The 57,454-nt window shown below is 59.6% G+C and carries 51 protein-coding genes, 1 tRNA gene and 1 pseudogene (1 of these 53 cut by a window edge); 29 read left to right on the forward strand and 24 right to left on the reverse strand.

Annotation, left to right across the window (positions count from 1 at the left end; genetic code table 11):
• Positions 1-323: 323 nt before the first annotated feature.
• Entirely contained in the window at positions 324-1,469 is a 1,146-nt protein-coding gene (locus ACCD05_RS25150) for an acyltransferase family protein (RefSeq protein WP_413396103.1), read from the forward strand.
• Here the strand turns inward: ACCD05_RS25150 and ACCD05_RS25155 are convergent.
• A complete protein-coding gene (locus tag ACCD05_RS25155; RefSeq protein ID WP_413396105.1) occupies positions 1,466-2,680 on the reverse strand; it encodes an ROK family transcriptional regulator in 1,215 nt (404 codons plus the stop codon). The genes ACCD05_RS25150 and ACCD05_RS25155 overlap by 4 nt on opposite strands.
• 229 nt (positions 2,681-2,909) lie before the next feature.
• Here ACCD05_RS25155 and xylF point away from each other — a divergent pair, with 229 nt between their 5' ends.
• From xylF to ACCD05_RS25185, 6 genes are all read left to right on the forward strand, one after another.
• Entirely contained in the window at positions 2,910-3,950 is a 1,041-nt protein-coding gene (gene xylF, locus ACCD05_RS25160; RefSeq protein WP_018897226.1) for a D-xylose ABC transporter substrate-binding protein, read from the forward strand.
• Positions 3,951-4,202: 252 nt separating this feature from the next.
• Entirely contained in the window at positions 4,203-5,513 is a 1,311-nt protein-coding gene (locus tag ACCD05_RS25165) for a sugar ABC transporter permease (RefSeq protein WP_413396108.1), read from the forward strand.
• A 13-nt stretch (positions 5,514-5,526) separates the two neighbouring features.
• Positions 5,527-6,327: an ATP-binding cassette domain-containing protein gene (locus ACCD05_RS25170; RefSeq protein WP_026282772.1), complete on the forward strand. Its 801-nt coding sequence runs from the start codon at positions 5,527-5,529 to the stop codon at positions 6,325-6,327.
• Between the two features lie 132 nt (positions 6,328-6,459).
• Positions 6,460-6,536 (forward strand) — tRNA-Arg (locus ACCD05_RS25175).
• Positions 6,537-7,359: 823 nt separating this feature from the next.
• Complete coding sequence (locus tag ACCD05_RS25180; protein WP_413396110.1) at positions 7,360-8,415, forward strand: dsDNA nuclease domain-containing protein; 1,056 nt, start codon at positions 7,360-7,362, stop codon at positions 8,413-8,415.
• Between the two features lie 51 nt (positions 8,416-8,466).
• Complete coding sequence (locus ACCD05_RS25185; RefSeq protein ID WP_413396112.1) at positions 8,467-10,038, forward strand: hypothetical protein; 1,572 nt, start codon at positions 8,467-8,469, stop codon at positions 10,036-10,038.
• Positions 10,039-10,273: 235 nt separating this feature from the next.
• Here ACCD05_RS25185 and ACCD05_RS25190 read toward each other — a convergent pair whose 3' ends face one another.
• The 4 genes from ACCD05_RS25190 to ACCD05_RS25205 all read right to left on the reverse strand — a co-directional run bounded on the left by ACCD05_RS25190 (position 10,274) and on the right by ACCD05_RS25205 (position 13,584).
• Positions 10,274-11,020 carry a glucose 1-dehydrogenase gene (locus tag ACCD05_RS25190; protein ID WP_413396114.1) on the reverse strand — a complete coding sequence of 249 codons (747 nt, stop codon included), beginning with the start codon at positions 11,018-11,020 and terminating at the stop codon, positions 10,274-10,276.
• Complete coding sequence (locus ACCD05_RS25195) at positions 11,017-11,949, reverse strand: AraC family transcriptional regulator (protein ID WP_413396116.1); 933 nt, start codon at positions 11,947-11,949, stop codon at positions 11,017-11,019. Before ACCD05_RS25195 ends, ACCD05_RS25190 begins: the two co-directional genes overlap by 4 nt.
• A gap of 24 nt (positions 11,950-11,973) precedes the next feature.
• The gene (locus ACCD05_RS25200) at positions 11,974-12,741 is read right to left on the reverse strand and encodes an SDR family NAD(P)-dependent oxidoreductase (RefSeq protein ID WP_413396117.1); all 768 of its coding nucleotides are present in this window, start codon (positions 12,739-12,741) and stop codon (positions 11,974-11,976) included.
• Positions 12,742-12,828: 87 nt separating this feature from the next.
• On the reverse strand, positions 12,829-13,584 hold the full coding sequence (locus ACCD05_RS25205) for an SDR family oxidoreductase (RefSeq protein ID WP_413396119.1): 756 nt from the start codon (positions 13,582-13,584) through the stop codon (positions 12,829-12,831).
• A gap of 279 nt (positions 13,585-13,863) precedes the next feature.
• On the opposite strand from ACCD05_RS25205, the gene ACCD05_RS25210 reads away from it, so the two are divergent.
• Entirely contained in the window at positions 13,864-14,823 is a 960-nt protein-coding gene (locus ACCD05_RS25210; protein WP_413396121.1) for an AraC family transcriptional regulator N-terminal domain-containing protein, read from the forward strand.
• A gap of 75 nt (positions 14,824-14,898) precedes the next feature.
• Here ACCD05_RS25210 and ACCD05_RS25215 read toward each other — a convergent pair whose 3' ends face one another.
• Together ACCD05_RS25215 and ACCD05_RS25220 are read right to left on the reverse strand one after the other, a co-directional pair.
• Positions 14,899-15,564: a glutathione S-transferase family protein gene (locus ACCD05_RS25215; RefSeq protein ID WP_413396123.1), complete on the reverse strand. Its 666-nt coding sequence runs from the start codon at positions 15,562-15,564 to the stop codon at positions 14,899-14,901.
• A gap of 12 nt (positions 15,565-15,576) precedes the next feature.
• The gene (locus ACCD05_RS25220) at positions 15,577-16,593 is read right to left on the reverse strand and encodes a zinc-dependent alcohol dehydrogenase family protein (RefSeq protein ID WP_413396125.1); all 1,017 of its coding nucleotides are present in this window, start codon (positions 16,591-16,593) and stop codon (positions 15,577-15,579) included.
• A 100-nt stretch (positions 16,594-16,693) separates the two neighbouring features.
• Here ACCD05_RS25220 and ACCD05_RS25225 point away from each other — a divergent pair, with 100 nt between their 5' ends.
• Both ACCD05_RS25225 and ACCD05_RS25230 read left to right on the forward strand, forming a co-directional pair.
• On the forward strand, positions 16,694-17,644 hold the full coding sequence (locus ACCD05_RS25225; protein ID WP_413396127.1) for a LysR family transcriptional regulator: 951 nt from the start codon (positions 16,694-16,696) through the stop codon (positions 17,642-17,644).
• A gap of 99 nt (positions 17,645-17,743) precedes the next feature.
• Complete coding sequence (locus ACCD05_RS25230) at positions 17,744-18,763, forward strand: ketopantoate reductase family protein (RefSeq protein WP_413396129.1); 1,020 nt, start codon at positions 17,744-17,746, stop codon at positions 18,761-18,763.
• A gap of 29 nt (positions 18,764-18,792) precedes the next feature.
• Here ACCD05_RS25230 and ACCD05_RS25235 read toward each other — a convergent pair whose 3' ends face one another.
• Together ACCD05_RS25235 and ACCD05_RS25240 are read right to left on the reverse strand one after the other, a co-directional pair.
• A complete protein-coding gene (locus ACCD05_RS25235) occupies positions 18,793-19,083 on the reverse strand; it encodes a DUF1330 domain-containing protein (RefSeq protein WP_413396131.1) in 291 nt (96 codons plus the stop codon).
• A 71-nt stretch (positions 19,084-19,154) separates the two neighbouring features.
• Positions 19,155-20,171 (reverse strand): zinc-binding alcohol dehydrogenase family protein, encoded by a 1,017-nt coding sequence (locus tag ACCD05_RS25240; protein WP_413396133.1) that lies wholly within the window; start codon positions 20,169-20,171, stop codon positions 19,155-19,157.
• 97 nt (positions 20,172-20,268) lie between these two features.
• On the opposite strand from ACCD05_RS25240, the gene ACCD05_RS25245 reads away from it, so the two are divergent.
• Positions 20,269-20,637: a winged helix-turn-helix transcriptional regulator gene (locus ACCD05_RS25245; RefSeq protein WP_413396135.1), complete on the forward strand. Its 369-nt coding sequence runs from the start codon at positions 20,269-20,271 to the stop codon at positions 20,635-20,637.
• 77 nt (positions 20,638-20,714) lie between these two features.
• Here ACCD05_RS25245 and ACCD05_RS25250 read toward each other — a convergent pair whose 3' ends face one another.
• The 4 genes from ACCD05_RS25250 to ACCD05_RS25265 form a co-directional block, all read right to left on the reverse strand.
• Entirely contained in the window at positions 20,715-21,257 is a 543-nt protein-coding gene (locus ACCD05_RS25250) for a hypothetical protein (RefSeq protein ID WP_413396137.1), read from the reverse strand.
• Between the two features lie 322 nt (positions 21,258-21,579).
• Complete coding sequence (locus tag ACCD05_RS25255; protein ID WP_413396139.1) at positions 21,580-22,236, reverse strand: GNAT family N-acetyltransferase; 657 nt, start codon at positions 22,234-22,236, stop codon at positions 21,580-21,582.
• 179 nt (positions 22,237-22,415) lie between these two features.
• A complete protein-coding gene (locus tag ACCD05_RS25260; RefSeq protein ID WP_413396141.1) occupies positions 22,416-24,335 on the reverse strand; it encodes an AAA family ATPase in 1,920 nt (639 codons plus the stop codon).
• A 61-nt stretch (positions 24,336-24,396) separates the two neighbouring features.
• Complete coding sequence (locus tag ACCD05_RS25265; protein WP_413396143.1) at positions 24,397-25,011, reverse strand: hypothetical protein; 615 nt, start codon at positions 25,009-25,011, stop codon at positions 24,397-24,399.
• A gap of 225 nt (positions 25,012-25,236) precedes the next feature.
• Between ACCD05_RS25265 and ACCD05_RS25270 the strand changes: the two genes are divergently transcribed.
• From ACCD05_RS25270 to ACCD05_RS25280, 3 genes are all read left to right on the forward strand, one after another.
• Positions 25,237-27,498: a hypothetical protein gene (locus tag ACCD05_RS25270; RefSeq protein WP_413396145.1), complete on the forward strand. Its 2,262-nt coding sequence runs from the start codon at positions 25,237-25,239 to the stop codon at positions 27,496-27,498.
• A 75-nt stretch (positions 27,499-27,573) separates the two neighbouring features.
• Positions 27,574-28,737 (forward strand): Shedu immune nuclease family protein, encoded by a 1,164-nt coding sequence (locus ACCD05_RS25275; protein ID WP_413396147.1) that lies wholly within the window; start codon positions 27,574-27,576, stop codon positions 28,735-28,737.
• 483 nt (positions 28,738-29,220) lie between these two features.
• The gene (locus ACCD05_RS25280) at positions 29,221-30,021 is read left to right on the forward strand and encodes a TIGR02391 family protein (RefSeq protein WP_413396149.1); all 801 of its coding nucleotides are present in this window, start codon (positions 29,221-29,223) and stop codon (positions 30,019-30,021) included.
• Between the two features lie 9 nt (positions 30,022-30,030).
• Here the strand turns inward: ACCD05_RS25280 and ACCD05_RS25285 are convergent, their stop codons facing one another.
• Positions 30,031-31,026: a hypothetical protein gene (locus tag ACCD05_RS25285; protein WP_413396151.1), complete on the reverse strand. Its 996-nt coding sequence runs from the start codon at positions 31,024-31,026 to the stop codon at positions 30,031-30,033.
• A gap of 729 nt (positions 31,027-31,755) precedes the next feature.
• The gene (locus tag ACCD05_RS25290; RefSeq protein ID WP_413396153.1) at positions 31,756-32,139 is read right to left on the reverse strand and encodes a hypothetical protein; all 384 of its coding nucleotides are present in this window, start codon (positions 32,137-32,139) and stop codon (positions 31,756-31,758) included.
• Between ACCD05_RS25290 and ACCD05_RS25295 the strand changes: the two genes are divergently transcribed.
• The 6 genes and pseudogenes from ACCD05_RS25295 (at position 32,122) to ACCD05_RS25320 (ending at position 38,907) form a co-directional block, all read left to right on the forward strand.
• A complete protein-coding gene (locus ACCD05_RS25295) occupies positions 32,122-32,955 on the forward strand; it encodes a hypothetical protein (protein ID WP_413396155.1) in 834 nt (277 codons plus the stop codon). The genes ACCD05_RS25290 and ACCD05_RS25295 overlap by 18 nt on opposite strands.
• Complete coding sequence (locus ACCD05_RS25300) at positions 32,948-35,206, forward strand: hypothetical protein (protein ID WP_413396157.1); 2,259 nt, start codon at positions 32,948-32,950, stop codon at positions 35,204-35,206. The genes ACCD05_RS25295 and ACCD05_RS25300 overlap by 8 nt, the downstream gene beginning before the upstream one ends.
• Positions 35,207-35,220: 14 nt before the next feature.
• Positions 35,221-36,246: an AAA family ATPase gene (locus tag ACCD05_RS25305; protein ID WP_413396159.1), complete on the forward strand. Its 1,026-nt coding sequence runs from the start codon at positions 35,221-35,223 to the stop codon at positions 36,244-36,246.
• Positions 36,236-36,640 (forward strand): annotated as a pseudogene (locus ACCD05_RS25310) (TniQ family protein); the annotation flags it as partial. The gene ACCD05_RS25305 and the pseudogene ACCD05_RS25310, both read left to right, overlap by 11 nt.
• A 72-nt stretch (positions 36,641-36,712) precedes the next feature.
• On the forward strand, positions 36,713-38,425 hold the full coding sequence (locus ACCD05_RS25315) for a hypothetical protein (protein WP_413396196.1): 1,713 nt from the start codon (positions 36,713-36,715) through the stop codon (positions 38,423-38,425).
• A gap of 14 nt (positions 38,426-38,439) precedes the next feature.
• A complete protein-coding gene (locus ACCD05_RS25320; RefSeq protein ID WP_413396161.1) occupies positions 38,440-38,907 on the forward strand; it encodes a hypothetical protein in 468 nt (155 codons plus the stop codon).
• Here ACCD05_RS25320 and ACCD05_RS25325 read toward each other — a convergent pair.
• Positions 38,887-39,174, reverse strand: a complete 288-nt coding sequence (locus tag ACCD05_RS25325; RefSeq protein WP_413396163.1) for a hypothetical protein — start codon at positions 39,172-39,174, stop codon at positions 38,887-38,889. The two genes, ACCD05_RS25320 and ACCD05_RS25325, sit on opposite strands and share 21 nt — an antisense overlap.
• A gap of 385 nt (positions 39,175-39,559) precedes the next feature.
• Between ACCD05_RS25325 and ACCD05_RS25330 the strand changes: the two genes are divergently transcribed.
• From ACCD05_RS25330 to ACCD05_RS25360, 7 genes are all read left to right on the forward strand, one after another.
• Entirely contained in the window at positions 39,560-40,192 is a 633-nt protein-coding gene (locus ACCD05_RS25330) for a hypothetical protein (protein ID WP_413396165.1), read from the forward strand.
• 274 nt (positions 40,193-40,466) lie between these two features.
• Positions 40,467-42,149, forward strand: a complete 1,683-nt coding sequence (locus tag ACCD05_RS25335; RefSeq protein ID WP_413396167.1) for a flagellin — start codon at positions 40,467-40,469, stop codon at positions 42,147-42,149.
• A gap of 125 nt (positions 42,150-42,274) precedes the next feature.
• The gene (locus ACCD05_RS25340; protein ID WP_413396169.1) at positions 42,275-43,294 is read left to right on the forward strand and encodes an ABC transporter substrate-binding protein; all 1,020 of its coding nucleotides are present in this window, start codon (positions 42,275-42,277) and stop codon (positions 43,292-43,294) included.
• Between the two features lie 367 nt (positions 43,295-43,661).
• Entirely contained in the window at positions 43,662-45,302 is a 1,641-nt protein-coding gene (locus tag ACCD05_RS25345) for an arylsulfatase (RefSeq protein ID WP_413396171.1), read from the forward strand.
• Between the two features lie 190 nt (positions 45,303-45,492).
• Entirely contained in the window at positions 45,493-46,902 is a 1,410-nt protein-coding gene (locus tag ACCD05_RS25350) for a DUF1214 domain-containing protein (RefSeq protein ID WP_413396173.1), read from the forward strand.
• 10 nt (positions 46,903-46,912) lie between these two features.
• Entirely contained in the window at positions 46,913-47,890 is a 978-nt protein-coding gene (locus tag ACCD05_RS25355; RefSeq protein ID WP_413396175.1) for a formylglycine-generating enzyme family protein, read from the forward strand.
• Positions 47,887-48,891, forward strand: a complete 1,005-nt coding sequence (locus ACCD05_RS25360; RefSeq protein ID WP_413396177.1) for an HAD family hydrolase — start codon at positions 47,887-47,889, stop codon at positions 48,889-48,891. The genes ACCD05_RS25355 and ACCD05_RS25360 overlap by 4 nt, the downstream gene beginning before the upstream one ends.
• Before the next feature lie 19 nt (positions 48,892-48,910).
• Here the strand turns inward: ACCD05_RS25360 and ACCD05_RS25365 are convergent, their stop codons facing one another.
• The 4 genes from ACCD05_RS25365 to ACCD05_RS25380 form a co-directional block, all read right to left on the reverse strand.
• Entirely contained in the window at positions 48,911-49,888 is a 978-nt protein-coding gene (locus tag ACCD05_RS25365; protein WP_413396179.1) for a transporter, read from the reverse strand.
• A 114-nt stretch (positions 49,889-50,002) separates the two neighbouring features.
• On the reverse strand, positions 50,003-51,703 hold the full coding sequence (locus ACCD05_RS25370) for a hypothetical protein (protein ID WP_413396181.1): 1,701 nt from the start codon (positions 51,701-51,703) through the stop codon (positions 50,003-50,005).
• A gap of 125 nt (positions 51,704-51,828) precedes the next feature.
• On the reverse strand, positions 51,829-52,119 hold the full coding sequence (locus tag ACCD05_RS25375) for a hypothetical protein (protein WP_413396183.1): 291 nt from the start codon (positions 52,117-52,119) through the stop codon (positions 51,829-51,831).
• Positions 52,120-52,274: 155 nt separating this feature from the next.
• Positions 52,275-52,568: a hypothetical protein gene (locus ACCD05_RS25380; RefSeq protein WP_413396185.1), complete on the reverse strand. Its 294-nt coding sequence runs from the start codon at positions 52,566-52,568 to the stop codon at positions 52,275-52,277.
• Between the two features lie 162 nt (positions 52,569-52,730).
• On the opposite strand from ACCD05_RS25380, the gene ACCD05_RS25385 reads away from it, so the two are divergent.
• Positions 52,731-53,342 carry a GNAT family N-acetyltransferase gene (locus tag ACCD05_RS25385; protein WP_413396187.1) on the forward strand — a complete coding sequence of 204 codons (612 nt, stop codon included), beginning with the start codon at positions 52,731-52,733 and terminating at the stop codon, positions 53,340-53,342.
• A gap of 34 nt (positions 53,343-53,376) precedes the next feature.
• On the opposite strand, the gene ACCD05_RS25390 is transcribed toward ACCD05_RS25385, so the two are convergent.
• Positions 53,377-54,081 carry a hypothetical protein gene (locus ACCD05_RS25390; RefSeq protein WP_413396189.1) on the reverse strand — a complete coding sequence of 235 codons (705 nt, stop codon included), beginning with the start codon at positions 54,079-54,081 and terminating at the stop codon, positions 53,377-53,379.
• A gap of 196 nt (positions 54,082-54,277) precedes the next feature.
• Between ACCD05_RS25390 and ACCD05_RS25395 the strand changes: the two genes are divergently transcribed.
• Positions 54,278-54,439: a hypothetical protein gene (locus tag ACCD05_RS25395; RefSeq protein ID WP_018897213.1), complete on the forward strand. Its 162-nt coding sequence runs from the start codon at positions 54,278-54,280 to the stop codon at positions 54,437-54,439.
• Positions 54,440-54,572: 133 nt separating this feature from the next.
• On the opposite strand, the gene ACCD05_RS25400 is transcribed toward ACCD05_RS25395, so the two are convergent.
• The 3 genes from ACCD05_RS25400 to ACCD05_RS25410 form a co-directional block, all read right to left on the reverse strand.
• Positions 54,573-55,235, reverse strand: coding sequence for a GNAT family N-acetyltransferase (locus ACCD05_RS25400; RefSeq protein ID WP_413396191.1), 663 nt, complete (start codon positions 55,233-55,235; stop codon positions 54,573-54,575).
• 137 nt (positions 55,236-55,372) lie between these two features.
• Complete coding sequence (locus ACCD05_RS25405) at positions 55,373-56,578, reverse strand: adenylate/guanylate cyclase domain-containing protein (RefSeq protein ID WP_209235122.1); 1,206 nt, start codon at positions 56,576-56,578, stop codon at positions 55,373-55,375.
• 172 nt (positions 56,579-56,750) lie between these two features.
• Positions 56,751-57,454: the 3' portion of an efflux RND transporter periplasmic adaptor subunit gene (locus tag ACCD05_RS25410; protein WP_209235123.1), read on the reverse strand. The gene runs 163 nt beyond the window's last position; only the last 704 of its 867 coding nucleotides appear in the window; the start codon falls outside the window, past its right edge; it ends in the stop codon at positions 56,751-56,753.

Raw genomic sequence — 57,454 nt, forward strand, 5'->3', positions numbered from 1 at the left:
GATCAAGATCGGCTGACGGTTTTCTCCCGACCGAAAGCCACATAGGAGATGGCCGGGGCCCGACCCGGCCATTTCTCGTTTTTGCCTCCGGCGCCATTGCCGTCACGGCACCTACCCTCTGACGTCGCCTGTAACATTCGCCTGGCTCGATCACAAAACGCACCTTGGCGCGGTCCTCGCAAGTGCATTGCCTGCCTTTGTATATTAGCGAATTTTCCGTGCGTCCGGCGCATGTAACACTGCGCTAAATATCTAAATTAGCATTGGTTTCCTTCAGTTTTCGGGCCATTCATGCCACCTCCGACGAACTGGGTGACCAATAGATGGCGGAAATTTCGGGCTCTTCCGGGCGAATTGGCAGCCTCGATGGCTTGCGTGGCATCGCCGCTTTATGGGTGCTGATCGGGCACGCGATGTTGCTCACCGGATGGCACTTGCCGCTGATCGGCGACCCCGATCTCGGCGTCGATCTCTTCATCATGCTGTCCGGCTTCCTGATGGTGTTTCACTATCAGTTGCGCCAGGACAAGGAGCCGTGGTCGGAGATCTCGACATGGTCGAATTTCTGGACCCGCCGCTTCTTCCGCATCGCCCCGCTCTATTACGTGATGCTGGCGATCGCCATCGCGCTGGGCCCGGTCATCTTCAACAGCCGCATGGTGATCGACCACTTCCTTGGCGTGACGCCGCAGCTGCCCGAACGCTATCTCGACGGCAGCCTTGAGAACGTGCTGCTGCATGTGAGCTTCCTCTTCGGCCTCTCGCCCGCGCATGCCTTCCGCACGCCGCTGCCGGACTGGAGCATCAGCTTGGAAATGCAGTTCTACGCCGCCCTGCCCTTCCTGATGCTCTTCATCCACAGGCTCGGATGGCTGCGGGGGAGTATCGGCGTGGTTGTCGCCGGCGTCGCGATTGCCATGGCGCTCCGCCTTGTCGGCATCAACTTCCCGATGCCGGCCTTCCTGCCGCTGAAGATGCACGTCTTCGCATCAGGCATGCTGCTCGCCGGCGCGCTCAATGCCCGAAGCGGAAGAGCCTTCGCTCACTTCCTCCTGGCGCTGGCCTTCGTAGCGATCCCGATCGGCGGCGGCATGACCGTCATGCGCGAGGTCGTGCGCCTCGGGCTCGTTGTCGCCTTCTTCGCGCTGATCTTCCACGCCCATCTGCCGCGCCCGCTGGCAAACCCGCTGAACCGGATTTCCGATTTCATGGGCAACAGGTTCTGCCACGAGCTCGGCGAACTCTCCTTCGGCGCCTATCTGATCCACCTGCTGGTCATGCAGCCCGTCATTGCCTACCTCATCAAGGCGCATGGCCACGACATCAGCGACTTCCAGCGCTTTCTGCTCTCCATCGTCATCACCATCCCGATCGTTTATGCGCTTTCGGCGGTCGGTCACAGGTTCATCGAGATGCAGGGACAGAAGATCGGCAGGACGCTCACCCGGCGTCGGGCGTCGGCAGCTTAGCCGAACCCGCCCTGGACGATGTCGCCGTCGATGACGGATAGTGCCCGGTTGAGATGCCCCTCGAACACCAGGAGCGGCTCGTCGAACACGACGCGCAGTTCGGGCATGCCCTGCATCCTGACCATGTGCGACTGGGCAAGCCCCTCCTCTATCCCCGGCCGCAGCAGATCGTAGTAGCGCGTGCCGGGCCCGGTGATCGCGACCGGCATCCGCTCGGTGAGGCTGAGCAGCCGCGACAGCCCGTTTCCGAGCGCCAGCCCCGCCTGCCGGAAGGCAAAGGCCGACATCCGGTGCCCCTGCCGCGCCCGCGACGCGATCTTGTCGAGTTCGCCGACGGGCACGAACTTCGCCGGGATCGTATCGTCAGGCACTTCGAAGGCCATGCGCAGGATCGCGTAGAACCCGGCATAGGCCTCGATACACCCTCTGCTCCCGCACCGACATAGCCCACCATTGGCCACATGCAGCATGTGCCCGAAGTTGGGAGCCGAAATCTCCCGCTCCGCCGGCCCCGCATTGCGGACGATCCCGAGCCCGATGCTGTGACCCAGCGACAAGGCCGCCAGCGACCGCAACCCGTCTGGATTGCCCGCATCCTCGCGCGCGCCAAGCGCTGCGGCAACCAGCAGCGTCTCGTTGTCGAGGATGATCTTCGCCTGCCACGCAGGCCTCAGCGCCGCCTCGAAATCGATCCGATCGCTGCCGAAGATCGGCGACCAAAGGAGCACGGCATCATCCGAGCTCACCAGCCCCTTGCTGCTGATCGAGATCAGCTTGATCTTGTCCCGCGATAGCCGCGAGCGCTCGAGCAGCCGCTCCAGCCCCTCACCAACAGCATCCGCGAATCGAGCCGCGCCATCGGGATCGTGCGAGCGGTCCTCGCCGAACCGGTCGATCAGCGTGCCGGCGTAATCCACCAGCGAATATTGCACGCCATCCGACGAAATGATGACGACGATCAGATAGCCGCTGTCGCGTCGCGGGCGAAACTGCACGCGCGGCCGCCCCCTGCCGCTCGCCGCCTGCTGCTCGGATTTCTCGATCACCTCGCCCTTCTCGAGATCGGCGGTGATCGCCGAAATCGTGGCTGAGGAAAGTCCGGTGAAATCAGCTATTTCGGTATGGGAGAGCGCGCCATGACGCCTCAATGCGGCAAGCACCAGCACGCTGTTGCGCTGGCGCACCAGTTCCGTGCTCGATCTGGTCAGCATGAAGGCCGCCCTATTCCCGCGTGCATTCCACCCCTCGTTCACACCGCATCTCCAACAACCTCCACGTGAGAGATCATTCACAGGTAGTGCGGTGTTGACAGTTGAAAAAATCTCTGACACTTAATTTCTCGACTGTCGAGAAAATAATGAAAACCTTTCCCGACAGCACATCGCGGCGGCCGGAGGAACCACTGGCTGGGGCTGGCCGCATTCTATTCGGGAGGATATTATGAAGCATGTTTTGAAGCTGATGGCAGGTGCTGCCATCCTCGTATCGGTGCATACCGCCGCAATGGCAGCAGACCTCGTTGTCGGCGTGTCATGGTCCAACTTCCAGGAAGAGCGTTGGAAGACCGACGAAGCCGCCATCAAGAAGGCGCTTGAAGCCAAGGGCGCCAAGTACATCTCCGCAGACGCCCAGTCGTCCGCAGCAAAGCAGCTGACCGACGTTGAATCGCTGATCTCGCAGGGTGCCAACGCCCTCATCGTTCTCGCTCAAGACTCGGACGCAATCGGCCCGGCCATCGAAAAGGCCGCCGCTGAAGGCATTCCGGTCGTCGGCTACGACCGCCTGATCGAAAACCCGGCTGCCTTCTACATCACCTTCGACAACAAGGAAGTCGGCCGCCTGCAGGCTGAAGGCGTGTTCAAGGTCAAGCCGGAAGGCAACTACGTCTTCATCAAGGGCTCGTCTTCCGACCCGAACGCGGACTTCCTGTTCGCCGGCCAGATGGAAGTCCTGAAGGCTGCCGTTGACGCGGGCAAGATCAAGAACGTCGGCGAAGCCTACACCGACGGCTGGCTGCCGCAGAACGCCCAGCGCAACATGGAACAGTTCCTGACCGCCAACAACAACAAGGTCGACGCCGTTGTTGCTTCCAACGACGGCACGGCCGGCGGCGCGGTTGCTGCTCTCGATGCACAGGGCATGGCAGGCACCGTTCCGGTCTCCGGCCAGGATGCCGACAAGGCAGCGCTCAACCGCATCGCGCTCGGCACCCAGACGGTTTCCGTCTGGAAGGACAGCCGCGAACTCGGCAAGCGCGCTGCTGAAATCGCGCTCGACCTCGCCGGCGGCAAGACCATGGACAAGATCGACGGCGTAACCGCCTTCGAAGGCGGTCCGAAGAAGGTGAAGATGCAGTCCATCTTCCTGAAGCCGCAGGCGATCACCAAGGACAACCTGAACGTCGTCATCGACGCAGGCTGGATCACCAAGGCTGAAGCTTGCCAGGGCGTAAAGGCCGGCAGCGTCAAGGCTTGCGACTAATCCTCGCCAGCTGAGCCAACACACCGGCGCCGTGGCGATCTCGCCGCGGCGCCGGATGCGGATGGAGCCTCAATGAAGCGCTCCCCGCCTCGCAACGCACCGCGAACGCTTTGATTCCCTGCCGCAACGATGCCGCGCCCCACGCGGCCGCTTCGGAAGTCTCTCGGTGGTCGATTTGAAGAACAGGGCACCTCGGCAAGGGCTTTCGGGCGCCCGCGCCAGAGCCCAAACAATGGGGGAAACGGCAAACCCATGGCAAACATCACGCAATCCTCATCGAGCCATCCGCGCTCGGCGGAGGGTAATCCTTTCACGCGCTTCCTGCGCGCCACCGAGATCGACACGCGCCTGCTCGGCATGGTCGCGGCACTTCTGGTCATCTGGATCGGCTTTCATCTCTACACCGGCGGGCTGTTTCTGACGCCGCGCAACCTCTGGAACCTCTCGGTCCAGACCACCGAGATCGCGGTTCTCGCGACCGGCATGGTGCTCGTCATCGTCACCCGCAACATCGACCTTTCCATCGGCTCGATGCTCGGCCTCGTCGCCATGATCATGGGCGTCGTCCAGGCGAAGTTCCTGCCGCAATATCTCGGCTTCGACAATTCCTGGACCTGGCTGATCACGCTCATCTGTGGCCTGATCGCCGGCACGCTGATCGGTCTCTTCCAGGGCGTCATCATCGCCTTCCTCGGCGTCCCCTCCTTCATCGTCACGCTCGGCGGCTTCCTCGCCTGGCGCGGTCTTGCCTGGTACGTCACATCGGGCCAAACGGTCGCCCCCCTCGACACCACCTTCCGCATCATGGGCGGCGGTGCCGAAGGCTCCGTCGGCGCCACATGGAGCTGGATCATCGGGTTGATCGCCTGCGTGCTGATCATCGTCGGCATCATCAGCTCGCGCCACCAGCGCAAGCGCTTCAACTTCCCCCGCCGGCCGCTCTGGGCCGAGTATTTCCTGGTTGTTCTCGGCTGCGCGCTGGTGCTCGGCGCCATCTGGGTCTCGACCATCTATTACTGGCCTGTCGCGATCGCCAAGAAATACGCAGAAGCCAACGCCATCGCCTGGCCGGAAGCGGGGCTCTTCATCTCCTACGGTATCGCCGTGCCTGTCCTGATCGCCGTTCTCGTCGGCATCGTCATGACCTTCATCGCCACCCGCCTGCGCTTCGGCCGCTATGTCTTCGCGATCGGCGGCAACCCTGAAGCAGCCGAACTCGCCGGCATCAAGACCCGCTGGGTCACGGTGCGCATCTTCGCGCTGATGGGCTTCCTGGCAGCCGTTGCCGCAGCGATCTCCACCGCCCGCCTCAACGCCGCCGCCAACTCTCAAGGCACGACCTACGAGCTCTACACCATCGCGGCAGCCGTCATCGGCGGCACGTCGCTTGCCGGCGGCACCGGCACGATCGCCGGCGCCATGCTCGGCGCGCTCGTCATGCAGTCGCTGCAGTCGGGCATGGGTCTCGCAAACGTCGATACCCCCATACAGAACGTCGTCGTGGGCGCGGTTCTCGTCGTTGCCGTCTGGCTCGACACCGTCTATCGCTCGCGGTCGAAGTAAGAGGAGCCTGGATATGACTGATCAACGCACTTCCCCAAGCCCGAACACTCCTCTCGTGGAACTGAAGAACATCTCGATCTCGTTTGGCGGCATCCACGCCGTGGACAATGCCTCGGTCGATCTCTACCCCGGCGAAGTCGTCGCCCTTCTCGGCCATAACGGCGCCGGCAAGTCGACGCTCATCAAGATCCTCTCGGGCGCCTACAAGCGCGACAGCGGCGAGATCATGATCGACGGCGAACCCGCCGATATCAAGAACCCGCGCGACGCCAAGAAATACGGCATCGAGACAATCTACCAGACGCTTGCCGTCGCCGATAACGTCGACGCTGCCGCCAACCTCTATCTGGGCCGCGAGATCCGCACCAAGTGGGGGACGCTCGACGACGTCGCCATGGAAGCCTCCACCCGCGAGGTGATGGGCCGCCTCAACCCCAACTTCCGCCGCTTCAAGGAGCCGGTGAAGGCGCTCTCGGGCGGCCAGAGGCAATCGGTGGCGATCGCCCGCGCCATCCTCTTCAACGCCCGCATCCTGATCATGGACGAGCCCACGGCAGCGCTTGGGCCGCAGGAGACCGCGCAGGTGGGCGAGCTGATCAAGCAGTTGAAGAAGGAAGGCATCGGCATCTTCCTGATCAGCCACGACATCCACGACGTCTTCGACCTCGCCGACCGCGTCTCCGTCATGAAGAACGGCCAGGTGGTGGGCCACGCCCGCACCGAGGACGTAACCAAGGACGAGGTGCTCGGCATGATCATCCTCGGCAAGGTCCCGCCCAAAGCCATCCCCGGCCCCGGCGCCATGCAGGTCTGATCGAGCAAACCACAACAAGGAAGGTCCGCCGATCGACAGAACGGCGGACTTTTCATTTTGGTGATTGAAGCCGGCCAAAAGCTAGGCTAAGAACCACCCATCGGACAGGCGATTCAAACCCGCCTCAGGCATGCACCCGTAGCTCAGCTGGATAGAGTGTTGGATTCCGATTCCAAAGGTCACAGGTTCGAATCCTGTCGGGTGCGCCATTTTTCTCGGTCTGTGTCGCCACATAAACGCGGACTGACGCCACCGCTTCGCGGATTCTCGACACCATAATCGCGAACTGAACCACCCCAAGGCGCCATTTTCAGCAAAAACCAGCAACTTTAGTACCTCTCGCAGGAATGTCCGCGAGACCCAACTGACGATCAGGCCTGGCGGACAGTGTGTCACAGGGCGCCGCAAGCAAGAAGTCGGCGGGCTCCGTCGCTGCAGTGCCAGCGTAGCTCCATCCAATCATCGACCAATAGCGCTCTCGCCTTTCCCAGCGCTTGGGCACCCTCGCGGCTTAAACGCACCTCACAAATGTTGACAACGTCCAAAAAGACGCCAAAAGAGGCGTCATACGCTTCGCGATGGTTTATGGTATATAAACAGTTAATGCCGTCGAAAACGCCATGGATCGCCCGAAATCCAATTGTATAGCGTTCTATTGCAGCACTTTTCGGCTAAAGTCTGAAAGCAACGCCGTTGTAAATAAGAGTATTTACGATTTATATAGTGAGTATAAATCTTCCAATATTCTTCAGATGGTCGGATATACGAAGTTAATACAATGGTGGCGCATCGTCCTCATGGATTCACGACGTTCCCTTGAGGTGCCGTCGGTAAACTGTCAGCGTGTAATCAGGACTCGGTCCTGTCGCAGCAATTAGTTGAATCTTTCCCGGCACTAATTTGAATCCTTGCTTCATTTACCGGGACGAGGATGGAGAGCTATCGCAATGGACCCTGACATCTCCCCATCCTCTGCAAACTAATGTAACACAACCCAAGCGGTATGCTTTGATTCGCCCTCCAGGGAACGCGATGAACCTGACTGAAGATCTGACGCGCGTACCGGAGCGAGAGACGGGCGGGAAGACTGCCCAAGAGCGCCTCGACTATCAAACGGCTTGGGGCTTGCTGAAGTTGCTCGAGCTACATGAGAAGGGCCGCGGCTACGCTGTGGCGTTCGAATTTCACGACGATATCGCAGAACTCGATGACATAAGTGCACCAAAGGTCATCAACTTTTACCAAGTGAAGACCACCAAGTCCGGAAGCTGGAGCCTTGCTCAGATCGCTCAGCTCAGGGGGAAAACGCAGGGATCGAAGTCATCCTACGCTGGCAGGATGTTCGACAATCTCGTCCGGTTCGGAAACGCCGTGAGCAAAGTCTCGTTCGTCACCAATCGGCCCCTAACAGACTATCCGAGTGCGGTCGGCGAGGTGCCGATGTCAGGGGCGGATGCCAAAAAGTTGAAAAAATTCGTCAGCGCTCTCAAACTCGAATGCCCGCGGTTTGACGAGCATGCACACCTCCCACTCTACGGTTTTCTGGAGTGCGGGCTCGACCTCCAGCGTTTCGAAGAGACCCTTTTAGGGGAAACGACGCTGTTTCTTGAACGAATGATCGGTGGTGGCGAGCACGCGAGGATCTTCCATCTGATGCTCTCTGACGAATGCCGCCGGAAATCGAGACGGCTCTCCGACCTAGCGAGCCTCGATGAGCTTCTCCGATCGAAGTTCCTGACGCGCGAGGACATAGATAGCCGATTGGCGTCATTCAAACGACGGCGCGACAATAGACCAGCATGGTCTTCTGTCTCCGGCCACCTTCATCTTCCCTGGCGGGAAGAGATGGCGCTCGAGAGAGCTTGGAGGGCCTACGAAACGCGCAGGCTGGCTAGAGTGAACGCATCCATGTTCGCATTCGAGGAGAAGTTGCGAAACGCGGTTGCGGACACAGTGAATTCGGCCCAGACTTTGATGCAAGGCGTGAGCGCGGCACTCGCAGTTGCCAGACCACTGGTGGAAGAAGCGTTCGGGCCCGTTGACGACGATTTCGTGAAGGCGGCCATCCTCTACGAGTACCAGCGATGAATGAAACCGATAAATTCAAGCTCCTGATCCGGAACCTAAGAAAAAGAAACCATGAAAAGCTTGCGCTTCAAAAGGATCGAGTTGCTGTCCCTGTCAGAGGAGAAAGGCAGGACGTTCGAGTTTCATCCCAAGCTGACGGTGATAACGATCGACAAGACCTCGTATTCGATTGTCCGAAGCAGGGACACCTATGGTGTCTTTTCGGCAAGTGGCGCTCTCTTGTTTGCGACCACTGCAGTCACGTCGGAGCTTGGGCCTTACATCGCATCTCTGCTCGACTTCGGACTCGTGCTTTCCAACAGGGATCGTCAGCCTGAAATCCCGCCCCCGGCGTTCGCATTCCTCCCGTTTTACGTAAACCAAGAAGGCGGTTGGGAAAGACCTTTCAATTCCTTCGATTATCTCGGCCAGTATCAGGACTGGAGGCGCTCGGTCATCGATTATCACTCCGGCATCCTTGGCAACGATTATTACAAAGCAGCAGCAGAGAAACGCCAGATCGCGAACGACAGGGAAGAGACCCAACGAGATCGGAAGGCGCTTGGCAAGGCGGCGGAAAAGCTGCGGATGCAGGTCGAGGCGTCTGGGCTCGAATTGTCGATCCAAGGCCACGAGGAGTCCATCGACAACCTACTCGTGCGCCTGAAAAGCCTCAGGGACACGCGCCTCAAGCGAGCGGCCGCTCTAGCTGACGTGCTTGACAGGCGGCAATTGCTCGATGACCAGATTTCGATTGTCAAGAAGGCCGCCGACGAACTCCGCGATGATGCCTCGTTCGCTGCAAACCTTGAGGTCGATCAAGTGATGTGCCCTACCTGCGGCACAATGCATGCAAACGACTTCTCCACACGCTTCGGGATCCTGGACGACAGGGAAGCTTGCTTTGAATTTCTTTCGGATGGCTGGGACAAACTCCACAAGCTGGCGGATGAGGCAAGGAGGGCCGAAGTCGAGCTACGGGAGACTGATGCGAGCCTTACCGAGATTGAAGCCCTTCTCGACGCCAAGCGAGGTGACGTTACTCTGCGGGAGGTGATCGATGCCGCAGGCAAGCAGACGGCTACAATAGTTTTCGATGAGCAGGTCGCCGAATTGGATCGGAGGATCGGAGAACTGATCGCGGGAGAGAGAGCGATCGACGAACGCCTTGCGGCTCTAAAAGATCCGGCGCTGCGACGGAAGATCGAGCTGTTCTATGCAGAACTGATGCTGAGATACCTTAGAACACTGGACGTCTCCAACATCGACCACGAAGAAGCGGCAAAGCTTGATGGTCGAATTGTCGAGACTGGTAGCGACCAACCCCGCGCAGTTCTCGCATACTTCCTGTCGTTCGTTCGGACTATGCAGCAATTTGAGGGATCATTCCTAGCGCCGCTGGTCATCGATAGCCCCAACCAGCAAGATCAGGATTCTGTCAATGTGAGGGCCATGATCGATCTGATCATCGATGAGCGCCCGAGCGACACCCAGGTGATCCTTGCGACCGTTTCGATGCATGGTGCGACCGTCGGCGATGGGCAAACCATTGAGCTGATCGAGAAATCATCGCTGCTCCGCGAAAGTGAGTATGAGGTCGTGCGGATGTCCATGGAGACCTATCTCGAACAGATCGTTCGCTGAAGCCCTTCAACACTCAGTGGACGGCGTCTCACTGAAGACCTTGGCGCACCGCGCCCGTCCAGACACTAACCAAGAATAGCTTGTGACAGGCTCCACGTGTAGATCGCAAACCTCAGCGCACAGCATGGGGGCTGGTTCCGTTCGCGCTTCGGCGATTGTGGCGGGAGAGAATCCCGCCACACTGAACCTGATCGTGCCGTAGCTCATCAAGGTCATGCGGAAGACGGACCTCAAACTATGGAAGGCTCCAACCGCCATCGATCACAAGTTCCGATCCCGTGACGTATCGTGCCTCGTCTGATGCCAAGTACAGTGCGCCATTGGCAATATCGAGGGGCTTTCCGGCGACGCCCATTGGCACCAGCGCAAGAACCGCGGCATTCTGTTCTTCGGTCAAGTTCTCCATGGCCGGGGTCTCCGTATCGCCAGGGTAGATCGAATTTACTCGCACACCACTCTTCGCGAACTCGAGCGCAGACGCCTTGCTGAGCATGCGGACGCCGCCCTTTGATGCATGGTAGGCACTGTACCCGGTTGTGGCGACGAGCCCGTATAGCGAAGCGATGTTGACGATCGAGGCGTTCCCAGTCTTCAGCATTTCTTCCATGGGCACCTTCATGCCGAGAAAGGTGCCTGTCAAATTGACTGCAAGTAGCTTGTTCCAGTCTTCGAGCGTCGTCCCCATCAACCCAGCCGCATTGAATATCGCGGCATTGTTGACCACCGTCGTGAGCCTTCCGTACTCCTTCAAGGCAACGGAGACCGCATCCGACCAGGCTTGCTCGCTGGTGACATCGAGCTTTTGGAAAGTAGCCTGATCGCCGCGAGAACGGATCCTGTCGGCGACGGCCTCTCCAATATCGAGAACATCCGCAACCACTACCGCCGCACCTTCTGCGGCAAACCTGTCTGCAATCCCCTCGCCGATCCCGCGAGCGGCACCTGTGACGATGGCGACTTTTCCTTCGAGTCTGCGTGTCATTTCAAATCTCCTTTCAGATATCGGGGCATGCTTTTCACACTCGTCATTGGCGGCACCCCGAAGAGCCGCCTGTATTCACGGTTGAACTGATTGGCGCTTGAATAGCCGACCTGCCTCGCCGCCTCGCTGGCCTGCACCTGTGCGGTCAACAAGAGCTGCCGTGCTTCGCTAAGACGAAGAAACTGCTGGAACTGAAGCGGCGTCGTGCTTGTCAGGCTCCGAAAGTGGTGGTGCAGCGAAGAGGGCGACCAGCCGCAATAGGTAGCCAGATCGGAAATCACCAGCTGCTGACGGAACCGTTCGCCGATGTACTTGATCGCCCGATACACCCGATTGACGTGACTGCCATCTACAGCCAGCTGATGCAGGCCAGTCCCGAGGGTGTCTCCAAGGAGGCGGACTAACAGCTCTTTCCGGATAAGCTCGACGAGGGCGGCGGCTGGATGATCCTCGCCCGATAGCCCCAACATGCGAGTGAGACAGTCGAGCATCCACGCAGGCGCGTCGGCAGCCAACGATATCGACGAGGACGTGTCCGACACCCTCCCCGTCAGATCTGATCGAACCTGTTCCAGCAGGTCGGTGTCGATAATCGCTTCGACAGCAAGATATCGCTCGTCGCCGCCCGCCGTCGACAAGTCGACGGTCACAGGCAAAGGCAACGAAGTGACCAGGAGTCCGAAGCCCCTGATGGTGAAGGACGAACTGCCGATGGTCATCTGCCTCAAGCCTTGAACTACGAGAGTGATTGAAGGCTGAAGGACTCGGCCAATCCTGAAGGCGGACTCTTTCTCTCGTACGACCCTGAGGCCGGGTACGGCTTCGTCGAATCCTTGATCTCCGGCGGGCCACTGTTGTACGGCATCCAGCAGAGCCTGCCGGACGCCCCTGGCCTCAGCGGAGACTGGCTTTTGCGATCTGCCCGACATGGAAGCCTCCCGGGTAGTCCACGGTTACATCCTGTTCCCGGGAATTGCGTAGCCACCGTCGACAAGAAGGCTTTGTCCAGTCACAAACCCGGACGCTGGAGAGCAGAGCCATACTGCCGCCTCCGCCGTCTCTTCCGCTGTTCCCAGCCTTTTCATGGGGGTCTGTGCAATCAAGGCCGACAGCGTGTCGGCTTCCGTGCTGGACGAGGTCATCGGGGTATCGATGACGCCCGGTGCCACGTTATTGATCCGGATCCCGTGTTCGGACAGTTCGAACGTCAAGGACCTCGCAAGCGCGTCCATCCCAGCCTTGGTCATCGAGTAGAGACCTGACCCTCGCAATGCGCCCTGCGACAGCCAAGAGGACGTATTCACGATCGCGCCACCGTCACCTTGACGCATCATCTGGGCCACTTCCGCCCTGATGCAGTGCCATGTGCCGCGCAGGTTTATGCCGATTGTCTTGTCGAAGTCGTCGCCGGAGAGATCACCGATCGGCGCCCACCTTCCGATGACGCCAGCATTGTTGAAGGCCACATCCACACGTCCGAACTCGGCCACGGTCTTTTGAACCATTGCGTCGACCTGTTCCGGGTCTCCGATATCCGCCGATATACCTAAAGCCTTTCCGCCAGAGGAGCGTATTTCCTGCACCACAGCATCGACTTCGGGCATGCGCCGCGCGACCACGGCAACACGAGCGCCTCGTCTTGCGAAAATGTGCGCCGCCGCACGTCCGATACCGGAATTGCCACCAGTCACGATGACGACCTTGTTCTCGAAATCCTGCATTGTTCTTCTCCTTGGAGCTGCGCACCCAGCCGACCTCGTCCGTCGGCCGGGTGTTGCTGATTTGGGAAACGAGGGAGACTGATCAGCTTAGGGCTGGTCGGTCGGCCGCACGACGATCTCATTGATGGCGACGCGACGGGGGTTCGTGACGATGAACGAGACGGCCTCGGCAATGTCCTCCGCGTGAAGGCGCTCAACTTCGCCAAACATCGCCTTGAACCCGTCCCACTGACCCTTGGCGTCCCAAAGTCCGGTCGCGGTCGCACCCGGCTCGATCACCGAGAAACGGATAGACTGGCGGGTGAACTCCTGGCGCCAAGCCTCGGTCGCCGCTGTGACGGCGAACTTCGTGGCGTTGTAGATGGCAACCTGTGCAGCGGCGAAGCGACCAGCAACCGACGAGATGTTCACCACGTCCACGACCTTGCGCGGGCTGTCCGACACCGCCTTCGCGAGATGCGGGAGGGCTGCCTTCGTGACATACATCAGGCCTCGAAGATTGACGTCCACCATCGCATCCCAGTCCTGTAGAGGGCTTTCTATGGAAGGACCGTTGAGCATCACGCCAGCTGCGTTGACAAGGGTGTCGAGACGACCGAACCGCTCGATCGTCTGCTGGATAATCCGTTCGGCTTCAGCGTTCGTGCGCAGATCCGCCTCAATCGGAAGCGCCTCGCCTCCCGCCGCCGCGATCTTTTCCGCCACTTCGCGAAGGCGTCCGGCATTGCGGCCGACGAGTACGACATGGGCGCCCGCGTCAGACAGACGGATGGCGGTCGCTTGACCGATCCCGCTGGAAGCTCCAGTCACAAGGGCTACGGTGTTTTTCAGCGATTCAGACATTGGATTGCTCCTTGTTGATGATGGTCTGATGCGAAAGCTGCGACCAATCCGTGGATTCGCCCTGCCTCGCGTCGAGACCAAACTAGAAGGAGCCGGGACTGCAGCGTGACGCTGATCGTTCCCAATTATTGCCTGATCCTCTTGGCAGCGACGAATTCCCGGCGAGGCCTCGGCACGGCAGCACTTCCGACGCATCATCTTGTCGCGAGAGGGCTCTGTGCGACTACAAAGCCTTGAAGACAACGTCGAAGTACTTATGTGTTCGGCAGGAGAGCGGACATGGACCTCAGAAACAGCGACGAAACCAGAAACCTTCGGGAGCAATCCGCTGGCGTTCGATCCCGCATAGGCAACCTGATCCTGAGACGGATCGGAGATCTGGAAGAACTTAATACCGATATCGATGGTCTTGCTTTGGTAAAGCGAGACCACCCTATTCCCCCGACCCCCTATCTGTATGAGCCGTCGCTTGCGATGATCATGCAGGGCAGCAAGCACGTCGTGCTGGGGGATTCGTCGTTTTCCTATGACGAGTCCCACTTCCTTCTGACGGCGATGAACCTGCCGACGATCACCCGGGTTGTGGAGGCGACACCGGAACGCCCTTATCTGTCGATCGTATTGAAACTGGACTTGGTCGCCGCCAAGGAGATCATGGCCGATCTCGATCTTGACGGCCTCTCGAATGAGGACGAGGGTACGGCCATGGCCATTGGCCCCGCAGTGCCAGAGCTGTTCGATGCAGTCGAGCGCCTGTTGGGGCTACTCGACAGGCCGAAGGAGATCGGCATCATGTCCGGCCTTATTCAACGGGAACTCCTGTTCCGGCTGTTGACCAGTCCGACTGGCGGCAGACTTCGCCAAATCGTGCGTATCGGGACCGAAGGGAACCGGGTTGCCAAAGCGATAACGTGGCTGCGTGAAAACTACGCCTCCCCCCTCAAGGTCGCCGCTCTTGCCGACCATTGCAGCATGGGCGTTTCGACGCTGCACCATCACTTCAGGGTGCTTACCGCCATGAGTCCACTACAGTTCCAGAAAAGCCTTCGGCTTCACGAAGCCCGCCGCATGCTGGTCTGCGACAACGTGGATGCGGGCACGGCGGCTCTTGAAGTCGGGTATGAGAGCGTAACGCAATTCAATCGGGAATATCGCCGCATGTTCGGTGCGCCGCCGATCCGCGATGCGCGGTCGGTACGGGCAAGCACGCCTGCCACTGCAACTGCGATGCATTTCTAGCACGGGGTTTCCACCATCGCGAAAAGTCGCAAAGGTGAACATGCGCGGGCGTAAGTAACGCCCGCGCATGTAACATCAGTTTTCGAACCGCCCTGGCAACGGTGACATCATCTGTTTGCTCGCCTCGCGCGCCGACATCCGCGCGAACCACGCGGCGACGTTCTGTCGTCCGGGAGGGTTCAACCATGGGATAAGCCCTATCATTGCGCCCATGAAGCCGTAGAGAAGAATATCGGCCATGGTGATCCGGTCGCCCGCTATGAACTCCCTTCCCTCAAGATCGTCGTCGAGCTGGTTCAGACCAGTCTCCGCGAGGATGCGATTGTTCCGCATCGCCTCCGGAAACAGGACGCGATTGCTTCTGTAGAACCCTTCGGCGGCCTCGGTTCCCCGCCACCAGGTGACGAAAGGCTGGCATATCCCGAGATCAACTCGTCTGACCCACATCTGAATCTCGGCCCGTTCTTCTGGGGTCCCGCCGAAAAGCGAGCGCCCGTCCCGAGCAACCTGGTCGAGATATCCGCAAATCGCGGTGATTTCCGTAATCACCCGGCCGTCGTCGAGACGAAGCGCAGGGACTTCACCACGCGCGTTGACTGTCGTCCGGTATTCCTTGGCACGGTTCGCGAGGTTCGCCAGATCGATCGTGACCACGTCAAGGGACAGGCCGCCACGCTCCATGACGAAGAGCCGAACCGTAACCGGGTTCGGACCCGGAGCATTTGCATCGTAGAGTATCATCGGAACGCTCCCTTACTCACCGGAAATGCTGACGACGATCTTGCCGAAGGTTTCGGGCGACAGCTGCGCACGGTAGGCGTCCCTCACCTCCGAGAATCCGAAAGTCTTGTGGATCGTTGGCTTGAGACCGTGCTCATCGATGAACCTGAATGCTTCCACCTGCTGTTCCCTGCTGCCGACAGGAACGCCATGGATATTGACGCCCTTGGCATAGAACTGGCCCGGATCGATGGCTTCACCGAAGGACATGAGACCGACCATCCCGATGTCGCCACCATAGGCCAGCGCTGCGATACTCTGGTTGATAGAACCGAAGCCCGCCGTATCGACGATCTTGTCCACGCCTCCCGTTGAAGCGTAGATCGTACGCCCCCAGTCGTTGTCGTTCTTGTAGTCGAAAATCTGTGAGACACCCATGGAGACAAGCCTGCCGTGCTTGTCGGGCTGGCTGGTCGTCGCGAAGACGAATGCGCCCATTGCCCGGGCGAAGGAGATGGCAAACAGCGAGACACCCCCGGTACCAAGTGCCAGAACCTTCTGACCCGACTGCACCGGGTTCGCCTGCTGAAGTGCGTTCCACGCCGTTATGGCGGCACACGGCAGCGTCGCGGCCTCCTCCAGCCCAAGGCTGTCGGGAGCTCGGGTCAGACGTTCAGACTTCAGGACAACGTACTCGGCGAGAACCCCGTGCTCGTCGATCGAGCCGAGACCCAGTCCGATATCTTCGTTAGGTGGCCATGTGAGGAAATTGCGAAGATAGACGGTCGCAACGCGGTCGCCAGCTTTCCACTCCGTCACTCCGTCACCGACAGCATCCACGACACCTGCGCCATCCGAGACAGGCACCAGGTCTATCGGCTTCCTCCATGGGCCGTCGGCACCCGACAGGATGAGATGGTCGCGGTAATTCAGCGCCGCAGCCACCATTCTAACACGAACCTCTCCCGGCCCCGGCTGCGGCATTTCTGCCGTTTCCTCGACCAGTCCTTCGACGGTGCTCGCACCTGATTTCAATACCCAACGCTTCATCGTGCAATCCTTGCTTGGTTACGACGCTTCAAAGGTAGACAGCAAGGCTTTGTCCGATTAGATGATATAAACAGGATAAGCTTGTGAGTGAGACTCATTAATGAAACGGGAAGACATTGCGGATCTTATGGCGTTCGCCATCATCGCGGAGGAGCGAAGCTTCAGCCGAGCCGCAGTTCGCCTGGGACTATCGAGTTCGGCACTGAGCCACGCTATCCGGTTGCTTGAGCAGAGACTCGAAACAAAGCTCCTGAACCGGACGACGCGCAGTGTAGCCCCCACCGCTGCAGGCCAGCGCCTTCTGGATCGGTTGTCCCCAGCCCTCGGCGAGATTGCCGAGGGCGTCGAGGCTCTTGCTGAGGAGCGAGACAGGCCGTCGGGCGTTGTCCGCATCAACACGCACCGGAGCGCCGCACTCCTGCATGTGCTTCCCAAACTCCCCATCCTGCGAAAGATCTATCCGGACGTCCACCTCGAACTCGGGGTGGATGACGCCATGGTCGATATCGTCGCCGATGGTTTCGATGCGGGCATCCGGCACGGCGAGCAGCTTGCCCGAGACATGGTTGCCGTCCGCATCAGTCCCGAATATCACACCGCGGTCGTTGCCGCACCGGACTACCTGACCGGGAGGCCGGAAGTCCGTTCGCCCGCCGATCTTCTCCAGCATGACTGTCTCGCATGGCGGTACCGAACTTCGGGCGCACTGCTGAAATGGGAGTTCATGCAGGACCATCGCAAGGTGAGCGTCGATGTCGAGCCTGTTTTCACGACCGACGACATGGAAGTGCTGATCGAAGCGACGACAACGGGTGCCGGGCTAGCTTATCTTCTGAAGGAGCAGGTCGCTACGCATCTCGCCAGCGGGCAACTGGTGGAAGTGCTGCCGGGATTTTCCGTTCCGCACGAACCCTGCTACCTCTACTACCCCAGCAGACGACAGATGCGTCCCGCCATGCGTGCCGTCGTCGAAGTCCTGAAGGGCGGCATCGGCCGTGCCGCAGCAAATGAGCAGCCCTCCACTGACGCCATTGCTGAGTCCCACTCATAACCTCTTGCGATTTCGATATGGTAATCGCAGCGCCTTCAGGCCCTTACGTTCAGTCCGAGTTGTGAAAAACCTCGGACATGAAAGGGCTCGAAGGAAATGATGGAAAACGCGAAGGTACTTGTTGTCGGCGCCGGGTCGATGGGACTGGCCACCGGCTATCATCTATCACTGGCGGGAGCGGAGGTGACGTTTCTGGTACGGCCGCATCGACTGCCTGAACTGTCGCGGCCGCAAATTCTCTACAGCTATGACGACAACACGCTGCGGACGTTCTCCGACTACTCGATCATTGATACGCCGACACGGATCGCCAGCGAAAGATATGACTACATCGTGATCACACTCGACGGTGCCGCGCTCCGCGCCTCTGCGGGCGTGGAAGTCGTACGTCAAATCGGATTGGCGGCAAAGGATCAGCATTCGGGGATTGTGCTGGGAACAATCGGCACGAGCTTGCGCGACTGGTTTCTGGAGCAATCCGGATTGCCCGGCGATCAGGTGACGAACGGTGCACTCGGTATCCAATGCTATCCGGTAGCCGCTGCCAATCTTCCGCTCCACAGCCCGACCGATCCCAAGCTTCTTCACCAGGCAGATCTTGCCTATCGCCATTGCTGGCCGTTCGGCTTCATCGTGGATCAATCGTCGGAAACAGTGGCGCGGGGCTTCGCGGAACTGTATGCCCGCAGCGGCGAATCCTCGTGCGTCATTCAGACCCCTCTGGAATTTGCGGTCGGGATAACCCCGCTATTTGCGATGCTCGCCGCTTGTGAGCTGCTGGATTGGAGTCCCACCACGAGGATCAATCCAGCTTCCCCGGAGTGGGAGCTTGGTGTCGAGGCAACTCGCGAAATACAGGGACTGGGGATCCATGGCGCTGTCGGACAAAAGGCCCGACAGGCGACCACGGCCCAAGGTTTGGTCGAGATCTGGAGGACGTGGGAGCAGGATATGCTGCCGCTCGATCTACAGGAGTTCGGCCGCTATCACCACGGTGGGAAGGTCAACGTGCAAGACCGCCTCATTCTTCAGGACTGCCTGGCAAAGGGTGCGGCCGAAGGCAGGGAGATGCCGTTCCTGACCAATCTGATCGCACGTCTTGCGGTCATCTCTCGGTAGGGCCTCTTCCGAGTCAGGACCCTATTGTTTCACGCCATTCCATCTACGATGAACGCCCGGTACGACGCACCCTTGAAGCGGTGCCGCGCAGCGCTCTGGTAAGCAGGGCTTCCATACCAGTCCCGCGCAGCGTCCATCGTATCGAATTGAAGGACCACTGCACCTTCCACGGGAGGGCCTTCCAGGGTCTCGAGTGTTCCATAGGCAGCGAGGAACTTCACATCCCGACCCTCGAAGCTGGATCCGGCGCGTGCCGAATAGGTGTCGAGTTCGGACTGATCGAGGGTTTCTTCCCTGGTGAAGACGACGAATGCAGGCATATCGATTCTCCTTTGTCTTGCGAGGCTTTTGCCATCGCCGCGGTGTGTCCGGCGATGGCAGATGGCTTCATTCATTTGAAGCCTTCGAGAACGACCTTCCCGATCGTGGAGCTGCTTTCGAGCTGGGCGTGGGCCTTCTTCAGGTTCTCGGCATTGATCGCTCCAAGCCGCGTCGTTGCCGTCGACTTGATCCTGCCGTCGTCCACGGCCTTGGAGATGATGTCGAGGATTCGACCTTGCTCGACCATGTCCGGAGTCTGGAAGATCGAGCGAGTGAACATGAGCTCGTGATGGATCGAGACCGCCTTGCGCTTGAACTGCATAACATCGAATCCTTTCGGATCGTCGATTAGTCCGAAGCGTCCTTGCGGCGCGATGAGATCCGCGATGTCGGAGACGTGCTTGTCTGTCTGCGTGGTCGAGAACACGAATCCAGGCGCGCCAATCCCAAGCGCCTCGACCTCGCCGGCCAACGGCTTGGAGTGGTCGATTACGTGGTGGGCACCTAGCGAGCGGACGAACTCCCGTGTTTCCGGACGGGAGGCGGTCGCGATCACCGTCAAGTCGGTGAACTGGCGGGCGATCTGGACAGCAATCGAACCGACGCCTCCGGCTCCGCCGACGATGAGGATCGCCCGTGCCGCGCCGGGTACGGACTTGTTCACGTCTAGGCGATCGAAAAACGCTTCCCACGCGGTGAGCGACGTGAGCGGCAAGGCGGCCGCGTCAGCCCAGTCAAGGGTGGACGGCTTCCTTCCTACGATCCGCTCGTCGACGAGATGGAACTCGGCATTGCTTCCGGATCGGGTGATGGAACCAGCGTACCAGACTTCGTCACCGACCTTGAAACCCGTGACATCTTCTCCGACCGCCGCAACGATGCCAGACGCGTCCCATCCGACAACCTTCCATTCCGCCCCGGCAGGCGGCGTGCTTTGCCGGATCTTGTAGTCAACCGGATTGACCGAGATGCCTTTCACCTCGACCAGAATATCCCGCCCCGTCGCCACGGGCGTCGGCAGCTCGATGTCGACCAGCGAATCTGGAGCGGAAATGGCTTGGGGCGTCTTGTATCCAACGGCTTTCATTGATGCTCTCCTGTGTTGCACCACCCACAGATAGATCGTATGTTACCAAACTGCGATACGCACAAAGTTTGCCTATAGTGTCGAAAAGGATACCGTCATGTCCAAGCCCCGCCATTCTCGCCTTGACTGCGCGCCCGGGTGCTCCGTTGAAGCCGCAATCTCCCTGATCGATGGCAAGTGGAAATGCGTCATACTTTTCCATCTGCTCGAGGGGACGGCGCGCTTCAACGAGATCCGGCGCCGTGTACCAGGCGCAACCCAACGGACGCTGACCAACCAGCTGCGCGAACTAGAGATGGATGGATTGATCGTCCGCACCGTCTACGCGCAGGTGCCACCGAAGGTCGAATATCGCCTGTCCGAGCTTGGCGAGAGCATGACCCCTATCCTTGCCGCATTGAAGCAATGGGGCGATACAAACCTGTTTCGATTTGCCAAGGACAATCACGAAACTATGGCGGCATGAAAAAGTCAGTTGGCCTCTCGGCAAAATCGCAGTATCGCCACCTGTGCGCCAAATCCTACCTCGGCCAGGCGACCGGACTACCTTGGTGTAGCAACGGGAGCGTCGAGTTCCGACAGTCTCTGCTCCAAGCTGTCGATGAGACGCTCCTGATCGATGTATCGGACTGAGTCGACCACAACTCCGTCGACGGCTATCTCCGCAACGCGGCCCGTTCTCAACGTTACCGCTGCGTCGCGATGAGAAAAGGCGAACGAAACCACACCCTTTGCGTCCCGCGAAACGGCGATGTCCTCGATCTCCCTGGAAGCCAGCAGTGGCTCGAGAAAACACGTCCAGAATTCGAATGTTTCGCCGTCGTTCAGCTCGTATGGGACGTTGAGATTCAGAGGTATGATTGGATAGTTTCGCAAAACGTCGCCAGCGAGTTCGAACGCAGCCTCGATCGTGGGGATGCTGCTGCCTTCCTGGATGGGGTCGCCAGCAACATTTCGAAAGCCGTTATAGATAGTCCACCCGCTATTTCCGATCGGAAGCGCAATGGTCTCAGCGAACCCCACCTTGACAAGATCCCAATCGAACTCTGTCGGTATTGCTCCGTCAACTCCCGGAAAGATAAACATCAACGGCGACCTCCAGAGGACGTCATTTTCGTCCCTCCGGTCGAAATACAGGCATGGTCGGCCGTTGTCCGTCCGACCTAGACTGTGGGACAAGCCAAGTTCAGCTGTGATCTTTCCCAATCCATCTCTGATTTCCTGCAGTCGCGTAGTCCAATGCATTGGTGCTCTCCCGCACGCCTTCGCCGATTTCAGGATCCGTTGTCTTGAAGCAATCGACAACACGGCAAGAGATCAGGGCGGACAAACGGGGACGCTGACTATGCATGCTTGGCCATGCGCCGCCCTATTGCGCAGAGCGGGATGGTTGATCGCAACGGTGTTCCTAGTCGTGTTTGTCGACCGCGGGCGTCTCCGTGACGTCCAGCATCACGAAGCTCTTGTCATCTTTGTTGATGACGACATCCTGCCAAGCAGCAACCAGCCATCCTTCGTGCCTCTCGGAAATGGACCGAAAACGAAGCTGCTTTTCAGACTGATAGTACGCCGCAAGCTTTCGATTCCCGCCTTCGCCGAGATCGTCTGGATGCGCCTTGACCATCACCAGAAGTCCCGGTCGACTAAGGATCTGCTGGGCCTCTCGGAACAGCCGAAGTGCGATACCATGGCCACGAAGAGAGGGGTTTACCCATAGTCGTTCAAGGTATGCGACCGCATTCAGATCTTCGAGATCGGCATCTTTCTTGAGCGCCTTGGCGACCAAGTTCCGGTCATCGATCAGCGTCTGGTAGGCGAGTGCCGCATGCCCGCTGCGCTCGTCGAACACATCGAAATAACCCTCGTCTTCATCGTCTTCGGGCAGGTATCCCGGTTGGAAGAGGAAGCCCCTGAGATGAGCCAGGGATGGCCCTGGAATGTCTTCGTCGGCGGGATATCTTCGCAGGACAACGGAAAAGTCGAGAACGCTCGGGAAATCAGGGTGCTTACTGAAAATGGTCTCGACCTTCAGGAAGCTCTCGTCGTCGGGAAGCGTGTCATCCATATGCCTGGCGCTCCCGACCGCCGCCCCCTGGTCCCTAGAATGCGAAACTCCGGGAGGACGGGTATTGCACCGCTGTCCCGGAGTCCTTGGGTCGCTCTCACGGCCGTCCGACAAGTTTCCCTATCGACCCGGTGGTCGTGATTTCATGTTGAACTGCATATCGAGCCCGCTTTCCGAAATCAAGCACCGCAAACGAACTTCACGATATCGCCGTCCTCACCTTCATCAAGCGCGTCCAAGACCTCTCTGCCCGCCAGCTCCCCTCTTTCGGCAAGCTCGGCGGCCAGGCCAAGGCATGCGTGGCGATGCCGTCCGAGGATGGTCGTTGCACGCTCGAGCTGCAGCCTCAAGATTGAGTCGACCTGCGCCATCAGAGCTGCGTCTAGCGATTTGATCTCGCTGGCGATGTTTCCGTCGATTGGACCGTACGACGCCAGCTTCTGCCCCATCCCGAAGGAGCGCTCCAGCGCGATGGCGGTTTTCGTTGCTTCGTGCAGATCGGAGCCAGCGCCACCCGCAGCGCCATCGTCCCACGATCCGAGGAAAAGCTGCTCCGCGGCCATTCCCGAAACGGTCATCGCGATGATGTCGAGATAGTGTTCCTTCGTGCGCCGCGCCCACGGATCGCGCTTGAAGACAGCCTTCCCTACTGACTGATGCTGCGGAGCCAACCGGACGCTCTTGGAAATGGAGACGCTTTCGAGGTTCATTCCAAGCACGGCGCCGACCACAGAGTGTCCGATCTCGTGGATGGCATTCACGCGAATGACCTGCGGCGGGATGGTCACCAGCGGCGGGACGTGACGTAGGACATCGTCTCCTGAGAGCTTCTCCCGACGCCTTCTAGCGGTTCGGCGCGCCTCCCTGACGATCTGCTCGATTCCGGCGCCAGTCATGCCTGCCGTCGCCTCGGCGAAGGCTTGGTGCTCTTCATCGGAGAGTGCGCCGCGCAGGTGCATCCGGAAAATCCCGGCGCGCGCCTCAAGATCGGGCAGCGGGATGCGCACGTGACGGTCAAGGCGTCCCGGCCTGGTAATCGCGGCATCGATCCAGTCGGGATGATTGCAGGCGCCGACGACCACGACACCTTCGCGACCGTCGAGTCCGTCGAGCTGTTCCAACAGGCCGTTGATGGCCTTGATGTCGTAGCTCGCGTTGTCGCTGGTTCCCGTGGAAGCTCGATCCCCAAAGGCATCGAGTTCGTCGATGAACAGGATCGACGGCGATTTCTTCTTCGCCTCCGCAAAGCTCGCCTGCATCGCCTTCAAAAAATCTCCGAGATGGCCCTTGGCCTGCCACTTGGCGTACGAAGCCGGAACGAGCTCCATGTTGCATGTCGCCGCGAGCGCGCGCGAGAAGATCGTCTTCCCCACGCCCGGTGGCCCGGAGAGTAAAATGCCCTTGTCGACCTCATTCCAGGTGATCGTGCCCGAGAGCCAGTCGGCGACGTCGCGGGCAAGATCCAGACCCCAGTCCTTCGCCTCCCCGTAGCCCGCCATATCCTGCAACGTGGCTTCATGCACGTTGGCGACGGGCGCTCTCGCGAAGGTGCCCTGCGAGGTCTCTTCCGCCGCTCGGAGTGCCTCAATCTTCTGGAGCATCGTCAGCACACGCGACATCGGTCGGCCACGCACTACTGCAAGCTTCAGGCGACGCCAGTTGCTACGAGCGAGGACTCCGGCCTCGTCCGGCGTGATGTCGACGCCATGGACCCATTTGACAGCGCCGATCACCTGTCGCGTCGTTGGGGCGTCCACACGAACGATGGCATCGAAGGCAATGCTGATCTCCTCGGGGATGTCATCCTCGTCCTTGTAGATGATGATCGTCTTCTTGTTCGCGAGGTCGTCAAGGATCGTGTCGTAGGTCTCCTCCTTGAGGTCGCCGACGTAGACGCGATCCTTGACCCGGAAGTCTCCTCGAGGATTCAAATGGGCAGCTGCGGCTCTGAGGTATGCGCCCTTCTCCTCCCATTTGGAGATGATGATAGCGACGGCGAAACGGTCGGCCCTCTTGAAGGCGCGGACGGCTCGGCTGAGGCCTGCATAGGCGATGTATTCCGGCAGGCTGAATCCCTGCCGAGTGCGAGAAATCTTCATTTTTCGTGTTCCTGGAAATAACTGGATGATGACGTTGAATCCTGCGCCTCAGCGCTTCACGTCAGCTCCGTATCCGGCGCACCTGCGTATCTGGACCGATCAGGGCGTCGTCCAGATCGATCTCCAGGAATCCTTGGAGGATCAGCGCAGCCACGGTTGGCATCGGCCGCCCTTCCCTCACTGCCGACATGCATTCGGCGACAGTCAGCGACCCCATTTCGTCCAATGCTGCCAGAAGCCGAATCCTGTCGCCCAACGGCGGCCGATAGAATCCGTACCGAAGGAGATCCTTGGCGTTCCGCAGGCGGAAGCTGCCTTCCAGCTCAGCCATCGCGACGGGGCGATATTGGTGCCCCATGGATTCGGCAAGCGTTGTCACCCACGGCGGCGGCTGCGGCTCTTCGCGACCGACATCGATCAGGAAGGATCCGTTTTCAGTGATGACGACGAAGTCGAGCTGGTATTGGTCGTCGCCTTCCCTGAGAATTGGCGGCGCCGGGCTCCACTGAACCACTTCCGGATCGAGATCCAGCAGGCATGCGAAATCGCGCGCCTGCTCGGAGCGGAAAGCCGCCGGGCCGACACACTTGATATTGGCTTCGGTATGCGAAATTGCAGGTAGCGTGGTCGGACGTGGAGCAGCATCGCTCCGGCGACCATCATGGATACTCTTCATGGCATCCCTCGAAATCGAAACGCAAAAATAGGCGACACCGGACAGAGCCGGACGTCGTCAGCGTATTCGGAGCGAGGTGCGCGCGAGGGTGTTCATGGGCGGGAACGAATACAGAACGGCAAGGATGGCGTCAACAAGAATATTGCACGCCAGAGATGAAATCGAGCGCGCTACCTTCGGAGTTTTATGGGACTATAGCCCGAAATAGCCGGATCGGAGGTTTTCATGAGCAGGCGGCACGCAAATAAGACGGTAAGGAAGAAGCTTAATGTCGCGCCCGATTTTCAGGTGTCAAGTGTTGGCGTGAGCGAGGAAGACCATCCTGAATTCAAGGCTGCGATGACGAAGGCGGCCGAGGCGGCCGTCGCCGAGCTTCCCGACACTATCAAGCTCCTGAAGGATGCGCTTCGCACGCATAATCCACTTGCGATACTTTCCGCCTTCACCGCCTACGGCCTTACTGTCTTCGTGGGAAAAAAGGGCGTGTCTGATCGCAAACCACTCGAAGGCATCCTTCCTCATCACGCGGAGCTTCTGCAGGCATTGCTGCTTACGATTCCATTGGAGGAATGGGGAAAGAAAACTCTGACGCCACAGATTATGGAAACGGTCTTCGAGACCATGCCCAAACTGGCGCACACGTTCTTCTTTCAACGAGTGCTTGAGGGGCAGAAAGTTACGGACGAGCAGCAATTGGCCGTTCTCTCACTTCAAGAGCGGATAAGAATGCACACGCTGGGTATCCGAAACTGGGGCTACATGGGCGATGTCATGGGAATAATCCTTGATCTGTACTCGCCCCTCGATATCGAGTTTGCGGCTCACCATGGCTTCAAATGTAGCGACCTGATCAACGTGATGGCATCAGTTCTTGGAGAGCTTGAGCGACGGCACAGTCAGCACATTGATATCCTCGGGAAGGTGATGAGAGGCAAAAAGCCTCAACAGATCTTTGACCTCTACTTTGAACATGTTCCCGATCTTGTGGGATCTCCCAAAAGCCTGGCGTCTCGCTTTCCAAACATCAATCGAGAAGGCGCAATGGCCCTCGTGATGAGCCACATGGACCTGCGTCATCAGGATAATTCGACGTTCACAGCACAAGAAGCAGCCGACGTCTCGGGCAAGGACGCATCGGCTTGCGAGGCGATGTTGAAGTCGATCTCCCTTGATCCCGGCAGCCTAGCGGGCACTAAGGAAGAGCATTTATTTCTTGGAAACCCGATATGGCATGCGCCCGCAATCAAGCTGAAGGATTCGTATTTGATTCCGATGCCCCAGGCGTTTTTCAGCCACGTCCATCGCATCATGGAAAAATTGGCTACTGAAGCGGGTTTGAAAGAGAAGCTGGAAAAGGCACGGAACATCTACCTCGAGAATAAGCTCGAATCCTCCCTAAGGACTGCCTTCCCCACCGCAGTCATCACGCCTGAAGCCAAATGGAAAATCGGGTCGGAGCAGTTCGAAACCGACGCTTTGATGGTTTTGGATCGCACCGTTCTAATCGCAGAAGCTAAGGCAAATCGACTGACGCCAGAGGGGCTGCGCGGCGCGCCGGATCGAGTCAAGCGGCATGTCCGGGATATGATCTTGGATCCCTCTGTCCAATCGGAAAGGTTGGCGGGTCTTATTGAGCAAGCAAAGAATGGCGATGGTGATGCGCTTGCAACCGTTCAAAAGCTTGGGATCATTCCTGGCGATGTCGATCAGATAATCAGGATCTCGGTAACCCTCGACGACTTTTCTATCTTAAGTTCGTCGGTTGGCGAATTAAAAAAGGTTGGATGGGTACCGGCAGACCATCATCTCGCGCCGACCATCTCATTGGCTGATCTCCTCTGTGTGATGGACATTCTCGATAATCCTTTGCTAGTGCTTCACTACCTGAGCGAAAGGATCCACTTTCAGGATTCGTACCAGCTGATGGGCGATGAACTCGATTTCTTGGGACTGTACCTCGTTACGGGCTTCAATACGGGGAAACCCGACAAAGAGCATATCTTCTCGCCATCGGGCATGTCCGCGCCGATCGACAAGTACTACAACAGCCGTGATGCTGGCGTGAATATCCCGAAGCCAACAATGGCGATGTCACCGTATTTCCGGCAAATCGTCTCTCGCCTCTGCGAACGTAGCCCCCCGGGTTGGACAACAACGGGGCTATATCTGCTAAGCGCGGCCAGTCCTTCGGAGCAGCGTGCAGTAGAGCGGCAACTCCACAAGTTAAGGAAATCGGTCCGCCGCAACTATAAAGATCCCAAGCACATTAATACGCTGTCTATAGCACCGCCCTTGGCGAGAAAGGCGCGTGTTGGGTTCTATCTCTTTCCGGAAGAATTACGGGGCAACCACCGTGAGACAATGAAGATCCTCGTGAACGGCGAACTTTCGGAGGAAGGCGTGGATGTGATGGCTCTGCTCGGGAGATCGACCGAAAACTGGGGCGTGCCGTACGAGACCGTGATGTTGGCTCGTGATCGTCAATAGAGCCTCACGGGTTCCCAACCGAATCTGACATAATCCTTCTACCATTCATCATGGCCCGAGCGGAGACAGCTGCCGATGAGCGATGAAAGTGACTACGAGTTCTTCCGCCTCCGGAAGGGCACAAAGACATTCATCTCGAAGGTCTTCTCGTTCGGCGGGAACAGCCCCGAACCGCAGCGGTACGTCCGCATCGTCATGGAAGGCAACGATCAGGTTCTTCTGGGCGAGATTGAGGGGGCAATAACGCTCCGAGTGTCCGGCAACACCCGCAAGACCCAAGTGACCGCACTCGTCACTCAGGACGAGAAGAGCGTCCGGCGCCTTTCGTTGCAGACGTTCAAGACCCGCAAGGGCGAGTGGGGCGAAAGTCTGGAGAAAGACGAGTTCACGTTCCGCGGAGACGAGTTCCAGCGGCTTCTCGGCTTTCTCGAACATATGAAGTTCATCGATCTCTCCAATCAGGACAACTTCCAAATCGAGGACATCTCGACTGGCGTCGGCCCCAAAACCATAATCGATGCTTCCGACCGCGCATTGGTGGAACGCATCCGAAAGATGACCGATGCGGAGCGTTCAGGACTGATGTCCAACCTCGCGTCCTCCCTGACAGCCGAGGACGTAAACATCCTTCTCGGCCGTAAACAAGGACTGGAAGAGTTCGAAGTGCAGATCGGCTCAGTCTCGTGGGGAGAGACCGATTGGCAGGATTACTTCGAGCGCGAGTCCTGGGTGTTCGGGTACGGCCTCGATTATCGCGTTATGCGGCAGTTCGGCCGCGAGATGACGGTAGGCGGCGGCGGAACAGACAACCGCAACAAGCCCGTCGTCGACTTCCTCATGACGTTCACCGACTATACTGTGCTTGTAGAGATCAAGCGGCCGGACACTCCGATATTCCGGGCGGCGCGCGGCGGACGGGCTGGCACGTGGGAATTCAGCCCCGAGTTCATGAGCGCGATCTCGCAGGCGGTCGAGCAGAAGGCGGAATGGCTTGCGTTTGCACAGAGCGGCGAGCATTTCGACAAGGGCGGCACCTCACTGCTGGAGGCTCGAACCCGCAACGCCCGCACGATCCTCGTGATCGGTTCCAGAGACGAATTCACAAGGTCAGGAAACGCGAGAGATGCCCAGATCATGCGGGATACGTTTGAACTGTTCCGACGCGAGACGCGAAGCATAGATATCGTCACCTTCGATGAGCTTCTCGAACGCGCAAGGTTCATCACGCGCAGCCGATAAAGCAGCGCCAAATTATTGGCTACATCCTTGAAAGCGCACTCGGCGCTTCCCACCTCCTTCACACTGATGCTTTCGCATCTCCGGAAAAGAGCCGCGACGTTTCCCGGCAGGGGTTTCATCAACGGCCATTAGAGGAAACCCGTGCCAAGACGTCGGCCTCTTGTAGTGCCTGCATAGCGGCTTCCGTAAGGGACTTTGCAGCCACTCAGCCGAAAAGGATGTATCAGGATGTATTGCCTGGTATCTCTGGAATACGTGAATGCACGTGGTGAGCAGATCAAGTTGTCGATCGGATACGGTATCGTTCCCAGACTGCTTGAGACGCTCTCTACGTTCGGCAGGTTCTTCTGAGAACATCGCCACGAAGCCCTCGGAGCAATCCGGGGGCTTTTTCGTTGTGGGTAGCGCCGGCGGATCCAGCGCATGCAGTTGCATCGGCACGTGGCGCCCATATCATGCCGTGCATCGATGCAGGAGGTTTGCTTGGCGACATTCGAACAGTCTCAGCTTGAAGCGATCGCCGATGCTCTCGGCGACACTCAAGATGGACTAACAGGTACCGAAATCGGACATCTCCTGTCTGTAACACAGATCCGAGACACTGATCCCACGCTGACGAAACGGAAGCGACTTTTCAACGCGTTCGCCCATGACCAGAACAATCGTAAGGATCGTTCCAGGATTATTGGCTTCATTCGGAAGTCGATGAAGCCCGCTCGCTTCTCCCGCGAGCCCCACCGCTTCGAACCTATGAGGGCGCACCTGAACAGGGCACTTGCCTTCAGCGGCCTTGCGGTCGATGACTCTGGTACATTGGTGCCGACGTCGCAGGCCAAGACGTTGAGCGAAGCTTCACGCCGGGCACAGGAACTCCGTAACGACCTCGTTTCACGCGGCGTGCACCCCGACGTGCTCAAGTTCTGCCGCGAGGAGCTGTTGGCAGACAATTATTTTCATGCTGTCTTGGAAGCCGTGAAGAGCGTTGCCGAAAAAATCCGGCAAAGGACGGGACTGACGGATGACGGTGGTGGCCTGGTCGATCACGCTTTTGCAGGCAATCCACCGATGCTTGCCATCAATGCGCTTATGACTGAAAGCGAGAAGAGCGAACAGAAGGGCTTTGCCAATTTGCTGAAGGGCACGTTCGGTATGTTCCGCAACACGACCGCACACGCCGCCAAAGTGAACTGGACCATGTCGAAGGAGGACGCGGAAGACCTGTTCTCGCTAGTGTCCCTCATTCACCGCCGGATCGACAGCGCGGCCATGCCGCCAAGGGTCTAGTCGCGATTTCTATCGTTCAGAGCGTAGGGGCCCGGTCCTAAACTCCAACACCTTGCCCCCATCCTTCAAGTACTTTTCCCGATCCGGCGGCAGCAGCCCCTTGGGCGGCACCCATCTGGTCACCATTGGCCTCCCCTCGGCACCGGGATCATCGACGATCCAACGGCCAGGAACCAGCGTCACGTCCGACCAGTCGATGTTCCAGTCCAGCTCGTCGGCGCCGCATTCGTAGATCCGGGTTTTTTTGGTGTCCTTCGTTTCCTCGTTGAACGTCGACATTGTGCCCTGAACGTCGGGGCGGCCGCGGGACAGATACAGCATGGCGTTCGTCGCGAGCCGCGCGAGGTGCCAGCGGTTCGCCTTCCTTGCGAGTGCCTTGTCTCCAATGATCTTCAGCTGCTTGTAGTCGAGCTTGGCCACATCAGCGTCTTCGGGGACGGTGAAAGAGAAGAAACGATCGAAGTTTGCCTTCGTAGTGCCGGGCATATCGTGCTCCCGACGATCCCAGTTCTGATAGTTTGTGACGAATGTCAGTATCCAGCCTCGCACCGGACTATCGGTATGCGTCACGTAAAAGCCTTCGATCAAGCTGGCCGGATTGTCATGGTCGTATTCCAGCGTCGCGCCGATATGGACGTATATGCTCGTTCTCCACGGCATCACATTCTTCAGAGTAATGTCATCGGACCACGTTGCTTCCAAATGCGGTCCGATACGCGCCATATCGAAGACGATGCCATCATTTTGGACGTGGTGGCTCCTGATCCTTCGCAGAAACGACCGTGGATACTCGCTGCCGCGCTTTCGTCTGTCAGCATATTCCGCGACCTTGTAGAGCTTCTCTATAGCCTCGTCGGATATATCGGCGCCAGCCGCTGCCTGCTCCTGCCGTATGCGCTCTCTCAAGTTCGCCCGCTGGATATCCCCGAGGGCAAACCACTTGTCGAGCCGGAACGGATGGTACCAGACTGGTAGTCCATCTATCTCGTAGCCCTTGTCGCTCATCGCATGCCCGGTGTTGCTTCGCCTAATGTAGAATCAGACGGTATCCCGGGTTACCCGGTGCGGCAACCGGTATCAGAATACCGGTCTGGGCTCTTGACATATCGAACAAACCAGGAACATATGCCCGCATCTGCAAAAGCCAACGCTCCATGATGGAGGGCCTCATGAAGGCATTGCGAATACGTTCGGCCGCTCACTAAGGCGGCACTCAGCACTCTCGCGGCAGTGGCCGGAGGAGCGCGCTCGCAGTTTTCGCAGGACTCAGTCCTTCAGAGGCGAATCCTTCAGCCCTCGCTTTTGGCGTCGACGTGGCGATGCACGCGTTTCTTTCCGAAGCATTCGATATTCTTGACGGCACTTCCGGATACTTTCCTGGCTCGGTTTCGGACAGGATTGCATCCGGAGTCCTGTCGTCCGACATCAGTGTCGAATGCAGCAAAATCTAGCTAAATCAAAGGGCTAGAGCGGCCAGCTGAGATCTCCCCCCTATTGCTTTTTCGAGGAACTGTGTTTGTCTAAAAGCCGTTCGCCGGGATGATCGGGGGACAAGCATAAACACAACGAAGTCATCACAACCACGCTGCCCGGAAGACCTTCGGCAGCGGGAACGGAGAAGCCATGTCCAAGTCAGAGAAATCGCATGATCACTCACCGCCGTCACGAGCGAATGTGGGCAATCCCTTTGTGTCGGAGAGCTTTGGCAGATCCATTCGGGAGCTGCTCGCATCACTACCTGCCCACCGCCCACCTCTGATCGAGGGCAGCACGCCTGCCGAAAATTGGAAGTACGGCATAGCCCAGCGCGTCATCATTTTCTGACGCTTCGGCGCCTCTGAAGCACGAGGCGCAATCCGACATCGAGAACTCAACAACAACGCGCTGCGGAAAGGCTCCGGGCGCGAGCAGGAGAGACTTTGCCATGCACAAGCGAAAGACCGTCCGAATACCCCGGCGCCTGTCGACGACGATGACCATCGCCGACCTCGAGCGATGGTTCGAGGTCGAATTCAGGAAAATCGCAGAACGGAAGACCGCCGACGACCAGCGGGCGGCCGCATCGAAATCCATGAAGAATACAAACAAAGGATTGGAACAATGAAAAACCACAAGCAAGTCGCCCCGACGCTCCCTCCGCTGCCGGATGCGACCTTCGAACAGCAGCTGGCCAACGAGGCCTACTGGCGCAGCGTTTTCTGCAAAGACAACACACCGCTGATTGAGATCAAGCCCGGCACGCACTACAGGACGTTGCCTAGCTGGTTCCCAAGCAAGAAGAACCCGAAGGGTGAAATCAGAGCCCGCGAGCCGTTGGTCGCCGATCTTCTGATCCACCTCGATACTGATCCGAAGATCAAGCGGATCCACGAGTTTGCGGTGAAGATCCAGTACCGCTATCACAAGCTTGATGGCACGATCCTCGTGAAGGAGCACATTCCGGATCTCTGCGTGCTCGACGCGGATGGCGCCGTCTTCGTCATCGACGTGATGCCGCGTGCCGTGCAGCAAACGATGCGAGGCATCCAGAACCGGAAGCCTTCGCTGCAGCGACACTACGCGAGCCTTGGGGCAAAATACATGCTCCTCGACGAAACGACGATCCACCTGCGCCCGCTCTTCCAGAACCTCAGGCTCATGTGGAGGCACAAGCGGCTATCGCATGAACCGACCGGAATGGAAACGCTCAGGCAGATTCTGCGCGACCACAAGCTCGGCTGCACCGTGGGCGATCTCATGCGGACCATGCCGTCGAATGCCATTCTTGGACGCTGGAGCGACGAACCGACCACTGCCGTAAAGCACGTGTCTGAGTGCAATCCGGTTTTCAGCGCTGTCATGCAGTTGGCAATGGCCGGAGAGCTGGAAGTGGATCTCGACAGCCGCTTTTCGTCCGACACCCTGGTCACCCGGAAGGAGAAGGCGAATGGCTGACGAATTCAATTGGCGCAAGATCGGGACCTACCACGAACTCGAGCTTCCCGTTCACCGCGACGGTACGACGACGCAGAAGTGGAACATGCGGAATTCAGAGAACTACATCCTGCTGAATCCTCGCCGGACAAAATATGGCATCTTCACGTACAGGGGCGCCCAGCAGGCAGCGAGGGATTCCGTCGCGCTGTCGAAGTTCGTGCACAACGATACCAACGACATGATCCTGCTGTCGAACCAGCAGATCTCGGAGCTGGTCAAACATGGACGCATCCGGCCCGTCATGGGGCCGGACGACGGCCCGCGCGATCGGCCCGGCTCCTCGTTTGCCGTGGAAGGCGAGGCGCGTGAGCGCGCGGAAAAGCGCCTCGCCTATGCAGATGCCCTGGAAGAGGAACGACAAATCCTCAAGGTCAAGTCGCTGACCGACGAGCAGAAGCAAAGGGTCGTGAATGAGGTCGCCAAGCGTATCGGCGACGATGAACCGCCTAAGCGTACGAGTTGGTACAAGTTCCTCAAGATCGGGCGCAAAGGCAACCAGTTCGACCGCCTGCTCGACTTCGTCGACCATCACGAGAACAAGGGTAACCGCACGTTCCGATACGGGCGTGCGGTGGCCGCCGCGATCCGCGCTGCCGCGGAGGAAGCCGTCAGCTTGAACGGCGACTGGAAGAGCGTCCGCGCCATCCTGATCCGTACGATCAAACCAAATGGCATCAATTATCATCTGCGCGAGCAGATCGTCGATGAGGACGGGAACTTCAAGATTGAAGACCGCAAGATGCAACGCACCTTGGGGAAGCTCAATCACTACGTCAGGGACTTCCTCCTTGAAGGGCCGGATTACGCGGAACGAATCCATCAGCGGTACCTGACCCAGATCCGTCCGGATGCGCCACTGGCGGTGGTCGATGTGGATCACTCCACCCTCGATATCGTCGTGTTCGACAGCGAGTATCCGATTGCTTTTGGGCGCCCGGATATCGTGCTCTTTCGCGATAGGTTCAGTGGAATCGTGATCGGCTTCGCGATCTCCTTCGGAGCCCCGAGCTACTACACATTTCTCGAGGGCCTCAAGCACATGATTTTCGAGAAGGATCCCCTGAGTACGGGGGTGCCGTGGCCCTGGCACGGCGTGCCCGTCGAACTCGGCGCGGACAATGCCAAGCATTTGCAGGGCATGAACATCCGGGGAGCCGCGCGTGAACTTGGCTTCCGGCTGAAGGCCTATCGGCCGGGGCGTCCGTGGGAAAAGGGTGCTTTGGAGCATCTCTTCGCGATCCTCGGCCGCAGGATTCATCGTCTTCCGGGATCGACCGAATCCACTCATGAGCGCCGGGACGAATTCGACGAGGAGAAGGAGCGCGCCAAGCCGGTGCTGAGCATTCAGGAACTCTATGGCTTCCTGAATTTCTATTTCGCGAGCATCCACCACTTCAAGCCAACGGCCGGACTCGGTCCGCTCGCGACCTTGAAAGGCGTTCCGGCCGAGCGGTGGGAGGACGAGATTGCCAATGCTCCAGACGCCCCGATCATCGATCCGGATGTCCTGATCCGACTCGCTGGGGACATCAACGAGGTCACCATTTCCGACGTCGGCGTCCGCCTGGACTACATCGTCTACAGCTGCGCCGAACTGCTCGTCCTGACAACCAACCCGGAGCACTACGCAGGCCGGAAATACCAGGCGCGTCGCGACCCGTCGGATCTGGGAATGCTGAGGGTCAAGAACCCCTACGTCCAGGCTGAACACTGGATCGATGTACCTGCTCGCGACGCCGATCTCGGTTACGCCCGCGGCATGAAGCTCTGGGCGCATAGGATCATCATGAAGCATCTCCGCGATCAGGCGAAGGAGGCGGATCGCAAGCTCACGCTGGTCGAGGCTCAGGTCGAACTCGAGGCCAAGCTGACCGAGGTCCACGCGAACCGCAAAAAGTACAATACGGCGCAGCTCATGGCCCGGTTCTACAATACCAATCTCCAGAAAGAGGAGCGCAGCAGGATCACCGAGATGGGCCGCGTCGAGTATTCGGAAGGTCGTCTGAACCTTGCCGCCATGCCCTCGATCGAGGTGCCCGAGCGCGTGAACGTCAGAGCCGTGGCAGTCATGCCCACCGCCCGGGAGACACCCGTCGCAGAGCCGAAAGCCACGGTGCCCCGAACAATCGCCGGGGAGCACATCCCCAAGCCAGCCTTCGACAAATTTGACGACGGCCTGCCAGACGACCTGGCTGATTGGGATCTTTAGTAAGGAGTAGACCCATGAACTTCCAAGAGAAATTCAAGACACTTGAACAGTACGCCGCCGAGCAGGCTGCACGGACGCCTTCTCTTCCTGTCGCGGTTCCGCACTTCCACACGGATGCCTTTGAAAGCGACGAGGAGAGGGTCGCCGCCAGCAAGCTGCCCGTCACGACCAGGCAGTGGATGATCAAGAACCTCCTGGTGAAGTATCGTGTCTTCAAGGACGGCTATGACATCATCGCAGGGAACCATTTTCCGGTCGAAGGCGGCATGCCGGGAGCCGGAACGGTTGGGGCAATGCTCGGCGAGAGCCGCACTGGCAAGACAGCCGTGTGCAGCTACTATGCGGCCATGCATCCACCGCACTACGATGAAGAGGGCGAGATTTTTCCGGTCGTCCACATGACGGCCACGGTGAAGATGACGCCTGTCGAATTCGCTCATCAGCTCAATCGCCTGACTGCCGCTCGCTACGAGAAGAAGTCCGGCGGCAGCGGCGTGTACGTCGACAGTGCCTTGCTCAGGCTTCTCAAGGTACAGACGCAGCTGCTGATCATCGATGACGCGCAGTATCTGTTCTTCGATCGAACAGACAAAACTGCAGCGAACATGTTCAAGCTCGTGAAGGCGATCATCGACTACGACTGCCTCGCAGTTATGCTTGTCGGCGAGGAGCGCATCAATGATTATGTTTTCTCAATCAGGCCTTTCGCCAACCGCCAGTACAATTGGAAGGTCCTGAAGCCGCTTTCGGCCGGGCAGTCCGACATGGAGCGGTTTGCGAAGCTTCTCGGATCCATCGACCGCCGCCTGCCCTTCGCCAATCTCTCCGGCCTTGACCAGACATATATCGCCGAACAGTTCTATCGGTACTCCGGGGGCATGATCGGCCGCGTGATGAACATCATCGAGCCTGCAGCGTATATCGCGCTCAACAAAAGAGCGGCATCGGTGACCATCGAGCACCTGAGGGAAGCCGTTTCGACCCGTGTCGATGCTGGCGACAGCTACTCCTACTTCGGGTATCTCCGCCATGCTGCATAATCGCTTCCGCGCAGATCGGATCTTTTCACGCTGGCGTGTACGGCCGAGCTTCGGGGAGTCAGGCACGACCTACTTTTCGACGCTTGTCGCAGACAGCGAGGACTGCTCACCAAGAATTTTCGCAGATCAGGCCGGACTTTTGTCCGGCCCCAACCCCAACGAGCGAATTCTGGAGGAACTGCTTCGCCTACCGATCACCCAACAACAGAAGGCAAGCCTCATCCGATGGACCCCCATGCGCATTCACGAGAACCAATCTTGGATCTTGTGCGGCCACGAGATCACCGCGAGACGCTTTGCTCAGCTGGACCGTAAGTGCGAGCAATGTGTCAGGGAAACTCCATATCACCGTGTCTGGTGGGATCTCCAAGGATTCGAGATTTGCCCCGTTCACGATATTCCGCTTACGCGGCCTATCAAGCCTCGCGATCAGGACTACACGCGTTGGACCTTTCACGGAGTCCCTGTGTCCGCCGACACAGACCCGCCAGCTTTGTCGCGAAAGGGACGTGACAGCTACGAGGAATATCTCCTGCGTCGGCTCGGAGCAGTCGAGCCCGCCGCGCCCTGCCCGCTTCTGGATGACCAGCCTTTGGATCTTGTCATGAAAGCGGTTCATGAGATTGGACGCTTTCTGTCGAATCCGCGAACCGAGTCCAAGGCCTCACGAATGCCATCAACCGGATGGGCGAAGGGGTTCGGCGCACTCAAGCGGGACGCTGAGCATCTGGAACAAGCAATCAGTGACTGGCTCGTGGCAAATCACACCATCGAATCTCTTCGGCACGTCAACCTCGACAAGTTCGGATACTTTCGCCAGATGCCACTTCCAGACGGTATTTTGAAGGATAGGATCCGCGCCGCAAAACTTGCCGGCGCCGCGCGCCACGGTGTGCTCGTTCCATCTCTTCGCACAAAGCCTGGCGTCGATGTACCGCTTCATCTCGGCGCCCTGAAGGATCAGACCGCCCTCACCCGCTATGGAGTGGACGCGCTCCTACGAAAGGTATGGCCCGAGATGTCGGAACAAGATGCGAAAATCGGCATCCCGAAGCACATTGCAGACGAAGTCAGGAGAGTGGCCGCGGAGGCCGTGCCCCTGCGAGAGGCTGCGAAACTGCTGGGGTGCAGCGAACCCGCAGCCAAGAACATGGCGCGCTGTCTGTCAGTGGACGGACGCTCCGTCTCTGTTTTTAAAAAGACGGCCAAGACGTCAGCTCTGTATGTCATCAAGACGGAGTTGGATCAGATGCTGCAGGTGATCGGATCCCTGCCGCCTGAGCCTCGCGCAGTCCGAACGGTGGGCGTGCGAACTTATGGCCGCCATCATGCCCTCGGAGAAAGTCGCGTTCTGGCGGACGTCGTCTCAGGGAAGCTTCCCGCATTCGCAGGGGCAAACAGACGCCTCGACAAGGTCGTGCTAACGCGACCTGAGAAGTTAGGACGCGGCGGCAAACCGTCCCCGGTTGGCAGAACCCAAGTTCCCGCTGGAGCGATGCTCGGTTGCGAGTTTCATGGAATAACAGGCGCCGACGCAATTGGAACCCGGGAACTCGTTCGGCAAGGCTTCGTGAAAAAGTTCGGGACAAAACGGGGACTACTCGATCGCAAGTCCGCGATGGCCTTTCACCAGCGCTATGTGAATCCTGTCAGATACATGATGGGCAGAGGGATGATCGCAATAGAGGCGATCTGGGCGCTGAAGAAGATGGATCTTCCCTTGGCCTTCAAGCACGACTCCATAAGGCCATACTTCGCTGAGCGGAAAGAACTGGAGGCAAGGATCGGTCCACTCTATCGCCCCAAGGACGAAGCCATGGATCTCTGGCGCGCTCTGATCCGCAACGGCGCCGCCAACTGCCCGTCGTTCATAATCCCTGAATTGCCAGGTGATGGAGCCACCTATATCTACACGTCATCGAGGATGTTCTCGTTTAGAGTTCTCTTCGAAGATAAGGGGCTAGTCTTGAAGGCGACGTTCGCACCCACTTCGCGCCGTATCTGGTCGGTGTACGTGGCGAATTCGCAGGTCTTCCGGGAATTGCTTACGTCCTTCAAATGGAAGAGCCGGGACGGCGAAGTGGTCGCCAAGGCGGTTATCCGCGATGAGAGCGAGGTGGAAAGGGCTACGATTCAGCTCGGGCAACTGGCGGCCTACTTCCGCTACAAGATGCCATAGGAAGCTATGAACGCATGCCCGTGATCAGGCATGCGTTCATTTACAACCGCGCGGATAAAATGCGCTCGATCCTGATAACTGGAGGTTATGAAAATCAGGGTATCAGGCCGGAAACGGAGAACCCAATGCATATCCAGATTAATAGCCGAGTTTTCGAGGACACGGTCTTCATCGAAGTCAACGACGACGGACGCCTGACGTTGACGCTGAACGTTCCGCTGACCAGCGACTTCATCCAAATTGAGGAGGAGTTTTACCTCAAGGACGAAGAAGAATACGTGGATTGGGTAACCGGTCTTGTATTGCCGAGCGGCTACTTTGCCATTGGCGTCTTTAAGGGGCGCCGCTCAACGATTCCATTGCGTATCTTCCTCGTCGGAAAAGGACTTTCACTCGAACTGCTGGACGAGGCTGCGGTCTACCGGGCAATCGCTGCTCACGAAGCAAAGCTGAAAAATGAATCAAGCGGCTTCAGACGATAGGTCCTTATAGAAGCCATGTTTTCTTAGCTCGACGGTTGCGGGGTGGTCATGCTTCATCAGTGACCACTGACCGTGCTCTTTTTCGAAATCAAACCCGACCTGTGCTTGATCGCATATCTCAATCAGTCGTACGACTGCATCGTCACAGCCATTGGCCCGAATTAAGGCTCCGTAAAAGTCGATCTGAAAGCTGAGCTCGGGGAATGCGCCCCTCTCCAAACTCTCGGTCATTGATGCTAGTATCGGCTCGATCCGCTCGCGGTCCATCGCAGTCTCCAACTATCGTTGCTATCACAAGGATCTGCGTCACCCTTCGCCGGCGCAACCTAATCTCGTGGATGGATGTTAGCCGGAGCAGAACTCTTGCACGTCGAGTCGAAATCACGCATCCTGTTTTGAGAGCGTCAGACTCGACCTGAGACGGACATTTTTTGTGAATCCGCGCTTATGGTGACGGCGCTATAGCCAATTCGCACTTATGAGTTCTCAGTTCGCGTTTTTGCTAACTGGCTGCTGAAAAAAATCAAACGAATTCAACGATCCTCAATTCGCCTTTATGCGGCGACACTGACTCGGAACCGACACCCAAGTATCAACACCACGAAGCCCTGCCCCATGAGGACACGCCGACTTGAGCAATGACAACTCCGACTTGGAGAAGCTGGCGCGACGGTTTTATCGGGATCACAGGAAGGTGCTGGGTCTCGTCACCGAGCGCAGTCCCGGCTGGGGCTTTCCCGAAGCCGTGCGGCGCGTGTTCGGCGCCGAACCACGGCCTGGCAAAGCCGTGCGGATCGGCAACCGCAACTTCATCTACTCATCGCAGTCAGACAATCTCGTGAGTTTTCTCCCGGCGCGCTGGCGCGATGCGGTGGATGGCGCCAAGGGCCGGTTTCCAGGCTGCGAGAAGTGGTGGGCAGGCTATCCGTTCATCACCTGGGTGGAGGTGCGCGCCAACAATGACGGGACGAGCGGCTATCTGAAGCTCAACGCCGAAGTCGGGCCCATCTCCGACCATGATGCTCGCGCTCGGTTGATCGAGGCAGTCACATTGGCGGCCTCCGCCGGCGATTGGCAGCGCATCCGGTTCGAGACCAAGTCCGCCGACGCATCGCGGCTCTATTCGCGGTTTCTGCGGATGAATTCGCTTGTTCTCGACGATATCCGCGACCCTGATGAGACCGAGCAAAAGCTGATCCGGCTGGTCACCGACTTCGAGCCCGAAATCGAGATGGTCGGCACCGCCCTCTTGCAGCATCTGCGTCTGGCAAATAATGGCAATTGACACTGTCCGCCAAGGCAGGCATCAGCCGCGTTAACCATTCATTAACCATGTCTGGTGCAGAACCATGAGCGCAAGTGTTCGGGCCGTGGAGCCTTTTTGGTTTCCGCCGGGCAGCCTTGAAGTGACGGGTTCGCTCGCCAGTTCGGGGTGACGGTCTCGCCATTATGGCGGGCACCCTCGTGGTTAACCGTTAAAGATGTCCTCATCATCGCTAGCTCATCCGCCGGACCGATACTGACGTCCGACCGCTAGCCTGTGTCCAGGGCTTTTTAGCATGACCAGCCTGCTTACAAACACGTCCGCCATGAACGCACTGCAGACGCTGCGCACCGTCGGCAGCGATCTCTCCAAGACACAAAGCCAGGTCAGCAGCGGATTGCGGGTCGAGACCGCGTCCGACAACGCCGCCTACTGGTCGATCGCGACGACGATGCGTTCCGACCGCATGGCCGTTTCGGCCGTGTCGGATGCGCTCGGGCTGGGTGCGGCCAAAGTCGACACCGCAAGCGCTGGCGTGACCACCACAATTGAGGTCCTATCCGACTTCAAGGCCAAGCTTGTGGCCGCGACGGAAGACGGCGTCGATCGATCGAAAATCCAGGACGAGCTGGAACAGATGAAAGCCCAATTCGTTTCGACCGCGACTTCGGCAAGCTTCAACGGCGTGAACTGGCTGAACACCGACGATCCGCGAAACCTGGTCGAGCTTTCGTCGCTGCCCGCCAACCTCACCTCGTCCTTCATCCGAAGCGCCGACGGCACGGTCAGCGTCGGCCAGACGCAGGTCGATCTCGCCGACGTCAGCCTTTTCAATGTCGGCGGCGGCGGCGCGCTGCAGAAGGACATCCGCTCGCTTGGCGATATCGGCGGCTTGCGCAATGCATTGCTTTCCAGCGCGTCTAATTACGGGCGCCAGGGATGGGCGGTAACAGGACCGATCACATTGACGGGCTCGGACACAATATCGTTTGACTTGTCGATCGACGGTGGGCCGAACAATTCGATAACCGTCAGCAAATCGACAGTTGATGCGGCACTCGGAACCTCGGACGGTGCTATTCCCGATTATCGTCGGTACGCATTGGTTCTCAACCAAGCGCTTGCAGACGCCGGCCTGGCCTCCTCCGCTTGGGTCGAATGGGCCGTCGACTCGTCAATTCCAGCGATACCGATGGTCAGTTTCGTCACCACAGAACAGTCCGGCAGCAATGCATCGAGCATTTCCGTTTCAAATGTGCAGCAGCTTCCTGCGGGAAATGCCGGCGGATTGACTGCGGCTCCCCACATGGAACAGATCGGAACCTACGCGAAATCCCAATTCAACTTCACTGCACCGTTTCGCGTTTACCGAGACGTCAGCTTTTCCTTTGATGTCGGCGTTGACGGTGATCCCGCGAAGAGGGTTGTCGTTGATCGAAACCTCGTCGACAGCGTGCTCGGCACAAACGACGGCATGATCAATTCAGCGGCTGATTTTGTCAGCATACTAAGCGCGGCCGCAGCCGGTACAGGCATCGACATCACAGCAACCGGAGGCGTTATCTCTTTTGAGGTTGATAGTGCCGCATACCCGCAGATGGGCAGGCGCTCCTCGATGAACTTCGGAGACGTCACCGACAATCTCGGCCCGGTTGCGGATTTCGACATTCTCGACGTCGATATCACCGACGCCTCGGCGGATATCGCCAACTATCTCTCGGGCGTCGACGCGATGTTGAAAAGGGTCGTGGTCGGCGGCAGCGTTCTGGGCTCCGCCCAGAAGCGGCTCGACATGCAAACGGATTTCACCAGCAGTCTCGGCGACAGCATCGACAAGGGCGTCGGTCGCCTCGTGGATACCGATATGGAGGAAGCCTCGGCGCGGTTAGCGGCGCAACAGACCCAGCAGCAACTGGCCGTGCAATCCCTGCAGATCGCCAATAGCAGCGCTCAAGGGATATTGTCGCTCTTCCGGTAATGCCGGACGTATTCCGGCGAGAAATCGCCGGCTCCACATCTGGACGAAGCAAAGAGAATCATTGATTTCAAGAAGATAAACTGAAAACGTCGACAACATCACAATGTCGTTCACCTGACGCTTCAATGCCCCTCAATATCCTGTCCCGCATCGCTGCGACGGCCATACCGCTGTCGATTTCCGCCTTGTCCGCCACCTCGCCAGCCCTGGCGCTCGACAAGATTCGCTTCGGCACCGATTGGTTCGCCGAGGCCGATCATGGCGGCTTCTATCAGGCGGTGGCCGACGGCACCTATGCGAAATACGGCCTCGACGTCGAGATCGTGCAGGGTGGCCCAAGCGCGCAGAACCGGGCCATGCTGCTCGCGGGCCGGCTGGACGTCTATCTCGGCACCCAGCAGGAACAGCTTGTCGGCCAGGAACAGGAGATCCCGCTGGTCGACGTCGCGGCGATCTATCAGAAGAACGCCCAGGTCATCCTCGCCCATCCGGGCAGCGGTATCGACAGCTTCGAGGATCTCGCCGGCCTTAAGACCATATTCATGACGCAGGGCGGCTTCGGCACCTATTTCGAATGGATGAAGGCACATTTCAAAGGCTTCCGCGACGAGCAGTTCCGCCCCTACAACTTCAGCCCCGCCCCCTTCCTCGCCGACGAAAACGCCGCCCAGCAGGGCCTCGTGACATCGGAACCCTATGCTGTCGAAGTGGAGACGGGCATCGAGCCCCGTATATTCCTGCTCGCCGACAGCGGCTACGCACCCTACGCGACGATGATCACCGTCCAGCGCAAGTTGATCGATACCGATCCCGATCTTGTCCAACGGTTCGTCGATGCGTCAATAGAGGGTTGGTACAACTATCTCTACGGAGACAATGCAGCGGCAAACGCATTGATCAGGAAGGCCAACCCCGACATGACGGATGGCCAGATCGACTATGCGATCGACAAGATCAAGCAATACGGGATTGTCGACAGCGGTGACGCGCTCGACAAGGGAATCGGCTGCATGACCGCCGCGCGTTACGGCGAATTCGCCAAACAACTCGTCGCGCTCAGGCTGCTGAGGCCCGACACCGACTACACGAAGGCCTTGGACACCCGCTTCTCCTGCAAGGGCGTCGGCTTGAGCTTGAAGAAGTAGACGACGCCTTCCACTATTTCAGCTCTTCGAAATCCCCGTGCTTCCAGCTGCCGTCAAAGGCCGGCTTGTCCGGGCCGTAGATCCGGATGTAAGCGAACCAGCCGCGACCGGCACGGTCTTGATCCAGCACCCCTCCTGCCCCGCCGGCGCGGTCGGGCGCGTGGCCCTCTTCTTTACGGGCCCCACACACAGGCCGCCCCGTTTACGCACCGGTTACACCGCCATTTACCGTTACGTACTTACGCGCGTGCGCATAAAGCGAAAGGCTCCCCTCGCGTCGGCTGACGACGATTAAGATCCGGCGGCACCGGCCGCCTGGCACAAGGGAGACCGCAATGTTGAACGATCCATCGGTGAGGAGCGCGTCATGACGAACTCCCTTCCAAAGAAGCTGTTTTCGGCAACGGTCGCGGTCGCGATGGCGCTGACGTCGACCACCTTCCTCTCTCCGGCCAGAGCCCAGCAGGCCACACCGGCTGCCCCCGCTCCCGCAGCGGAATCTGCGGCGACACAGGACACGTCCAAGCCCAACATCCTCGTCATCTTCGGCGACGACATCGGCCAGACCAATATCAGCGCCTATTCCTTCGGCCTGGTGGGTTACAAGACGCCGAATATCGACCGCATCGCCAAAGAAGGCATGATGTTCACGGACTATTACGCCGAGAACAGCTGCACCGCGGGACGCTCGACCTTCATCACCGGGCAGGTCTGCCTGCGCACCGGCCTTTGCAAGGTCGGCATCCCCGGCGCGACCGTCGGGCTGCAGCCGCGTGACATCACCATCGCCCAGGCCCTCAAGCCGCTCGGCTACGCCACCGGCCAGTTCGGCAAGAACCACCTCGGCGACCGCGACGAGTTCCTGCCGACGAAACACGGTTTCGACGAATTCTACGGCAACCTCTATCACCTGAACGCCGAAGAGGAGCCCGAACGACCCTATTATCCCAAGGGTGACGAGGAATTCGTGCGGTCCAATGCGCCGCGCGGCGTCCTGAACGCGTCGGCCGACGGCAAGATCGAGGATACAGGTGCGCTGACCACCAAGCGCATGGAAACCATCGACGACGAGACGACGTCTGCGGCCATCGACTTCATGGACCGGCAGGTCAAGGCCGGCAAGCCCTTCTTCACTTGGATGAACACGACCCGCATGCATGTCTTCACGCATGTCAGGGACTCGATGAAGGGCCAGAGCGGCATGCCGGGCAACGAATATGCCGATGGCATGGTCGAGCATGACGGCGACGTGGGCAAGCTGCTGCAGGCGCTCGACGACCTGAAGGTCGCCGACAACACGATCGTCGTCTACACGACAGACAACGGCCCCAACCAGTTCTCCTGGCCGGATGCGGCAACCACCGCGTTCCGCAGCGAGAAGGACACCAACTGGGAAGGCGCCTTCCGTGTTCCCGCGATGATCCGCTGGCCGGGCAAGATCAAGGCCGGCGAAGTGTCGAACGAGATGATGTCGGGCCTCGACTGGTTCCCGACCCTGGTCGCGGCTGCCGGCGAAAGCGACATCAAGGAGAAGCTTGCGAAAGGCACCTCGATCAGCGGCAACCAGTTCAAGGTTCACCTCGACGGCTTCAACCAGCTTCCGTATCTCAAGGGAGAGCAACCGAAGTCCGCGCGTGACGAGTTCTTCTACTTCAACGACGATGGCGAACTCGTCGCCTATCGCTACGACAATTGGAAGATCGTCTTCTGCGAACAGCGGCAGCCGGGTGGCTTCGTGGTATGGGCCAATCCGTTCACCTGCCTGCGCGTGCCGAAGGTGTTCAACCTCAGAATGGACCCCTACGAGCGCGCCGATGTCGTCTCGGATCAATATTACGACTGGATGATGAAGAACGCCTATCTCGTGCAGTATGGCGTCTACAAGGTCGCTCCGTTCCTCCAGACGTTCCGCGAATACCCGCCGAGCCAGCGGCCTGCGAGCTTCAGCGTCGACCAGATGATTTCGGCGCTGATGAACTCGATCGACCAGGGTCCAGGCGCGAAATAGCGGAAAGCCGAATTGCCGGGCGCGGCACGATCGCGCCCGGTACAGCATTCGATCGCGGAGCGCGGGACGGCGCCACGGTCTCCATGCGCCCCGCCAGCGTAAATTTACGCGCTTATTTACTGTTGCGTACTTACGCGCGCACGCGTGGATGGCCTCTAGTGCACAAGCAACAAGAGTGGAGTTCCATGCAATGAGACTTCTGGCGCTTGCCTTGACGCTCCTTCTTGCCACCCCTCTTGCCGCGGCCGAACATGGTGCCCGCAAGATCTTCGACGCAGAATTGGAACGCGCCGCCGTTGAGGCAGTGATTTGGGGCATGCCGGCCGTGAACTACGACCTCATGCGCCAGGAAATGCTGACTAAGACACCCGGGAAAGTCGGCGGCGTCATCTATTGGGGACGCCCGCTGGATTGGAAGAACCAGACGCTGACGCCCAATCCGGATGCGCTCTACTTCATGGTCTTTTTCACCACGAAGGACGGACCAGTCGTCCTCGATCTGCCCCCGGCCGATGGCCGTGCCTCGTTCAACGGCAACATCGTGACGGCATGGCAGCTTCCTTTGGAGGATGCAGGCCTGCTTGGTGTCGACAAGGGCAAGGGCGCAAAGTTCGTTATCCTGCCTCCCGATTTCACGGGATCGGTGCCTGATGGCTTCACGCCGCTGAAATCCGAGGTCTATGGCGGCTACATGCTGTTTCGCTCCAACCTCGCCAGCCACTCCGACGCCGATGTGAATGCCTCCATCGCCTACGGCAAGAGGCTGAAGGTCTATCCGTTGTCGGCGGCTCAGAGCCCGCCCGAGACCAGCTTCTCCGACGTGAAGGACATCATGTTCGATAGCACGATCAAATGGGATGCGAGCTTGTTCGATAATCTCGACAGGGTTGTTCAGGAGGAGCCATGGATCGAGCGCGACAAGATCATGATCGACAAGTTGCGGACAATAGGCATCGAAAAGGGCAAGCCGTTCGCCAAGGACGCGCGCACCGAGCCACTGCTCGACAGGGCTGTGAAGGAAGCCCACGCCTTTCTAGCGGCCAGATATGACGCAGGCCTTCCGCCGTTCTTTTCCGACAAAAGCCGGTGGACCTACCCGGCCTATCCGAGCCTGATAAAGGCGGCGGCATCGGACTTCAAGGAGCCGGACGCCTATCCCGTTGACGACCGTGGCGTCGCCTATCACTACGCCTATATCGGCATCAAACGACTGGGCGCCGGACAATTCTACTCCATCTCGATCCGAGACAAGGATGGCCGCGACTTCGATGGCGGCAAGTCCTATCGCCTGCGGGTCCCACCCAATGTTCCCGTGCAGCAATACTGGTCCGTGACCGCCTACGACCGCGAGACCCATGCGCTTATCAAGAACATGCCTCGGGCCAGCCGCTCATCGCAGATCGCCGAGCTTGAGAAGAATGAAGACGGCTCTGTCGATCTCTACTTTGGCCCCAAGGCACCAAGGGGCAAGGATGCAAACTGGATCCCGACGGACGGGAAGCGAAAGTTCGAGCTGATGTTCCGGGCCTACGGGCCGACTGAAGAGTTTTTCGCCAAGAAATGGGTACTTCCCGACGTCGAAACCGTGAAGCATCGTTGAGGACAGAAACATGACGCTTGCATTCAGCGACACCATCGACATCGACGCAGCACCGGCGGGAATGGTCTGGATCGAGGGCGGCACCTTCACCATGGGCTCGGACAACCACTATCCCGAGGAAGCGCCGGCGCATCCGGTGACGGTGGATGGGTTCTGGATCGATGAAACGCCCGTCACCAACCGCAAGTTCATGGAGTTCGTCAAGGCAACCGGCCATGTGACCATGGCGGAGAAGGCGCCGGACGCGCGCGACTATCCTGGCGCGCTGCCGCACATGCTGCGGGCCGGCTCCCTGCTCTTCACGCAGCCGAAGACGGTGAGTGGTACCGACATCTCGCAATGGTGGAGCTTCAAGTTCGGCGCCAACTGGCGGCGCCCGCTCGGCGGCATCAGCGATCTGCGCGGCAGACTCGACCATCCGGTCGTCCACGTGGCGTGGTCGGATGCGAAAGCCTATGCCGATTGGGCGGGCCTCGAGCTTGCCACCGAAGCGGAATGGGAATTCGCCGCGCACGGCGGATCGGAGAGCGAATATGCCTGGGGCGACGAACTCTCCCCCGATGGCAAGGCGATGGCGAACACCTGGCAGGGCATATTCCCGACGCAGACGACCAAGCCAAAGGGTGAGGAGCGGACATCGGCGGTTCGCTCCTTCCCGCCCAATGGTTACGGCCTGTACGACATGATCGGCAATGTCTGGGAATGGACATCGGACTACTGGACAACGCGCCATCCGGAGCCCGCGAAACATTCCTGCTGCATCCCGAGCAATCCGCGCGGGGGTGAAGCGGAGGCGAGCTACGATCCGCGCCTGCCCGATATCCGCATTCCGCGTCGCGTGCTGAAGGGCGGCTCGCATCTCTGCGCGCCGAATTACTGCCGCCGCTACCGCCCGGCCGCCCGGCACGCCGAACCGGAGGACACTTCAACGAGCCATGTCGGCTTCCGCTGCATCAAGCGGGTTGGCAGCAAGGGAGACGCGCGATGACCGCGATGGGACAATTGCTGGCCGCCGCCCGCGCCTGCCTGCTCGCCGTGACCCTGCTTGCCGCACCGGCGGTGGCGCTTGCGCAGGAACCATTGGCCTCGTGGAACGACACCCCTGCCCGGCAACGGATCATCGATTTCGTCAAAGCCACGACGACCGAGGGCGGCGCCGGTTTCGTTGCTCCGGATGATCGCATCGCCGTCTTCGACAATGACGGCACGCTGTGGACCGAACAGCCCTTCTATATCCAGCTCGGCTTCATGCTCGACCGGGTGAAGACGCTGGCGCCTGAGCATCCCGAATGGAAGACCAAGGAACCATTCGCCAGCATCCTGAACGGCGACGTCAAGGGCATCGCCCGGGGCGGCGAGATGGGGATGGTGGAGCTTGGCATGGCAACGCATGCCGGCATGACGACGGACGAGTTCGAAAAGATCGTCACCGATTGGTTCGCGACCGCGAAACACCCGAAATCCGGCCGGCCCTACACCGAGATGACCTTTCTGCCGATGCGCGAGTTGCTGGACTATCTGCGCGCCAACGGCTTTACGACCTACATCGTCTCCGGCGGCGGCGTCGAGTTCATGCGGCCGGTGACGGAAAAGCTCTATGGCATCCCGCCGCAACAGGTCGTCGGCAGCACCATCGCCACGCAGTATGCCATTGTCGACGATGTGCCGGTGATGAAGCGCCTGCCGAAGATCGATTTCATCGATGACGGCCCCGGCAAGCCCACCGGGATCAACAAGTTCATAGGCCGCAAGCCGATCTTCGTGGCCGGCAATTCCGATGGCGATTATGAGATGCTGCGCTGGGTCACGGCCAAGACGCCCGGCTTCGCTCTCATCGTGCACCACACCGATGGCGCGCGTGAATATGCCTATGACCGCCAATCCGCCTTCGGCAAGCTCGACAAGGCGCTGGACGAGGCCGAACGCCGCAACTGGCTTGTCGTCGACATGACGAACGACTGGAAGAAGGTCTTCGCCTTCGACCAGTGATCCGGATGAATCGCGCGGCCTACTGCACCGCGACCGGCTTGGTGATCGACAGCGGCATCGAGATCGTCAGAAACACCGAGTCTCCTTCCGCGCGGTTCTCGGCGGCGAACTCGTGGAAATATTTGATCCGCGCCGAGATCGGCAACTCTCCGGCCTTGAAGTTCCAGCCGATCGTCGCACCGATCGCAGCAACCCGTCCCTTGAACGGACCGAAGGCGCCCTCGCCGCTATCCCCCGTCAGCTGGTCGTAATAGTAGCCCACCAGACCCGCGTCGAACTGCTCGTTGAAATGCTGCACGGCTGCCCATTCGAAGTGGAACTCGGTGCCGGTGCGATAGTTCGTGTCGGGGTTTTCGCCGTTGAAGGTCACGCCGATCGCCGCCGAGAGATCGAGGCCGATCTCCGGATCGAGCCATGTTCCGGCAGCGCTGACATCGGCACCCCAGCGGTGAAACGCGATGTTCGAGATCTCGCCATCCTGATAATCGCCGATCGGGACGTTGACGAGAACGCCCGTGGTCCAGTGGAAATTGCCGGCATCCCAACCGAGCGTGCCGCTGACGAGCGGATCACCGACGGTAAACACCGTGTCCTTGGTGGCGCCCGACAGCACGCCGCCGCCCGGCCCCGATAGCGTAAGGTCGGCGATCGTCTCTTCCCAGCCGACGGGGATCGTCGCGCCGAGCCCGAGCCGCCCGCCCATCACTTCCTCTGGAACGACCCAGATGACGGTCGGTGCCGCGAGCGCCGCCTTGCCCTCGACGCCGACGGCGACGCGGCCGCCGGTCGGAAGCTGCGTGCCGCCGCCGAGATCGCCCTTGTAGAGCCAGATGTCGTTTTGAAGGTAGACGCCGGGTGGTGGGAGGATACCTGCGGCCGGGCCCTTGGAACCAAGCAGATAGAAGCCGGCACCGCGTTCGGCGGCGGTGGCCATGTGCGCGCAGGCCAGCATCGATGCGCCGGCAAGAAGCGCTCCGGTCAGAAATCTCAGTTTCATGCTCGTCCCCTCATTCGTCCCATGGCCCTGCCTTTCGGCTGCCCCGGACCTGCAACAAACCTTCAGTCCCCCCATTCGCCGTCGCAAGTACGCAACGGCAAATGCGCCCGTAAATCACTGCCCCGCAATGCTCGCGACGGCCTCGGAGCTCGCGCCCGCCTTCCCCAGTCCCGTCTCCAGGCTTATGACGAGCTCCGGCCGAAGCTGCGCCATTTTCGCCGCCTGCCGGAAAGCCGCAATAAATGCCGCCCGATCAGTTGCAGCCTCCCCCAGACGCTGCGCCGCGCTCTCCGCGCCGAGCTCGCCAAGCGCAGCCACGCGAATGGCGCGCGTCAGGATGTCGTTGCCGACGGCCTGCTCGGCGGCAAGCGACGCCTCCGACCACCGCGCGTTCCTGTAGGCTTCAAGTGCCAGCACCAGCGAGGCGTCGCGCGGCGGCGTCTCCTCCATTGCGACAGCCTCCCGCGCGAGGTCGTTCGCCGCCTTGAAGTAGCCGGCGGCAAAGAGCACGAGGCTGAGCGACGCGGCATTGGCCGAATTGTTGGGATTGAGCGCCATCGCCCTGTTTCCCGCATCGATCGCCGCATCCAGCCGTCCGCTGGCGAAACGCGCCGCCATCAGCGCCCCTTGCGCGCGATCGGAAAGGGGCGCGGTGGAAACCGCGGACTTCGCCATCTCGAGGGCTTGCGGAATGGTTGCGGTATCGCGGGCATAGAGCCGTGCCAGCATTGCGCTGGTGTCGGGATCCTCGGGATCACCCGCAAGCGTCCGCTCCAGGCATCCGCGAAGCCCCTCCACGCCGCCGCCGCTTTCACTGCCGTCGAGCATGAATTCCGCCCTGGCAACGCAGGCATTGCCTAGAGCATCCGCCGGAGCCTCCCTCGCCTCAAGCGCGTTGATCACGCCACGCGACGATGCGATCTGCCGCGCGACCGCGCCGGAGATCTCGAGCCTTATGGTCGCCGGCTCCTTGCCCTCGGTCTCGACCCGCTCCAGCCCCGATTTGAGCAATGTGCCGCTCGCGGTATCGACGACCTGCCACCAGACGGAGCGATCGTCGCTGTCGGCGTAATATTTGAGATCGACCTCGTAGCCTCGCCGCGCCGGCTGCGTCGGCGAGCCGGGCCTCGTCACCACGATCGTGTCGAAGGCGGAGAGCGCGGTCAGTAGCGTGTCACGGGCCACACTCGCCTCGCCCGCCATGTCAGGCGAGGCCGCGCTCATCAGGATGGTCACGGCAGGCTTCAGCGTAACCACGGGACGATCGATCGCCTTCCAACCCACGACGCCCGCAAGCGCAAGCAGCCCGACGCAAAGGGCCACCGGCATCCAGCGCCGCGATATCGCAAAACGTGGCAATGACACCGCGGCGTCATCCGGCCCGCTATCGGCCAGCGTTGTGTATGCATGATGGGCAAGTTGCGTTGGCGCTGTCTGCGCACGACCGCCTACGGCAGCCTGCGGAAACAGCGCGACATAGCTGCCTTTCGGAATATGGACGGAGACGCCCAGTTCAGCGCCGAACGCAGCATAATAACCGTCGAGCGCGGCTCTGAGACGGCTGATCTCGATCCTGACGATCGGGTCGATGGAGGCATCGAAGTTGCTGGAGCGCCCAAGCACGTCGAGCGCGATCGAATAGGCTTTCACACCCTCGGTGCATCCTGCAAACCGGCGCTCGGCGAGGTAACGCAATATGTCGCGCTGCCGGTCCGACACCCGGAAGCGGCCATCCGCAAGGAGCCGCTCCAGCTCCGCCTCGGCCTCTTCAAGGCTGACCTCGCATGCCCTCTCACCGTGTACTTCAGCACTCATGGGCTGCCCCCCGATACGCACTGACCACTAAAGCAGAACAGGAAAACTATCGCGCACTTAACATTAAGTTGCAATACGAAACGCTAACAAGCCAAATAAATGATACATTTCGTGACAGGTACGCTTCAATTTCGGATATGTGAATTCGTGCGTAGGATGTGCTGAGTTACATCATCCTCGATGCCGGAACACAGCCCTTCATATTCGCTGGTCCGCACCTGGTCACCTGCCCTGCGAAAAGTCTCGAGCGCGACCGCGGCGATCTCATAGGCTTCGAAGAGCTCATAGAGATCAGGCGATCGCGATGCGGCAGCCTGCAGGCTCGTGCGCAATGCGGGCAACTTCAACATCAGGCGCGCGAGGCCGCGCCGCGCCGCGTTGCCGGTCGTTCCGCCTGTCCCTCCCTGCCTGTTCATCGTCGTGAAGGCCTCCCCGCAAGGGTAATCGAGAGAGACTAGAGGCAGTGTCCCGTCGGCGTAAGTACGCAACGGTAAACAACGCGACGTTACGCCGGCACGACAGGCTCGGCGCGCCACCTAGGTGGATTTTTGCGGGGAAGGCAGCGTCGAAATCACTGCGGCTTACCAACCGGGCCGGCGTCCTGAATTGCGTCGCCGCCGCGCCCGGTCGGCTGCACGACACGCTGTTGCCCCGCCCCCATCCGCATCCACCACGTATCGGACAGAACAGGTGCTGCAAGCGCGCCATCGTGCGGGTTGGGCTTGATGACGTCGCGGACGGAGATCATGGCGCCCGGCGGTGTGCGCCTGGCCGCTTTCTCCTGCGCCAATAGCGGGGCCGCCTGGCCCGCGACCGCGGCGGCGATGACGAATGATGTGAGCGATACTGTCCTGTTGCACAGCATGAGCATTCATCCAGCGGGAGATGAGAGAGAGTGTAAGGCCGAAAGCCTGAGGAAGGGAAGTGGTCGTTGAAAATACTGTTGCCAAGGGCTCGGAGACAATGCGAGATCGGTCGTTTCGCCAGCACTTGCAGGCGCCGACGACGATGAGCAAGGACGCCTTGAATGAAGACCAATCCGCCGCTGCCGATGGGCTATTCCGAACTGCCGCGTGGCAAGCTCGCCAATGTCGTGACGTGTCTCGAAATGCGCGAGAAGCCCGACGTCAGCGTGCCTGCGCCAGGTGCTTTGCGTTTCGAACGTTGGCAGGCGCCTTCGCTTGAGGACTATCGCCAGCTGTTTCGCGAAGTCGGCGAGAATTGGCTCTGGCTCTCGCGGCTGATCATCAGCGACGAAGCGCTCGCAGCGATCATCCATGATCCCGATGTCGAGATCTACACGATCCTGTCGGAAGAAGGCCGCCGGATCGGCCTGCTTGAGCTCGATTTCCGCGAGCCGGGCGAATGCGAGCTCGTGTTCTGCGGCCTCGTTCCCGATGCGATCGGCCAGGGCGCCGGCAAGCTTCTGATCACCCAAGCGGTGGCGCGCGCATGGGCGCGGCCGATCAACCGCTTCTGGCTGCACACCTGCCATTTCGATCATCCGTGGGCGATCTTCTTCTACCAGAAGGCCGGCTTCAAACCCTATGCCTTCCTGGTCGAGGTGATCGACGATCCGCGCCTCTCCGGCCATATGCCGGAGACAGCCGCTCCGCACGTTCCCCTGCTTCGCCCCTGATCGGCACATCGCTCAGGACCACAAAACATCGGCGTTATCGATCGTAACGCCGCCGCATCTCTGCCGCCGCCAAAGGCAGGGCGGCACTTGCGACCGCACCGAGTGGCAATCGCCGCAGCAATCTGGTCGCAACGAAGGTAAACGCCATGGCGCCGGCAAGCTTCGCCCATGGGTATGATCCGAGCTGCTCGTGAGCGCTGGCATCCGCCCATTTGGCATTGGCGCTGACGACGGTGCCCGCCTGCTCTCGGATGACGTGAAGCCGGGCGCGCAGATTGTCGACCTCCTCCTGCAGCCGCCGCAGCGATCCTTCCTCGTCGAGCATGTCTGCATCGGCCACGTGATCGTCTTCGAGCACATAATCGGCCGGCGGTCCTTGCTGGCCCTCTTCGGCCGGGGCATCGGCCTCAAGAGCAGCCAGGTGCTCCCGCAACGCGGCCTCCGTCTCAAGCCCTTCCGGCTTGCCTTTCTTCGCCCCCGCAGCCTCGCTGGTCTTCATCGACGCAGTCGACGACGCGGCGACAGCCGGATGCTCGCGAAGCTCGTCCGCCGCGATAAACACATCTGTCTTCCCCGCCTCGTGATCGGGATGCGACACCTCGACATCGACGCTGTCGGCAAGCTCAAGCGCCTGCTCCGCGTTCATGATACCCACCGCCACGCGCCCCTCCTCGGATGTGACGGCGACTTCGACGATGGGCGGCTTCGACTTCTTTCTCATGCCAGTCTTTTTTTCCATGCAAAGTCTCCTTTGGCAGGGAAACACCTGCGGGACTCGATGGGTTCCATGACAGGTCAATCAAATTCGCTGCGACAGACCGTCTCTGGAACGCGGTCTTCCCAATCCCCATATATGTCTGGACCACGGAGCAGATATCGCGACGAACCGCGATCCGCCTTCCGCGATAACCCACACAATGGATTGGAGACAAAGGATGGCTCAAGCCACACGAACGGCTGCGTCCGAAGGACCCTATGATGCGGTCACGCTTGCCAAGAAGCACCGCATTTCGGTCGAGGATGCCAAGCAAATTATCGAGCAATATGGCGACGATCGCAAAGCGTCCGACAAGGCCGCGCGCCGCATCGCCGTCTGAAACGCAATGCGGCGGCCAGAAACCAGGCCGCCGCACACGCTAAAAATAGATGTATAATATCAATGGATTGCCGAGAATTTCGGAATCACATTGAAAGATCGCTCAACAAGCGCTCGAAGTCGTCAGCAAGAGCTCAATCGAAGCGCAGTTTGCTTTTCTGCTGCCCGGCATCGTCGAAATTGTCGGGATCGAGCCAAGCCTCGTAGCCGGCCTTCAGCTTCGGCCAGTCGGCGTCGATCATTGCGAACCACGCCGTATCGCGGTTCTTGCCCTTGGCCACCATATGCTGGCGAAACACGCCTTCGAATGTGAAGCCGAAACGCTCAGCCGCCTTCTTCGAGGGCTCGTTCGAATTGTTGCATTTCCATTCGAAACGGCGATAGCCGAGCTTGTCGAAGGCGAGCTTGGCGAAGAGATAGAGCGCCTCGGTGGTAACGCGGCTGCGTGCGATCGCCGGTCCCCACAAGATGTTGCCGATCTCGATCACCCCATGCGTGGCATCGATGCGCATCAGCGCCTGACGCCCCTCGGCCCGGCCAGTGCGCTTGTCGATGACGGCGAAGAACATCGGATCCGCCGACGCCTCGGCCTTTTCGAGCCATGTGGTGAAGGCTGCCATGTCGGCAGGCGCGTCCTCGAAGAGATAGCGGAAACGATCGTCGGCGCCGGGCTGCTGCGCCGAGGCGAGCAGGTCGCGCCCATGGCGGCCCGCGTCAAGCGGCTCAAGCCTGACATAGCGTCCTTCGAGAGCAATACGCTCCGGGCGCTCCACGCCCTTCCAGTTCGAGAGATCCATCCAAAATTCCCCATTGCGCGATGAAGCGACCCTGCCTCCTCGACCGAGGGGCCGCTGTATTGATGTGCTGTTTTAGAGGCTGCCGAATTACTTTGCGAGGTCTAATTTGGCCAATGGCAATCTCAGAACCGCCACCATCACAGCGTGGGCAGAAGCGTGAAGAGTTCCTGGGCGCGGTTGACGCCACGCAGCGCGTGCTGGCCGATGGACGTCAGATCGATCTGCGTCGAGGGAACGATCGCCGCGAAGCTCGCCGACATCAGCACCTTGCGCTGCAGCGATCGACAGAGCGACACGATGCGGCTGACCTCATTGACGGCGGGTCCGATGACCGTGAAGTCGAGACGGTCCTTGCTGCCGATATTGCCGTAGAACACGTCGCCCATATGCAGGCCGAGATAGACATCCGTGACCGGCCGGCCCTCGATGCGGCGCTGCGCCGTGAGGTCGGACAGCCGCTTGTCGAGCAGGGTTCGTGCCTTCAGCGCCGAAAGACAGGCCTCGCTCGGCTTCTCGTCCTTGAAGATCGCAAGCGTGCCGTCGCCCATCAGCTTCAGCACCTCGCCGCCCGCCTCCTGCACCGAGGAGATCACCGCATCGGCATAGTCGTTGAGCATCGGAATGATCTCTTCCGGATCGACCGTGTCGGAGATGTGGGTGAAATTGGCGAGGTCGGAAAACCAGAGTGCCGCCGAAATCCGGTCGCTGCGCCCGCGCGTGATCTTGCCGTGCAGCACCTGGTTGGCGGCGTCGTCGCCGAGATAGACCTTGGCGATCGTTCCGGCGACCCCGCTGACCGTCACGCATTTGACGGCCAATGCCAGACAGGGAAGCAGTTCGCGCAGCGCGGCCAGATCCTGCTCCGAAAAGCCGTCGGCCGCCCGCGTGGCGAAATGCGAGAAGAAACAGTCGATCTCGCCGATCGCTCCCTCATCGCCAAAACGATGCGCCATGGCGACAAAGTCAGTGAAACCAGCGGCTTTCAATTCGTCGAGAAGGTAGAAATCGGCGGCGTCGCCGCGGAGGAAAGAGCGGCGAACCTCGTTGGCGTCTTCGAGCTCAAGATAGTGAAACGCCGAGCGCAGCCAGTTGTCGGCGAAATTGCCCGCCCCGGCAACGCCATAGGCCGAGATGCGCTCTACCGCCTCCAAGGCATCCCACCGGAACGCGCGACCTTCATAGAGCGGATGCAGCGTATCGATGACGGCAACGGACCGGCCGATTGGTAGCCCGTTCGCGACGCAGCGCTCGCAGAAACCGTCGAGCAGGTCGGCCTCGGAAAGGCCTTTCAGCCCGCTCTGCATCAGCCATGTGGTGATTTCGATGACGTGGCGATCGTCCACGGGTGTCTCCTGATCCCGGATCATTGAGAATATCCGGGCATTCGTAGGTTCAGGCATGCGCGGACGGGCTTAATCCGCGCATGCCTCGTCACAGCCCTTGAAGGACCCGTGGGCCGTAACGTGTCGGGTCATGCGTCAGGCGCCGAACCGACTACCTCACGCCATGGTTAGATCACTCGATGATCGTGACGCTTGCCGTGCGACCGGCGACCAGCGCGGTTTCGCCCGGCGCCCCGTCGAGCGTCACCCGAACGGGAACGCGCTGCGCCAGGCGAACCCAGGTGAAGGTCGGCGTGACGTTGGCGAGCTGCGCACCCGTATCGCTGCGCTCGCGGTCTTCTATGCCGCTGGCAACGCCGGTGACGCGGCCCTTGAGCGGCTTTTCGCTGCCCATCAGATAGACCAGCGCCTCATCGCCGATCTTGATGCGATCGAGCTTGTTCTCCTCGAAGTAGCCGGAGATGTAGTAGGAATCGGTGTCGATCAGCGCCGTCACGGCACTGCCCGCCGTCACGTAATTGCCGGGACGCATCGAGAAGTTGGTGAGCACGCCGTTGACGGGTGCGCGCACGACCGAGCGGTCGAGGTTGAGCTGCGCGGTGTCGCGGCTGATGACGGCCTGGTTATAGGTCGCCTCGTCCTGCTGAACCGTGGTTTCCGCCTGCTGGATCTTCTGCCGGGTCACCGAGCTCTCGCCGAGCTTGCGGTAGAGATCAAGATCGCTCTTGGCCATGTCGAGCGCGGCCTTGCTGCTCTCCATCTGCGCCTCGGCCTGGCGTAGCGCCAAAGCAAAGCGAGCCTGGTCGATGCGGAAGATCACGTCGCCCTTCTTGACCGTCTGGTTGTCGGTCGCATCGACTTCGCTGACGATGCCGG

Origin of the sequence: Rhizobium sp. Rhizsp42 (genome assembly GCF_047304155.1) — a bacterium.
In the GTDB taxonomy this organism is placed as follows: Bacteria; Pseudomonadota; Alphaproteobacteria; order Rhizobiales; family Rhizobiaceae; genus Rhizobium.

Coding starts and splice junctions, on each gene's coding strand:
- ACCD05_RS25150 (WP_413396103.1), top strand. CDS start 324: ATGGCGGAAATTTCGGGCTCTTCCGGGCGAATTGGCAGCCTCGATGGC.
- ACCD05_RS25155 (WP_413396105.1), bottom strand. CDS start 2,680: ATGCTGACCAGATCGAGCACGGAACTGGTGCGCCAGCGCAACAGCGTG.
- xylF (WP_018897226.1), top strand. CDS start 2,910: ATGAAGCATGTTTTGAAGCTGATGGCAGGTGCTGCCATCCTCGTATCG.
- ACCD05_RS25165 (WP_413396108.1), top strand. CDS start 4,203: ATGGCAAACATCACGCAATCCTCATCGAGCCATCCGCGCTCGGCGGAG.
- ACCD05_RS25170 (WP_026282772.1), top strand. CDS start 5,527: ATGACTGATCAACGCACTTCCCCAAGCCCGAACACTCCTCTCGTGGAA.
- ACCD05_RS25180 (WP_413396110.1), top strand. CDS start 7,360: ATGAACCTGACTGAAGATCTGACGCGCGTACCGGAGCGAGAGACGGGC.
- ACCD05_RS25185 (WP_413396112.1), top strand. CDS start 8,467: ATGAAAAGCTTGCGCTTCAAAAGGATCGAGTTGCTGTCCCTGTCAGAG.
- ACCD05_RS25190 (WP_413396114.1), bottom strand. CDS start 11,020: ATGACACGCAGACTCGAAGGAAAAGTCGCCATCGTCACAGGTGCCGCT.
- ACCD05_RS25195 (WP_413396116.1), bottom strand. CDS start 11,949: ATGTCGGGCAGATCGCAAAAGCCAGTCTCCGCTGAGGCCAGGGGCGTC.
- ACCD05_RS25200 (WP_413396117.1), bottom strand. CDS start 12,741: ATGCAGGATTTCGAGAACAAGGTCGTCATCGTGACTGGTGGCAATTCC.
- ACCD05_RS25205 (WP_413396119.1), bottom strand. CDS start 13,584: ATGTCTGAATCGCTGAAAAACACCGTAGCCCTTGTGACTGGAGCTTCC.
- ACCD05_RS25210 (WP_413396121.1), top strand. CDS start 13,864: ATGGACCTCAGAAACAGCGACGAAACCAGAAACCTTCGGGAGCAATCC.
- ACCD05_RS25215 (WP_413396123.1), bottom strand. CDS start 15,564: ATGATACTCTACGATGCAAATGCTCCGGGTCCGAACCCGGTTACGGTT.
- ACCD05_RS25220 (WP_413396125.1), bottom strand. CDS start 16,593: ATGAAGCGTTGGGTATTGAAATCAGGTGCGAGCACCGTCGAAGGACTG.
- ACCD05_RS25225 (WP_413396127.1), top strand. CDS start 16,694: ATGAAACGGGAAGACATTGCGGATCTTATGGCGTTCGCCATCATCGCG.
- ACCD05_RS25230 (WP_413396129.1), top strand. CDS start 17,744: ATGGAAAACGCGAAGGTACTTGTTGTCGGCGCCGGGTCGATGGGACTG.
- ACCD05_RS25235 (WP_413396131.1), bottom strand. CDS start 19,083: ATGCCTGCATTCGTCGTCTTCACCAGGGAAGAAACCCTCGATCAGTCC.
- ACCD05_RS25240 (WP_413396133.1), bottom strand. CDS start 20,171: ATGAAAGCCGTTGGATACAAGACGCCCCAAGCCATTTCCGCTCCAGAT.
- ACCD05_RS25245 (WP_413396135.1), top strand. CDS start 20,269: ATGTCCAAGCCCCGCCATTCTCGCCTTGACTGCGCGCCCGGGTGCTCC.
- ACCD05_RS25250 (WP_413396137.1), bottom strand. CDS start 21,257: ATGTTTATCTTTCCGGGAGTTGACGGAGCAATACCGACAGAGTTCGAT.
- ACCD05_RS25255 (WP_413396139.1), bottom strand. CDS start 22,236: ATGGATGACACGCTTCCCGACGACGAGAGCTTCCTGAAGGTCGAGACC.
- ACCD05_RS25260 (WP_413396141.1), bottom strand. CDS start 24,335: ATGAAGATTTCTCGCACTCGGCAGGGATTCAGCCTGCCGGAATACATC.
- ACCD05_RS25265 (WP_413396143.1), bottom strand. CDS start 25,011: ATGAAGAGTATCCATGATGGTCGCCGGAGCGATGCTGCTCCACGTCCG.
- ACCD05_RS25270 (WP_413396145.1), top strand. CDS start 25,237: ATGAGCAGGCGGCACGCAAATAAGACGGTAAGGAAGAAGCTTAATGTC.
- ACCD05_RS25275 (WP_413396147.1), top strand. CDS start 27,574: ATGAGCGATGAAAGTGACTACGAGTTCTTCCGCCTCCGGAAGGGCACA.
- ACCD05_RS25285 (WP_413396151.1), bottom strand. CDS start 31,026: ATGAGCGACAAGGGCTACGAGATAGATGGACTACCAGTCTGGTACCAT.
- ACCD05_RS25295 (WP_413396155.1), top strand. CDS start 32,122: ATGAAAAACCACAAGCAAGTCGCCCCGACGCTCCCTCCGCTGCCGGAT.
- ACCD05_RS25300 (WP_413396157.1), top strand. CDS start 32,948: ATGGCTGACGAATTCAATTGGCGCAAGATCGGGACCTACCACGAACTC.
- ACCD05_RS25305 (WP_413396159.1), top strand. CDS start 35,221: ATGAACTTCCAAGAGAAATTCAAGACACTTGAACAGTACGCCGCCGAG.
- ACCD05_RS25320 (WP_413396161.1), top strand. CDS start 38,440: ATGCCCGTGATCAGGCATGCGTTCATTTACAACCGCGCGGATAAAATG.
- ACCD05_RS25325 (WP_413396163.1), bottom strand. CDS start 39,174: ATGGACCGCGAGCGGATCGAGCCGATACTAGCATCAATGACCGAGAGT.
- ACCD05_RS25335 (WP_413396167.1), top strand. CDS start 40,467: ATGACCAGCCTGCTTACAAACACGTCCGCCATGAACGCACTGCAGACG.
- ACCD05_RS25340 (WP_413396169.1), top strand. CDS start 42,275: ATGCCCCTCAATATCCTGTCCCGCATCGCTGCGACGGCCATACCGCTG.
- ACCD05_RS25345 (WP_413396171.1), top strand. CDS start 43,662: ATGACGAACTCCCTTCCAAAGAAGCTGTTTTCGGCAACGGTCGCGGTC.
- ACCD05_RS25350 (WP_413396173.1), top strand. CDS start 45,493: ATGAGACTTCTGGCGCTTGCCTTGACGCTCCTTCTTGCCACCCCTCTT.
- ACCD05_RS25355 (WP_413396175.1), top strand. CDS start 46,913: ATGACGCTTGCATTCAGCGACACCATCGACATCGACGCAGCACCGGCG.
- ACCD05_RS25360 (WP_413396177.1), top strand. CDS start 47,887: ATGACCGCGATGGGACAATTGCTGGCCGCCGCCCGCGCCTGCCTGCTC.
- ACCD05_RS25365 (WP_413396179.1), bottom strand. CDS start 49,888: ATGAAACTGAGATTTCTGACCGGAGCGCTTCTTGCCGGCGCATCGATG.
- ACCD05_RS25370 (WP_413396181.1), bottom strand. CDS start 51,703: ATGAGTGCTGAAGTACACGGTGAGAGGGCATGCGAGGTCAGCCTTGAA.
- ACCD05_RS25375 (WP_413396183.1), bottom strand. CDS start 52,119: ATGAACAGGCAGGGAGGGACAGGCGGAACGACCGGCAACGCGGCGCGG.
- ACCD05_RS25380 (WP_413396185.1), bottom strand. CDS start 52,568: ATGCTGTGCAACAGGACAGTATCGCTCACATCATTCGTCATCGCCGCC.
- ACCD05_RS25385 (WP_413396187.1), top strand. CDS start 52,731: ATGAAGACCAATCCGCCGCTGCCGATGGGCTATTCCGAACTGCCGCGT.
- ACCD05_RS25390 (WP_413396189.1), bottom strand. CDS start 54,081: ATGGAAAAAAAGACTGGCATGAGAAAGAAGTCGAAGCCGCCCATCGTC.
- ACCD05_RS25395 (WP_018897213.1), top strand. CDS start 54,278: ATGGCTCAAGCCACACGAACGGCTGCGTCCGAAGGACCCTATGATGCG.
- ACCD05_RS25400 (WP_413396191.1), bottom strand. CDS start 55,235: ATGGATCTCTCGAACTGGAAGGGCGTGGAGCGCCCGGAGCGTATTGCT.